Source organism: Neisseria sp. HMSC066H01 (assembly GCF_001837375.1).
Classification (GTDB): domain Bacteria; phylum Pseudomonadota; class Gammaproteobacteria; order Burkholderiales; family Neisseriaceae; genus Neisseria.
This window is the reverse complement of record NZ_KV832195.1, coordinates 218,361-274,363: the sequence shown is the minus strand read 5'-3', so window position 1 is coordinate 274,363 and position 56,003 is coordinate 218,361. Positions and strand designations below refer to the sequence as shown.

The 56,003-nt window shown below is 50.2% G+C and carries 53 protein-coding genes, 3 tRNA genes and 1 pseudogene (1 of these 57 only partly in view); 29 read left to right on the top strand and 28 right to left on the bottom strand.

What is annotated here, in order from left to right; all coding sequences use genetic code 11:
• Positions 1-2,738 carry the 5' portion of a TonB-dependent receptor TdfG gene (gene tdfG / locus HMPREF2551_RS08165; RefSeq protein ID WP_070838354.1) on the bottom strand. Its footprint begins 886 nt before the window's first position, so only the first 2,738 of its 3,624 coding nucleotides appear in the window; the start codon lies at positions 2,736-2,738; its stop codon lies beyond the left edge, outside the window.
• Between the two features lie 254 nt (positions 2,739-2,992).
• The gene (gene ribBA / locus HMPREF2551_RS08160) at positions 2,993-4,336 is read right to left on the bottom strand and encodes a bifunctional 3,4-dihydroxy-2-butanone-4-phosphate synthase/GTP cyclohydrolase II (protein WP_210400288.1); all 1,344 of its coding nucleotides are present in this window, start codon (positions 4,334-4,336) and stop codon (positions 2,993-2,995) included.
• A 186-nt stretch (positions 4,337-4,522) separates the two neighbouring features.
• Here ribBA and HMPREF2551_RS08155 point away from each other — a divergent pair, with 186 nt between their 5' ends.
• Both HMPREF2551_RS08155 and HMPREF2551_RS10380 read left to right on the top strand, forming a co-directional pair.
• Complete coding sequence (locus tag HMPREF2551_RS08155; protein ID WP_083323123.1) at positions 4,523-5,134, top strand: DUF4230 domain-containing protein; 612 nt, start codon at positions 4,523-4,525, stop codon at positions 5,132-5,134.
• A 1-nt stretch (position 5,135) separates the two neighbouring features.
• Positions 5,136-5,594 carry a hypothetical protein gene (locus HMPREF2551_RS10380; RefSeq protein ID WP_070607785.1) on the top strand — a complete coding sequence of 153 codons (459 nt, stop codon included), beginning with the start codon at positions 5,136-5,138 and terminating at the stop codon, positions 5,592-5,594.
• A 167-nt stretch (positions 5,595-5,761) separates the two neighbouring features.
• Here the strand turns inward: HMPREF2551_RS10380 and HMPREF2551_RS08145 are convergent, their stop codons facing one another.
• Positions 5,762-7,009, bottom strand: a complete 1,248-nt coding sequence (locus HMPREF2551_RS08145; protein ID WP_070838349.1) for an N-acetylmuramoyl-L-alanine amidase — start codon at positions 7,007-7,009, stop codon at positions 5,762-5,764.
• Positions 6,997-7,467, bottom strand: coding sequence for a tRNA (adenosine(37)-N6)-threonylcarbamoyltransferase complex ATPase subunit type 1 TsaE (gene tsaE / locus HMPREF2551_RS08140; RefSeq protein ID WP_070823947.1), 471 nt, complete (start codon positions 7,465-7,467; stop codon positions 6,997-6,999). The genes HMPREF2551_RS08145 and tsaE overlap by 13 nt, the downstream gene beginning before the upstream one ends.
• Before the next feature lie 171 nt (positions 7,468-7,638).
• Here tsaE and pheA point away from each other — a divergent pair, with 171 nt between their 5' ends.
• From pheA to prfH, 3 genes are all read left to right on the top strand, one after another.
• Positions 7,639-8,727, top strand: a complete 1,089-nt coding sequence (gene pheA, locus HMPREF2551_RS08135; protein WP_003746022.1) for a prephenate dehydratase — start codon at positions 7,639-7,641, stop codon at positions 8,725-8,727.
• Between the two features lie 397 nt (positions 8,728-9,124).
• A complete protein-coding gene (locus HMPREF2551_RS08130) occupies positions 9,125-10,258 on the top strand; it encodes an RNA ligase RtcB family protein (RefSeq protein ID WP_070838347.1) in 1,134 nt (377 codons plus the stop codon).
• 2 nt (positions 10,259-10,260) lie between these two features.
• Positions 10,261-10,899 (top strand): peptide chain release factor H, encoded by a 639-nt coding sequence (gene prfH / locus HMPREF2551_RS08125; protein ID WP_070838345.1) that lies wholly within the window; start codon positions 10,261-10,263, stop codon positions 10,897-10,899.
• An 84-nt stretch (positions 10,900-10,983) separates the two neighbouring features.
• Here the strand turns inward: prfH and HMPREF2551_RS08120 are convergent, their stop codons facing one another.
• The 6 genes from HMPREF2551_RS08120 to HMPREF2551_RS08095 form a co-directional block, all read right to left on the bottom strand.
• A complete protein-coding gene (locus tag HMPREF2551_RS08120; RefSeq protein WP_070838343.1) occupies positions 10,984-12,213 on the bottom strand; it encodes an HlyD family type I secretion periplasmic adaptor subunit in 1,230 nt (409 codons plus the stop codon).
• A gap of 89 nt (positions 12,214-12,302) precedes the next feature.
• Positions 12,303-14,510 (bottom strand): type I secretion system permease/ATPase, encoded by a 2,208-nt coding sequence (locus HMPREF2551_RS08115; RefSeq protein WP_070838341.1) that lies wholly within the window; start codon positions 14,508-14,510, stop codon positions 12,303-12,305.
• 43 nt (positions 14,511-14,553) lie between these two features.
• A complete protein-coding gene (locus HMPREF2551_RS08110) occupies positions 14,554-15,783 on the bottom strand; it encodes a TolC family protein (protein WP_070838669.1) in 1,230 nt (409 codons plus the stop codon).
• 303 nt (positions 15,784-16,086) lie between these two features.
• Positions 16,087-17,346, bottom strand: a complete 1,260-nt coding sequence (locus HMPREF2551_RS08105) for an RsmB/NOP family class I SAM-dependent RNA methyltransferase (protein WP_070838339.1) — start codon at positions 17,344-17,346, stop codon at positions 16,087-16,089.
• Between the two features lie 36 nt (positions 17,347-17,382).
• Positions 17,383-18,252, bottom strand: coding sequence for a DUF1853 family protein (locus HMPREF2551_RS08100; RefSeq protein WP_070838337.1), 870 nt, complete (start codon positions 18,250-18,252; stop codon positions 17,383-17,385).
• 39 nt (positions 18,253-18,291) lie between these two features.
• Positions 18,292-19,107, bottom strand: coding sequence for an RNA methyltransferase (locus HMPREF2551_RS08095; protein WP_049329264.1), 816 nt, complete (start codon positions 19,105-19,107; stop codon positions 18,292-18,294).
• A 175-nt stretch (positions 19,108-19,282) separates the two neighbouring features.
• On the opposite strand from HMPREF2551_RS08095, the gene HMPREF2551_RS08090 reads away from it, so the two are divergent.
• The 6 genes from HMPREF2551_RS08090 (at position 19,283) to HMPREF2551_RS08065 (ending at position 23,985) form a co-directional block, all read left to right on the top strand.
• Positions 19,283-20,068 carry an inositol monophosphatase family protein gene (locus HMPREF2551_RS08090; protein ID WP_070838335.1) on the top strand — a complete coding sequence of 262 codons (786 nt, stop codon included), beginning with the start codon at positions 19,283-19,285 and terminating at the stop codon, positions 20,066-20,068.
• A 264-nt stretch (positions 20,069-20,332) separates the two neighbouring features.
• On the top strand, positions 20,333-21,136 hold the full coding sequence (gene proB / locus HMPREF2551_RS08085) for a glutamate 5-kinase (RefSeq protein ID WP_070838333.1): 804 nt from the start codon (positions 20,333-20,335) through the stop codon (positions 21,134-21,136).
• 9 nt (positions 21,137-21,145) lie between these two features.
• Positions 21,146-22,396, top strand: a complete 1,251-nt coding sequence (locus HMPREF2551_RS08080; RefSeq protein WP_070838331.1) for a glutamate-5-semialdehyde dehydrogenase — start codon at positions 21,146-21,148, stop codon at positions 22,394-22,396.
• Positions 22,397-22,483: 87 nt separating this feature from the next.
• Complete coding sequence (gene grxD, locus HMPREF2551_RS08075) at positions 22,484-22,795, top strand: Grx4 family monothiol glutaredoxin (protein WP_003681608.1); 312 nt, start codon at positions 22,484-22,486, stop codon at positions 22,793-22,795.
• A 148-nt stretch (positions 22,796-22,943) separates the two neighbouring features.
• Entirely contained in the window at positions 22,944-23,570 is a 627-nt protein-coding gene (gene upp, locus HMPREF2551_RS08070) for a uracil phosphoribosyltransferase (RefSeq protein ID WP_039864255.1), read from the top strand.
• Positions 23,571-23,667: 97 nt separating this feature from the next.
• On the top strand, positions 23,668-23,985 hold the full coding sequence (locus HMPREF2551_RS08065) for a DUF2322 family protein (RefSeq protein WP_070838329.1): 318 nt from the start codon (positions 23,668-23,670) through the stop codon (positions 23,983-23,985).
• 61 nt (positions 23,986-24,046) lie between these two features.
• Here the strand turns inward: HMPREF2551_RS08065 and trxA are convergent, their stop codons facing one another.
• From trxA to HMPREF2551_RS08020, 9 genes are all read right to left on the bottom strand, one after another.
• Positions 24,047-24,379 (bottom strand): thioredoxin TrxA, encoded by a 333-nt coding sequence (gene trxA, locus HMPREF2551_RS08060; RefSeq protein WP_070814454.1) that lies wholly within the window; start codon positions 24,377-24,379, stop codon positions 24,047-24,049.
• A 126-nt stretch (positions 24,380-24,505) separates the two neighbouring features.
• A complete protein-coding gene (locus tag HMPREF2551_RS08055) occupies positions 24,506-26,071 on the bottom strand; it encodes an ABC transporter ATP-binding protein (protein WP_070838327.1) in 1,566 nt (521 codons plus the stop codon).
• Between the two features lie 81 nt (positions 26,072-26,152).
• Positions 26,153-27,706 (bottom strand): fatty acid--CoA ligase, encoded by a 1,554-nt coding sequence (locus HMPREF2551_RS08050; protein WP_070838325.1) that lies wholly within the window; start codon positions 27,704-27,706, stop codon positions 26,153-26,155.
• Positions 27,707-28,011: 305 nt separating this feature from the next.
• Positions 28,012-28,797, bottom strand: a complete 786-nt coding sequence (locus tag HMPREF2551_RS08045; RefSeq protein WP_070838323.1) for a TatD family hydrolase — start codon at positions 28,795-28,797, stop codon at positions 28,012-28,014.
• Between the two features lie 4 nt (positions 28,798-28,801).
• The gene (locus tag HMPREF2551_RS08040; RefSeq protein ID WP_003746058.1) at positions 28,802-29,155 is read right to left on the bottom strand and encodes a PilZ domain-containing protein; all 354 of its coding nucleotides are present in this window, start codon (positions 29,153-29,155) and stop codon (positions 28,802-28,804) included.
• A gap of 10 nt (positions 29,156-29,165) precedes the next feature.
• The gene (locus HMPREF2551_RS08035; protein WP_070838321.1) at positions 29,166-30,146 is read right to left on the bottom strand and encodes a DNA polymerase III subunit delta'; all 981 of its coding nucleotides are present in this window, start codon (positions 30,144-30,146) and stop codon (positions 29,166-29,168) included.
• A gap of 322 nt (positions 30,147-30,468) precedes the next feature.
• A complete protein-coding gene (locus HMPREF2551_RS08030) occupies positions 30,469-31,785 on the bottom strand; it encodes an MFS transporter (protein WP_070838319.1) in 1,317 nt (438 codons plus the stop codon).
• Complete coding sequence (gene ccoS, locus HMPREF2551_RS08025) at positions 31,782-31,970, bottom strand: cbb3-type cytochrome oxidase assembly protein CcoS (RefSeq protein WP_049323541.1); 189 nt, start codon at positions 31,968-31,970, stop codon at positions 31,782-31,784. Before ccoS ends, HMPREF2551_RS08030 begins: the two co-directional genes overlap by 4 nt.
• Positions 31,970-32,275, bottom strand: coding sequence for an HLGFF motif protein (locus tag HMPREF2551_RS08020; RefSeq protein ID WP_070625817.1), 306 nt, complete (start codon positions 32,273-32,275; stop codon positions 31,970-31,972). Before HMPREF2551_RS08020 ends, ccoS begins: the two co-directional genes overlap by 1 nt.
• Positions 32,276-32,509: 234 nt before the next feature.
• On the opposite strand from HMPREF2551_RS08020, the gene HMPREF2551_RS08015 reads away from it, so the two are divergent.
• Positions 32,510-33,706 (top strand): acetate kinase, encoded by a 1,197-nt coding sequence (locus HMPREF2551_RS08015; RefSeq protein WP_070838317.1) that lies wholly within the window; start codon positions 32,510-32,512, stop codon positions 33,704-33,706.
• A gap of 184 nt (positions 33,707-33,890) precedes the next feature.
• Here HMPREF2551_RS08015 and HMPREF2551_RS08010 read toward each other — a convergent pair whose 3' ends face one another.
• On the bottom strand, positions 33,891-35,156 hold the full coding sequence (locus tag HMPREF2551_RS08010; RefSeq protein WP_036490205.1) for a histidine-type phosphatase: 1,266 nt from the start codon (positions 35,154-35,156) through the stop codon (positions 33,891-33,893).
• A gap of 141 nt (positions 35,157-35,297) precedes the next feature.
• Entirely contained in the window at positions 35,298-38,060 is a 2,763-nt protein-coding gene (locus HMPREF2551_RS08005) for a TonB-dependent receptor domain-containing protein (RefSeq protein WP_070838315.1), read from the bottom strand.
• A gap of 292 nt (positions 38,061-38,352) precedes the next feature.
• Between HMPREF2551_RS08005 and HMPREF2551_RS10660 the strand changes: the two are divergent.
• Positions 38,353-38,475 (top strand): annotated as a pseudogene (locus HMPREF2551_RS10660) (IS5/IS1182 family transposase); the annotation flags it as partial.
• Between the two features lie 77 nt (positions 38,476-38,552).
• Here HMPREF2551_RS10660 and HMPREF2551_RS08000 read toward each other — a convergent pair.
• The gene (locus HMPREF2551_RS08000; protein ID WP_063068203.1) at positions 38,553-39,014 is read right to left on the bottom strand and encodes a c-type cytochrome; all 462 of its coding nucleotides are present in this window, start codon (positions 39,012-39,014) and stop codon (positions 38,553-38,555) included.
• A gap of 132 nt (positions 39,015-39,146) precedes the next feature.
• On the opposite strand from HMPREF2551_RS08000, the gene HMPREF2551_RS07995 reads away from it, so the two are divergent.
• From HMPREF2551_RS07995 to HMPREF2551_RS07970, 6 genes are all read left to right on the top strand, one after another.
• On the top strand, positions 39,147-39,971 hold the full coding sequence (locus HMPREF2551_RS07995) for an SDR family oxidoreductase (RefSeq protein WP_070838313.1): 825 nt from the start codon (positions 39,147-39,149) through the stop codon (positions 39,969-39,971).
• Between the two features lie 113 nt (positions 39,972-40,084).
• Positions 40,085-40,558: a Fur family transcriptional regulator gene (locus HMPREF2551_RS07990; RefSeq protein ID WP_070838311.1), complete on the top strand. Its 474-nt coding sequence runs from the start codon at positions 40,085-40,087 to the stop codon at positions 40,556-40,558.
• A complete protein-coding gene (locus tag HMPREF2551_RS07985; protein ID WP_070838309.1) occupies positions 40,546-41,475 on the top strand; it encodes a CobW family GTP-binding protein in 930 nt (309 codons plus the stop codon). Before HMPREF2551_RS07990 ends, HMPREF2551_RS07985 begins: the two co-directional genes overlap by 13 nt.
• Positions 41,476-41,574: 99 nt before the next feature.
• On the top strand, positions 41,575-42,630 hold the full coding sequence (locus tag HMPREF2551_RS07980; protein WP_003746080.1) for an ABC transporter permease subunit: 1,056 nt from the start codon (positions 41,575-41,577) through the stop codon (positions 42,628-42,630).
• 36 nt (positions 42,631-42,666) lie between these two features.
• Entirely contained in the window at positions 42,667-43,707 is a 1,041-nt protein-coding gene (locus HMPREF2551_RS07975; RefSeq protein WP_049323555.1) for an ABC transporter permease, read from the top strand.
• A gap of 110 nt (positions 43,708-43,817) precedes the next feature.
• The gene (locus tag HMPREF2551_RS07970; RefSeq protein ID WP_003680951.1) at positions 43,818-44,498 is read left to right on the top strand and encodes a sulfite exporter TauE/SafE family protein; all 681 of its coding nucleotides are present in this window, start codon (positions 43,818-43,820) and stop codon (positions 44,496-44,498) included.
• Positions 44,499-44,582: 84 nt separating this feature from the next.
• Here the strand turns inward: HMPREF2551_RS07970 and HMPREF2551_RS07965 are convergent, their stop codons facing one another.
• The 3 genes from HMPREF2551_RS07965 to xseA form a co-directional block, all read right to left on the bottom strand.
• On the bottom strand, positions 44,583-45,392 hold the full coding sequence (locus HMPREF2551_RS07965) for a sulfite exporter TauE/SafE family protein (protein ID WP_070838306.1): 810 nt from the start codon (positions 45,390-45,392) through the stop codon (positions 44,583-44,585).
• A gap of 1 nt (position 45,393) precedes the next feature.
• The gene (pssA, locus tag HMPREF2551_RS07960; protein ID WP_036490182.1) at positions 45,394-46,173 is read right to left on the bottom strand and encodes a CDP-diacylglycerol--serine O-phosphatidyltransferase; all 780 of its coding nucleotides are present in this window, start codon (positions 46,171-46,173) and stop codon (positions 45,394-45,396) included.
• 123 nt (positions 46,174-46,296) lie between these two features.
• On the bottom strand, positions 46,297-47,646 hold the full coding sequence (gene xseA, locus HMPREF2551_RS07955) for an exodeoxyribonuclease VII large subunit (protein WP_070838305.1): 1,350 nt from the start codon (positions 47,644-47,646) through the stop codon (positions 46,297-46,299).
• A 182-nt stretch (positions 47,647-47,828) separates the two neighbouring features.
• Between xseA and lpxK the strand changes: the two genes are divergently transcribed.
• The 10 genes from lpxK (at position 47,829) to rfaD (ending at position 55,355) form a co-directional block, all read left to right on the top strand.
• Positions 47,829-48,854: a tetraacyldisaccharide 4'-kinase gene (lpxK, locus tag HMPREF2551_RS07950; RefSeq protein WP_070838302.1), complete on the top strand. Its 1,026-nt coding sequence runs from the start codon at positions 47,829-47,831 to the stop codon at positions 48,852-48,854.
• 114 nt (positions 48,855-48,968) lie between these two features.
• Positions 48,969-49,553 (top strand): DUF2059 domain-containing protein, encoded by a 585-nt coding sequence (locus HMPREF2551_RS07945; RefSeq protein ID WP_070838300.1) that lies wholly within the window; start codon positions 48,969-48,971, stop codon positions 49,551-49,553.
• A 94-nt stretch (positions 49,554-49,647) separates the two neighbouring features.
• Entirely contained in the window at positions 49,648-49,830 is a 183-nt protein-coding gene (locus HMPREF2551_RS07940; protein WP_003679524.1) for a Trm112 family protein, read from the top strand.
• Positions 49,827-50,588, top strand: coding sequence for a 3-deoxy-manno-octulosonate cytidylyltransferase (gene kdsB, locus HMPREF2551_RS07935; protein WP_070838298.1), 762 nt, complete (start codon positions 49,827-49,829; stop codon positions 50,586-50,588). The genes HMPREF2551_RS07940 and kdsB overlap by 4 nt, the downstream gene beginning before the upstream one ends.
• Positions 50,589-50,598: 10 nt before the next feature.
• The gene (locus tag HMPREF2551_RS07930; RefSeq protein WP_070838296.1) at positions 50,599-51,117 is read left to right on the top strand and encodes a 3-deoxy-manno-octulosonate cytidylyltransferase; all 519 of its coding nucleotides are present in this window, start codon (positions 50,599-50,601) and stop codon (positions 51,115-51,117) included.
• 72 nt (positions 51,118-51,189) lie between these two features.
• A complete protein-coding gene (adk, locus tag HMPREF2551_RS07925; RefSeq protein ID WP_070764948.1) occupies positions 51,190-51,837 on the top strand; it encodes an adenylate kinase in 648 nt (215 codons plus the stop codon).
• A 110-nt stretch (positions 51,838-51,947) separates the two neighbouring features.
• Positions 51,948-52,688: an orotidine-5'-phosphate decarboxylase gene (gene pyrF, locus HMPREF2551_RS07920; protein ID WP_070838294.1), complete on the top strand. Its 741-nt coding sequence runs from the start codon at positions 51,948-51,950 to the stop codon at positions 52,686-52,688.
• Positions 52,689-52,743: 55 nt separating this feature from the next.
• Entirely contained in the window at positions 52,744-53,706 is a 963-nt protein-coding gene (gene rfaE1, locus HMPREF2551_RS07915; protein WP_070838292.1) for a D-glycero-beta-D-manno-heptose-7-phosphate kinase, read from the top strand.
• A gap of 80 nt (positions 53,707-53,786) precedes the next feature.
• Positions 53,787-54,290 carry a hypothetical protein gene (locus tag HMPREF2551_RS07910; protein WP_070838290.1) on the top strand — a complete coding sequence of 168 codons (504 nt, stop codon included), beginning with the start codon at positions 53,787-53,789 and terminating at the stop codon, positions 54,288-54,290.
• A 60-nt stretch (positions 54,291-54,350) separates the two neighbouring features.
• The gene (gene rfaD / locus HMPREF2551_RS07905; RefSeq protein ID WP_070838288.1) at positions 54,351-55,355 is read left to right on the top strand and encodes an ADP-glyceromanno-heptose 6-epimerase; all 1,005 of its coding nucleotides are present in this window, start codon (positions 54,351-54,353) and stop codon (positions 55,353-55,355) included.
• 318 nt (positions 55,356-55,673) lie between these two features.
• Here rfaD and HMPREF2551_RS07900 read toward each other — a convergent pair.
• The 3 genes from HMPREF2551_RS07900 to HMPREF2551_RS07895 form a co-directional block, all read right to left on the bottom strand.
• A tRNA-Leu gene (locus HMPREF2551_RS07900) sits at positions 55,674-55,763 on the bottom strand.
• 21 nt (positions 55,764-55,784) lie between these two features.
• A tRNA-Cys gene (locus HMPREF2551_RS10615) sits at positions 55,785-55,862 on the bottom strand.
• Positions 55,863-55,872: 10 nt separating this feature from the next.
• Positions 55,873-55,946: transfer RNA gene (locus HMPREF2551_RS07895), tRNA-Cys, on the bottom strand.
• Positions 55,947-56,003 lie beyond the last annotated feature (57 nt).

The window sequence follows — 56,003 nt, the reverse complement described above, 5'->3', positions numbered from 1 at the left end:
CGCCAGCGGTCGGCTTCGCCGAATTGATGCCGGATCCAAGCGGTACGATTGTAACGGTCACCATATTTCAGCACAGAGTCATTGTTGGTCGCTGACGGAATTTGGTTTTCATTGGCCATTCGGACTGCTGTTTCTTCTACTGAATTAAAACCAAATCCCATGTGGGAACCAGGATAATAACGGCGATAGCTGCCGCTTTTTCCCTGCGGATTGTTTACCCTTTCGCGGTACATTTCCGGCGTAATCTGCACTTTGCCGTGATCAAATTTGCCTGCAACCATTGGAATAATCTGCTTACGGCGCAGGACATAGAGTACATCGTTGTTTTTATCCGCTTGATGGCTTTCAATCAGGCTGCCGTCTACTTTTTGGTAGAAGCGTGTGTTATCGACGAATGTATCGCCCGGATGGTAGTCGTAGCCGTTTTTTTCCTTAAAGCGGCGGTTGAGCCTTTGATATTCTTCAACCTGCCCCCCGATTCTATCAGGGTCATAAAGCTGCTCCATCCGCCGCTGGTTGGCAATATCTTCTTCATCCGCCAATTCGTAATAAGGCATCATCAGGCCGGTAACATAACTGTCCGAACCCAGGCCGTACTGATACCAGGGGTTGCGCGCGGCACGCTGCCGCACCAGTTCGATATTGCGCCCTTTAAAGTTCTGATAGCGCACGCCTGCCTGTATGTTCAGGCGGGAAGTCGGTTTCCAGTCGAAGACCAGGTTCGCGCCCCATTCGCGCTTTTTCGCCGACTGCGGGCCGCCCAAGGCCGCCATGCGGGTCAGTACGCCGAACGTGTTCATCAGGTCGGCGCTGTTAGCGATGTCGGTGCGTTCTTCCAGCGTTTCGCGCTGGTAGTCGGCGGCAAGGGTGAGGCTGAGTTTGTCGGAAAGGCGGAAGCGGTTGCTGAGGTTGAAGCCGTTGCGGACGACGTCGGTACGCTGCCGTGCGCCGGGAATGATGATGCGGTCAGGATGTTCGATGTAGTAGCGTTCCTGATTCAGCTTTTGCTTCAGCTCCGCTAGATTCATCATCTTACCGATTTGGTTGGTTTGGTCGGTCATCACATTTTTATCGGCGGGCGTAATGGCGTAGTAGCCGCCCGTATGCCCCATCCAGCGGTCGGTAATCGCACGGTTGTTTTCATCGTACTGGGCCAGCCTGCGGGCGATTTTGTCGGGCGTGTCTTCTATCATGCGCAGCACTTCTTCATGGGTTCGTGCCGAACCGTAGGCGTTCCACGTCATCGCGTCTTCGCAGCTTTCCGTTCTAAGACCGGGAGACTGCCGTTTGCGTATGTTGCACCAGTACCAGATGTCGTAGTCCATGTCGGGCGTGGTTACGCCGACGACGGGGCCGCCGCTCTGATGGCGGTTGCTGTCGGTCTTCACCCGCCACATATCGGCCTGAAAATCTATCCACTTGTTGTCCTGCGGCTTCCATTCGTAGCCGATTTTGTAGGTTTTACTGTCGATTTTCGTCCCTATCCCTGGTGCCTGCTGCGCGGGGTCATTTAGGGATTGTTCGCTGAAACCGAGTATCCATGCCGTTATCAGGGGGTTGATTTCACCGAAGCCGATTTTGTTGTCCATATATTGCAGGCTGATTTTCTGATTGCCCGGCAGATACCAGTTGTTTTTCAGCAGCAGGGTTTTGGTGTCGGTGTGGCTGTTCATGATTTCTTCGCCCGGCCTGAACAGGACGGCCATATTCGGCACCAGGCTGGCGGAAGATTTGCAGAGTATGTCTTTTTCCCGTTGCGATTTGTCGGGATACTGGTCGTAACAGGCATCCGCACCGTAAATGGGGTTGTTGAGGTAGCTCTGATAACCGCGTTTGCCCGCGTAGTAGTTGCCCTTTTGACGGTGGCTGTATGCGGCAAGGCCGTCTGTAATGTCGGTTTTAAAGGCGGCGGACAGCATCAGCTGCCTGTCGTCTTTGAAGTTGGTGTGGCTTTTGCCGCCCGAGAATTTCGTGTCGGCTATGCCTTCGTCCAACAACAGGGCGGTGGGGGAGGGTTTGCCGATATAGCCGGTCAGCACGTCCGCCATACCCGGTGTGCCGTCCGCCGTCGCGCCTATGGGAGAGAGGGTGCGGTAGTCGCGGCCTAAGAATGGGCGCAAGTCGTTTTTCTGCGCCACGGTGTTGCCGGAAAACTCGGTTTTGACTTCGATTCCCCAGTTTCTCCCTTCGGGGATGATGTCGGAAGGTTCGATGGTGCGGATAGACATCGCGCCGCCGACGCCCGATTTCACGCCGCGCGTGAGGGCGGGGCTTTTTTCCACGGCTATGCTGCGGAACAGGGCGGGGTCGAGGTAGTTGCGGTCGCCCACGCCGTAGTTGTTGAGCCAGACATCGACCGTTTGTTCCGTGCCGTCCAGCGTTACGGGGATGCGGCCTTTGCCGGTGATGCCGCGTATGTTGGGCGTAATCGCGCCGCCGGCGGTGCGGGTGTTCATGTTGTACACGCCGTTTAGGCCTTTGAGCACGTCGCCGGCGGATTGGACGCGGTAGCGTTCGAGGTATTCTTTGCCGACATAGGCGTTGGAGACGTTTTTGTAATATACGTCGTCTGCGCCTTTTTGGTCGTTGGTACGTTTGCCACTGACAACAACGGTATCCAATTCTTGGTATTGTTCGGGTTGAGCTGAGGTTTCGATGACATTAGCAACGGTTAAGGTGCTGAATGCGCTGGCAAGGCTGAGAATGATTATTTTGGGTTTGGGAGTAAAAGCAGACATAGTTTCTCTTTGTTAAGAATTTAATATAAGAGGTTAAGATACTATTTTATATAAAAAATATAAAATTTTTAAATATTATTAATATCTATATCATAATTGATTATTCTTATCATTATTGAAATAATCTAATAAATAGTCGTTTTTATCATAATTTTGTTTGGATCATATTCAGATAAATAGAGATATGAAAAGGCCGTCTGAAAACTTTCAGACGGCCTTTTGTTTCATTTGCTTTGAAAATCAATCAAGCAAGATTATTTTTCAGCTTCTTCAAAGCCGACGACTTCGAGGCCGAAGCCGGTGAGGCCGGTGAAGGATGACGGTTGGCCGAGGATGCGCAGTTTTTTGACGTTGAGGCCGGCGAGGATTTGTGCGCCTATGCCGTAGCTTTTGCTGTCCCATTTGTAGGCTTGGTTGGCGCCTTTGGGCAGGGTGCGGTCGAGCAGGGTGGCGCCGTCTTCGGTACGGTGCAGGAGGATGACTACGCCGCTTTCGGCTTGTTGGATGCGCTCAAGGGCTTTGGGCAGCGACCATGAGTGGCGCGGGTTGGCTTGGATGAAGTCCATGACGCTGAAGGGTTCGTGGACGCGGACAAGGGTTTCTTCGTCGGCGGAAGGTGTGCCTTTGACGAGGGCGAGGTGGGTTTCGCCGGAGAGTTTGTCGACGTAAACGTGTTGTTGGAACTCGCCCCACGGGGTTTGTACGGGTGCGTTGCCCATGTCTTCGAGCAGGCTTTCGGTACGGCTGCGGTATTCGATGAGGTCGGTAATGGTGCCGATTTTGAGATTGTGTTCTTCGGAGAATTTCATCAGTTCGGGCATGCGCGCCATGGTGCCGTCGTCGTTGATGATTTCGCAGATGACGGCGGCGGGAATCAGGCCGTTCATTTGTGCCAGGTCAACGCCGGCTTCTGTGTGTCCTGCGCGGACGAGTACGCCGCCTTTTTGGGCGCGCAATGGGAAGATGTGGCCGGGCTGGACGATGTCTTCGGGTTTGGCGGATGGAGAAACGGCGGTTTGAATGGTCAGGGCGCGGTCGGCGGCAGAAATGCCGGTGGTAATGCCGTGGGCGGCTTCGATGGAGACGGTAAAGTTGGTGCCGTATTGCGCGCCGTTTTTCTGGGTCATCATGGGCAGGCCGAGTTTTTCGACCATTTCGCCGTCCATCGGCAGGCAGACCAGGCCGCGTGCGTTTTTGATCATGAAGTTGATGGCTTCGGGGGTGACGAATTGGGCGGCCATCAGCAAGTCGCCTTCGTTTTCGCGGTCTTCGGCATCGGTGATGATGACCATTTTGCCGGCTTTGATGTCTGCTAGGATTTCGGGGATGGTGGAGATGTGGGACATGGTATTTCTTTCTTGGCTGATGGTGGGGGCGTGGCGGTCTTGGTGGTCTTGATCCAGCCACATGTCAGGCATATTGGCTGCCTGCTCGATTTTTCGGGCTTTTTTCTCGCCGAAAGATTTGTTTTTCAGCAGGGCGGACAGCTCGCCTTGGTTGATGGCGATGGCTTGTGCAAACTTGGTCTGCTGGCCGTTGTGGTGTTGTGTTATCCATTGCCGCAGGTTGTGGCGGCGCAGGTCGGTGGTATTCATGATGAGATGAAATTGAATTGTGTGTAATGGATTGTAGTCTTGTCTTTACCAAAAGGCAAACTTTGTTTATTGAGATTTTTTATTACTTTTTGGTAATAAGTTTTAATGTTTCAGACGGCCTGGGCATGGCTTGAAATTGACGGTTTTGGGAGAATATGGGGAATGTTTTGATGATTATTTTAACGGGGGATGTTTGAAATGAAAATGTTTGGGCGCGGATTGACCGTGCTGGTGTTGTGTGTGCTGACGGCTGCAGGCGGCTGGTTTTATGCCCTGCATGGTCAGAACGAAGAACATCAGGTTTTGTCCCGTGAGGGGGTTTTGATGCAGATTAAGCAGATGAACCGCTTGGAAAGTACGGCATTTTATATCGATACGATTATCCGTACGGAGAAAAAAGGGGATTGGCGCAGGCTATGGCAGGATTCGCAAAGCGGTATTTTTATTGTGCGCGGTAAGGTGTTGGCTGGTTTGGATTTGGACAAGTTGAGCGCGGACAATGTCAATATTGTGGACGACAAGGTATTGATCAGCCTGCCAGCGGTGGAAATCTTGAGCGTGGATTTGGAAAATATCGAAGTGTACGATATTCAGACCGGCTCGTTTAATTTGCTGCCTATGGATAAGTCTGTATTCAAGACGGTGCAGGAGGAGGCGAGACGGCAGGTATTGCAAAGCGCGTGTAAGGCTGAGATTTTGGAACATGCCAATCGTCAGGCGCAAACGCAATTGGAAAACCTGTTTGCATTGACGCAGACGAAGGTATCTGTCTATCCGGCTGCAGTAGGGAAGTGCGGTTAATATGCGTTATCTTGACCGATTGATTGAACATTGTATACAAGCAAAAAAGCTTGTACCTGACCGTACCTTTGAATTTACAACGTTGGAACAATTGCCCAGTCATGGATGCTTTATTTATGTTATCCAACAGATTGAAGGCGACATTAATACAACTTTTCAGCAATTTCAAAATTTTCGCTTACTTAAAACACATGCCTGCGCAAAATTAAATCGCCCAAGTCAGGTTCTATACGTAGGGTCTTCACGCCACAGTATTCGGAATAGATTGGCACAGCATTTGGGCTTCGGGCATAAAAGTACCTATGCATTGCATTTAAATCAATGGTATCAAGGCCAATATAAAATAACGATTCATCAATATGCTGATACACTTCCCGCTGATGTGCTGCAATTAATTGAAGACGATCTTGCTGATCAATTACAGCCGGCATTTGGTAAATCAGGTACCAACAATAAATAGCACGCATATGAGTGTAGAACATGTAATAGCAAAGATTGACAGGGTTTGGCTCAATTGTTATTTTGCCGCCATTCTCCCATTTTGCTGTATTGTTCATGCCAATAGATTGCTTGAAAAGATAAGGCCGTCTGAAAAATTTTCAGACGGCCTTTGTTTCATCAAGCCATTTAACCGCGTCGTAAAACGGCGGTATTGATGTATTTTTGAATACCGGTGGCAATGGCTTGGGCGCATTGCTGGCGGAAGGATTCGCTGCCAAGCAGCCGCTCTTCGGTAGGGTTGGAGAGGAAGGCGGTTTCCACCAAAATGGACGGAATATCCGGCGCGCGGAGGACGGCAAAGTTGGCTTCGTCAACGCGGCCTTTGTGCAGTTGGTTGAGTTTGCCCAATTCTGTCAAGACGGAATGGCCGAGCTTGCGGCTGTCGCGCAGGGTTGCGGTTTGGGTCATGTCCAAAATCGTGTTGTCGACGTTGCGGTTGCCGCTGGATTGTACGCCGCCGATGGCGTCGGCGTTGTTTTGGGTTTGGGCAAGGAATTTTGCCGCCGAGCTGGTTGCGCCTTTGGTATTGAGCATATATACGCCGGTACCGCGAGCGGACGGGCTGGTAAAGGCATCGGCGTGGATGGATACGAATACGTCGGCATTGCGCGCACGGCCTTTGGCAACGCGTACGCCCAATGGGATAAAGATGTCTTCGTTGCGCGTCATGAATACGTTGTAACCCAAGGCTTCGAGGCGTTTTTTGGTTTCGCGTGCAATGGAGAGTACGACGTTTTTCTCTTTGAGGCCGCTCGGGCCGATTGCGCCGGGGTCTTCGCCGCCATGCCCGGGGTCGATCATAATCACAGGGCGGCGGTTGCCGCCGCTGCCGCGATTGCTTTTAGGGGCAGGGGTGTCGTATGCGATATTGGTATTCGGACGTTGTTTTGGGATATTGCCGTTGAGCAAGGCCATCATCGGGTCGTTGGCATCTGCGCCGTGCGGATAGAGGTCGATAACCAAGCGGTTTCTGAAGTTGCCGACGGGGGCGAGCGCAAAGACTTGCGGATGGGTGCTTTGTTTGAGGTCGATGACGATACGCACGGTATTAGGCGTATTTTGACCGGCGCGAATGCTGCGGATAAAAGGGTCGTTAGACAGCACTTTGCTGGAAATGCCTTGCAGGACGCTGTTGATTTCCGCGCCTTGAATATCCACGACCAACCGGCTGGGGTTGTCCAACATAAAATGTTGGTATTTCATTGAGTGGTTGCTCTCAAGGGTAATGCGTGTGTAGGCATTCGCCGGCCAAATGCGGACGGCAAGGAATTGCGCAGGAGAGGCCGGTTTGGCCAATGCGGCACCAACGGGCGTGAGGGTGAGAAACAGTCCTGTGCCTTGACGGAGAATGTGTCTTCTAGTTAATTTGACCATGATTCTAAACTTTTTCGGCCTTGGTTTGTGTGGGCGGAAAAGGTGCAGGTTCTGCCCTTATCGGTGTACGTCAATGTAATGGTAATGTCTGCCGGAGGCGTGAATTCCCCACCTTGCTGCGGCCATTCGATGAGGCAGATGCTGTCGGGCGCAAACAATTCGTCCAAACCGGCATCTTCCCATTCCTCGGGCATGGTAAAGCGGTAGAGGTCGAAATGGTGGAGGGTGAATGTATCCAGCGGATAAGATTCGACAATGGTGTAAGTCGGGCTTTTGACTGCTCCCGTATGCCCCAGTCCGCGCAAAATCCCGCGTGTCAGCGTGGTTTTGCCTGCACCCAGCCCGCCTTCAAGATAGATGGTCAGCGGAGCGGAAAGCTGTTTGCCCCATTCTTCACCCAGTTTCAGGGTTGCTTCTTCATCGGGCAGAAAACGGGTGTACAGTCCGTTTGAGTGCATGGAATAGGCCTTGTCGTTCAAAAGGCTTAATTATGATGGAATTGGCGGCGTTTGCAAACCTGATAGACGATAAAGTTAGATAAAGATAGTGTTGAGGCCGTCTGAAAACGGAATTCAGACGGCCTTTAATGTTAAAATCAAAATATCCCCCATAAAATTGCGAGACAGCTTATGCCTTTATCCATAGACGAACAATTATTGCCACACCGCAATGCCATCGACAGCATCGATGCGGAAATCCTCCGTTTGCTCAACGAGCGCGCCGGTCATGCGCATGCTATCGGCGAATTGAAAGGGACAGGCGCGGTGTACCGTCCTGAACGGGAAGTGGCCGTTTTGCGCCGGATTCAGGATTTGAACCGCGGCCCTTTGCCGGATGAATCGGTCACCCGGCTGTTTCGCGAGATTATGAGCGAATGTTTGGCGGTAGAGCGTCCGTTGACGATTGCCTATTTGGGCCCGAAGGGGACATTTACCCAGCAAGCTGCCATCAAACATTTCGGACACGCCGCACACACCATGGCGTGTACCACCATCGACAACTGCTTCAAACAAGTTGAAACGCGCCAAGCCGATTATTTGGTGGCGCCTGTGGAAAACTCGACAGAAGGTTCGGTGGGTCGTACTTTGGACTTGCTGGCTGTAACTGCTTTAAAAGCCTGCGGCGAAGTGGTTGTCCGCATTCATCACAACCTGCTGCGTAAAGACAGCCACGAAATCGGCGGCATTACCAAAGTTTTCGCCCATGCCCAAGCCTTGGCGCAATGCAACGACTGGCTCGGCCGCAACCTGCCCAATGCCGAGCGTATCGCCGTAGCCAGCAATGCCGAAGCGGCGCGTTTGGTTGCCGAATCTGACAGCCCGAATGTGGCCGCCATTGCCGGACGTATCGCGGCGGAAATTTATCAGTTGAGCTTTGCCGCCGAGTGTATCGAAGACGAACCGAACAACACCACGCGCTTCTTGGTGATGGGCCATCAAGACACAGGCCGCAGCGGCAACGACAAAACTTCTTTGGTTGTCTCCGCACCCAACCGTGCCGGTGCCGTTACTGCTTTGCTGCAACCTTTTACCGAATTAGGCATTTCCATGACCAAATTTGAAAGCCGCCCAAGCAAATCGGTTTTGTGGGAATACCTGTTCTTCATCGACATCGAAGGCCACCAAAGCGATGAAAATGTCCAAAAAGCCTTGCAGCTTTTGGGCGAACGCGCTTCCTTCGTGAAAGTTGTCGGCTCTTATCCGACCGTTGTTTTGTAAGGATTATTGGGTATCAAAGGCCGTCTGAAAAGTTTTCAGACGGCCTAAATCATGTTCTCAATAACTGCCATTTATACAACATTATTGGCAGATTGATGTCAGTAAGTTTGCATGATTGGAAATGAACCCTCTATAATCCGAACGTTTTTAATATTTTCATGCAAAGAAAGGAGCAAGTCATGACAAGCAATACTTCAATCCGCTCAATCACATTCTTTGCAGCCCAAGCGTCGGTCTGATTTTCGGATAACGCTTTTCGCATTCCATGTCGCCCGCTTCGGGCTGCTTTCCCTACGATTATCGGCTAGAAACCAGGCCGTCTGAACATTTCGCAGACGGTGGATATTTATTGTCATCTGCTGACGGTTTCTATCCGTTTTAAAGAAAGCATAAACACATGGGCAATTATCCCCATCATATTCAAATTATTGCCGATTCAAATACATGGATTGAAGGCAACGCTGTCGTACAGCTGGAAACCACCGCCCGATTACCGCATATGTTGCGCGTTGCCGGAATGCCGGATTTACACGCAGGGCGCGGTTATCCGGTTGGCGCGGCATTTTTCAGCGACCGTCATTTTTATCCTGCCCTGATTGGGAACGATATCGGTTGCGGCATGGCGTTTTGGCAGACCGATTTACGCGCAGCCAAACTCAAACCAGCCAAACTCGCCAAACAGCTCGGTAACATCGATACGCCATTGGATAAAGACGAACAGGTCGATTTATTAGGCTACGCTGTCGATATGCGCCAATTTTCAGACGGCCTTGCCGTCGGTACGATTGGCGGCGGCAACCATTTTGCCGAGTTGCAAACCGTTGACACCGTTTATCGCACCGATTTGCTTCCGCCCGATTTTGATGAAAACCATTTGCAACTGTTGGTGCATAGCGGTTCGCGCGGCTTGGGCCAGCAGATTTTGCAACGCCATATTGCCGCCTTCGGGCATCAAGGTTTGGCGGAAGAGGGCGAAGCGGCGGCGGCCTATCTTGTCGAACACCAAACAGCCCTTGAATTTGCCAGCCTTAACCGTCGTTTGATTGCGGTCAGAATGTTCGACCGTTGGCGCGCAGAAGGAACATGCCTGCTTGATGTTCACCATAATTTTTTGGAACAAACCGAGATTGAAGGCACAACCGGTTGGCTGCACCGAAAAGGCGCAGCGCCCACCGATAAAGGCTTGGTCATGATACCCGGTTCGCGCGGCGATTACAGCTATCTGGTCCGACCTGCCGAAGATTGCCAAATTTCGTTGAATACCTTGGCTCACGGCGCAGGTCGGAAGTGGCAGCGCGGCGAATGCAAAGGCAGGCTGTCGCACAAATACACTGCCGACAGCCTGCGCCAGACCGAATTTGGCAGCGTAGTCGTTTGTCAGGATAAGGCCTTGATTTTTGAAGAAGCGCCGCAGGCTTATAAAAGTATCGACAGCGTTATTGCCGCCATGAAAAACGCAGGTTTGATTGAATTGGTCGCGCGGTTTAAACCTGTTTTGACTTATAAAACAGGCGGCGAGTGTGGAGCGTAAAGATGAAACAGAATACACCAACGGTTTATCTGCAAATTTCCACCGCGCAAGGGCCGGCGGAGTGCCGTATATTTGCCCGTTTCGTCTTGGGCAAGCTGCTTGCCGAAGCCCAAGCAAAAGGCATTGATGCTGAGCTCGTTAACGAAACTGCCGATAAGCACGGCATTTTGTCGGCGACGCTCAAGTTGGCAGGGCAAAAAGCCGAAAGCCTAGCGCAAACTTGGCAGGGGACGCTCCAATGGGTATGCCACAGCCCCATCCGCCCGAAACATCCGCGCAAAAATTGGTATATAGGCGTTTTCCGCTTGCCCGATATGCCGCAGACGTATGAAATGCCGTCTGAAAACGGAATCGAGTTTCAAACCTGCCGTTCGGGCGGTAAAGGCGGTCAGCATGTCAATAAAACCGAGAGTGCCGTCCGCGCTACCCATAAAGAAAGCGGCATTTCCGTGCGGGTCGAGAGCGAACGCAGCCAGCATGCCAATAAAAAATTGGCGGTAATGTTATTGGCGCAAAAGCTGGCGGAGCATCATGCCGGACAGGCTGGAAGTTTTGTGCAGGAGCAACACGCGCAACTCTATCAAGTTGAGCGCGGCAATCCGAAAAGAACGTTTGTCGGTACTGCTTTTAAGGAAAAGTAATTTGCCTGCCGGATAAGGAGGTATTTAAAACATAAATCCAAGGCCGTCTGAAAATTTTCAGACGGCCTTTTATTGGTTTATCGATTAGCGTTCGCTTAACGCTTGTTTCATGCGCGTAATCGGTTTGATCAGGTATTGGAAGATGGTTTTTTCACCAGTTTTGATGTCCACCGTTGCCACCATGCCCGGAATAATCGGCATAGGTTTGCCGTTTTTGTCTTTCAGGGAATTGTTTTCGGTTTGGACGAGAACGCGGTAATAGACTTGGTTCGGGTCAAGTTTCAAGTCGTTGGCACGGTTTTGCATGGAATTGCTGACGGTATCGGCACCGACGAGGGTAACTTTGCCTTCCAAACCGCCGTAGATGGAGTAGTCGTATGCGCTGACTTTAACCAATGCAGGTTGGCCTGCGCGGATAAAGGCAATGTCTTGCGGACGGATATAGGCTTCGACCAGCAGTTTGTCGTCAACCGGGACGATTTGCATAATGTCTTCGCCTGCGTTCACAACGCCGCCGATGGTGGTGACTTTTATGCCTTTGACGATGCCGCGCATAGGGGCGCGGATTTGCGAGCGTTCAACCGGGTCTGCGCGCATGGCAACGTTTTCTTTGGATTGCGCCAGCTCGGATTCGGCTTGCAAAAGTTCGTTGTTGGCATCAGCTTTGTAGCGGTTGCGGCGCTCGGAAATTTGGGTGGCCAAGTCGGCAGACTCACGGCGCATTCTTAAGAGTTCGACTTCGGAAACCACGCCTTCAGCAACCATGGGGGCGGTAATGGCGATTTCGCGGTCAAGCGCAGCCTTGCTTTGGGAAAGGCCGCTGACGGCGTCGGTCATGGCTTGACGGCGTGCTTTGTAGGCGGCGATTTCGCGACGGCGAAGCTCGGGACCCACGCTGTCAGGGAAGGAGAGCTTGGTGCCGTAGGCTTCGGCTTTCAAGCGGGCAACAGTGGCTTCGAGGTTTTCGACTTTGGCTTCGCTTTCACGCAAAACAGCAGAGCTGCGCGTGTCGTCGAGTTTCATCAGAATCTGATCTTTCTCGACCATATCGCCTTCTTTAACCATGATTTCGGTTACGATGCCGGGGTCGAGGCTTTGAATCACTTGCTCACGGCTGCTGGGAATGATATTGCCGTTGCCGCGGGTCACTTCTTCGACCGGGCTGTTGTATGCCCAGACGACGAAGACAACCAGGAAAATGAAGAAAAGGATGATGACCCAAAATTGACCGCTGTGTTTTTCTTTTTGAAGGGCGGCATTGAGGTCGTTAATGAGGTGTAGGTCTTTGGATTTGACGTTGTTTTCGCGGCTCATAATCGTGTGTCTTTATTGTGTTTGGTGGATTTTAACCATTAGGGCAGGCCGTCTGAAAGGGTAAGTAGGTTTTCAGACGGCCTTTTGCTTTATTGTGCTGCCGATTGAGGGGCGGCGGCTTGTTGTTGCTGTTTGGCGTTGACAGCTTGTTGCTGTTGTTTCACGTTGGCTGCTTTGGCCTGTTCGTTTTGCATGAGTTTTTGCAATACCAGGTCACGCGGGCCGTCCATTACGACTTTACCATTGTCCATGACAATGATGCGGTTGACGATTTGCAGCACTTGCGGACGGTGGGTCACCAAAAGCATGGTGCGGTTGCGACCCCATTGGGCGATGGCATTGAGCGCCATGCGTTCAGTAGCTTGGTCCAGGCTGGTGGTTGGCTCGTCCAGCAGGACGACTTTCGGATTGCGCAAGGTCATGCGCGCCAGGGCGATGATTTGTTTTTGGCCGCCGGACAAGCCCAAGCCGTCTTCACCCAAAGGCATATCCAAACCGCGCGGATGGTTGCGGATGATTTTGTCGAGGCCGAAGCGGTTGAGCGCAATCAGCAGGTCTTGGTCGGTAGAGTAGCTGCCGGTACGCGCTAAGTCCATGTTTTCGCGCAATGTACCGAGGAACAGGCGTGGCGATTGGCTCAGCAGTAGGACTTGGTCGCGCAGGAAGTTGGGGTCAAGCTGGCGCATATCGACGCCGTCAAGGGTAACGTTGCCTTTTTCGGTATCGTACAGACCGCTGGCCAGTTTGAGCATGGTACTTTTACCGCTGCCGATACGGCCCAAAATACCGACTTTTTCACCCGGTTTGATGGTCAGGCGCAAATCTTCGACGGCGCTGTTGTTGTCGGCTTGATATTTGAACGATACGTTTTCAAAGGTAATATTGCCTTGAACGTTGTCCAAAGTAATGTATTTGCGTTCCGGATTGCGCTCGATAGGGCGGGTAACGATGTCGTTTACGCCTTTGAGGGCAAGTTTGGCCTGCTGGAAGCGGGTGGCCAAACCGGCGATTTGTGCCAACGGCGCCAAAGCGCGGCCGGACAGAATCACGGAGGCAATCAATGCACCCATGGTGATGCGTTCCGCATGGTTGTCGGCATGAATCAGATAGGTGCCGACGACGACCAAGAAGACGGTATTGAGCTGCTGCATGGCGACGGCGAAGTTGACCATGAAGTTGCTGGTGTCTTTGACTTTGATGGAGGAAGCGGAAGTTTTGGCGGTGTATTCGTCCCAGCGTTGTTGCGCCCAAGATGTGGCGTTGTTGGTTTTCAGGGTTTCGATGCCTTCGATGGCTTCAACGGCAAGGCCGGAGCGTTGCGAACCTTCTTTCATCGATTCGTTGATGTGGCGCGAGAGCGGGCGTTGTACGACAAAACCGACAATCACGACAATTGGAATGATGGTCAGGGGAACAAGCGCCAGTTTGCCGCCGACCATGGAAATCACGAAGATAAACAGCAACAGGAAAGGCAAGTCGACGATGGTTAACAAGCTGGCACTGGTCATGAACTCGCGCACAGCTTCAAATTCGCGCAGGTTGCTGGCGTATGAACCGGAAGAAGCGGGACGGTCTGCCAGACGCAATGCCATCACGCGGCGGAATAAAGCGGAGCTGATGATTAAGTCGGCTTTTTTACCGGCAATATCGGTTAAGTGGCCGCGAATCATCTTGGCGGCAAACTCAAACAAAATCGCCAAGACCACGCCGATACTCAATACCCACAAAGTTTCATAGGCTTGGTTGGGAATCACGCGGTCGTACACGTTCATCACATACAGGGAGCTGACAAGCGCAAGGAAGTTGATGATGATGGTAGCCAAAATGACTTGGTAGTAGTAGCTGCGGAAACGCCAAATAACTTTCCAAAACCATGCTTTGGGCAAATGGTATTCAGGCAACTCCGAGCGCATATCGGTAGCCATTTTGGGTTTGATAAACCAGCAGTAGCCCAAATACAGACCGGAAAGCTGCTCGTGGCTGAGTTCCTGTTCCAAACCGTCAACCTGGCGGATATGGTATTTGCGCTCTTGGCCGGAGCCTTCGATTTTGGTGACGACCGCGGCCTCTTCGTTGTGCAGGATAATCATGACCGGCACGGCGAGCGAGGGAATGTCTTCCAGATTGCGTTTGGACAAGGTGTTTTCAAAGCCGTGGCTGCGCAGGACTTCGACCAGCGAGTGATAGTTGACCTTGAGCTTTTTGTCGCGCACGACTTCGGCGGACAAAGCGGCTTCGGATACGGGCGCACCCAAAAGACGGGTCACTAAAACGATGTGTTCAATGATGGCTTTCATATTTTTTCGCGTAATGTTTTTGGTTTAACCGGCGGATATGGCTTTATTTTTGCGCCAAACCGACCCAGGCGGAGATTTTGGCCTGGGTATTTAAATAGTCGAGCGCCGCATCGCGGAAATCGTTGCGGGCGGCAACGTAATCCTGTTCGATGGAGGATAACTCGCTGTATGCGCTCAAAACGTCGGTCAGCGTACGTCGGGCGATTTTAAACTGCAATTCGTACACTTTGATGACTTCTTTTTGGGCGGCGATGTGTTGCGCGGTCAGTGCGGCACGCTGCTCACTTTCCTGCATATCGATGGCCGACGTTTGGACGCGTTCGTTCATGTCGCGCAGGATTTGTTCGGACTTGGCTTCTGCGGCAATCAATGATTTGGCATTGCGCTCTACATTGTGTCGTGCGGCAATATCTAGCACATTCCATGCAACATTTAAATAAAGCTGTTTGGTGTTGCGCGTTGCACTGCCTTCCAAATTGAGGGCAGGCAGCCGTTCGGCTTTGGAGGCGTCCAAGTCGGCACGGACGCTGTCGCGCTCGGCCAACTGCGCCTGATAGGACGGATTATTGTTGCGATTGGGGCTGCTGAAGCGTTCGCTGATGGATTTTGCCGTGTCGTTTTTAAACGGATCTTCCAAATCAGCAGCAGTCAGTTGGCGCGAGGTGTAGCGGGACAGGCGGCTCAGCGCCAAATCCATGGTGCGGCGTTGTTGGGCAATGATGTTGGCCACTTGTAATTGGCGCGCGCGCGCTTCAATCAACTCGGAACGGCGGCCGGCATCATATTTGACGATGGTATTTAAGTCTTTTAAGAGGTTGTTGTGGCGCGCCAAAGTCTGCTCGTTAAGAATCAGGGTTTCTTTTGCACGCAATGCGCTCAGATAGAGGCGGCCGATATCGCTTCCCAGCTGCTCTTGGCTTTCGGTGTATTTGTGTTGATAGTATTCTTCGCGGCTGCGGTCGCGGCGGACGGCGGCTTCAATCGCGCCCCATGAATAGATGTTCAGGCTGCCGCGTACGCCGACGCCGTCTTCCATATCGTTGCTGGTGTATTTATTGTGTTGCGCCAGCACTTTCGTGCCGGTCAGGGTAACAACGGGGTAATGGCGCGCACGCGTGGCTTTGGTCGTGCTTTGCGCCGCTTCTTGGGTGGCCTTGGCTTCACGCACAATCGGGTCGCTGATTAAAGCATCCCTGAGTATGTCTTGCAGGCTGTATGCAGAGGCCGTCTGAAACGGGAGAAGACAGCAGGCGACGGCAACGGCCGATGACAATAAACGGGGCTTTGTGGGGGAAGAATAAATATGCGACATGATTTTTAACCAAATGATTTATATATTATCGTTGTCCGTATCGGGTATCACTTGAGGCATGGCCGGGCGAATTTTGAACGAGAACACATACATTTACAAAGCATAAAGCATTTTTTCTGGCTTTTCACAATATTCTGATAAAAGGTCGAGATACAGGCCTCAAAGTATATTATTGCAAAGCGCGACTATCGTAATTTATGGTTTTAATGTAAGAAATCTATCGATAAGGCCGTCTGAAAGGAATTCAGACGGCCTTTTTCAACCTTAATCCTTACGTTGCAATACAGCGGCAAAGAAGCCGTCGGTTTGGTGTTCTCCGGAGTTGAGGCGCAGGTATTTGCCGGTATCCAAATCGACCTTCAGACTTTGCAGCAGTTCGGCGCAGTTGACGAGTTCAAACTCGGGATGTTCGGACAGGAAACGTTCGACCTGCTGCTCGTTTTCTTCCGGCAACACGCTGCAGGTGGCGTACACCAAGCGGCCTTGCGGTTTCACCAGTTTGGAGGCGGCATCGAGGATGCTGTGTTGCTGTTCCAAAAGGTTGGCCACGGTCTCGGCGGATTGGCGGTATTTGAGGTCGGGATTGCGGCGTAAAGTACCCAAACCGGAGCAGGGCGCGTCCACCAACACACGGTCGGCTTTGCCTGCCAGTCGGGCGATACGGGTATCGTGTTCGCTGCTGATGCGTTCGGGGTGGATGTTGGTCAGTCCGGCGCGGGTCATGCGCGGTTTGAGGTTGGCAAGGCGTTTTTCGGCGATGTCGAAGGCGTAGATTCTGCCTTTATTGGCCATTTGCGCGCCGACAGCCAAGGTTTTACCGCCGGCGCCGGCACAGAAATCGACAATGATTTCGCCGCGTTTTGCGCCCACCAATAAGGCAAGCAGCTGGCTGCCTTCGTCTTGGACTTCCAGTGTGCCGTCCAAAAACAACTCATGTTTGTTAAGCGCGATTTTGTTTTTCAGGCGGATGCCCCAAGGCGAATAAGGGGTTGCCTCTGCATCGGCACTTTCAGCCTGCAACAATGGCAATATTTTATCTCGTTTGCCTTTCAAGGTATTGACGCGGATGTCGAGCGGGGCAGGTTGGTTGATACTGCGGCCGAAAGCGAGGATTTCTTCTTCGCTCCAATGCTGTTGCAGTTGTTCCACCAGCCATTGCGGCAATTCTGCGGCGGTATTCAGGCCGTCTGAAAACTCGGTTTTGCGGGCTTTCAAATTGCCGAGGAACTCTGTTTCTTCTTCATCAAGCAGGTCTTTGATTTGGCTGATGTTGGTGCTTCTGCCGAGAACCAGTGCGGCGAGAGCGGCTTTACGCGGCTGCGCGTGAGGGCGGCGCAGGGCGGTGCTGATTTTTTGATAGTGGCGCAGCGCGGCAAAGGCGGTTTCGGCGATTTCGTGGCGGTCTTGGCGGCCGAGCTTTTTGTGTTCGCGGAAGTAGGCGGAGAGGACGGCATCGGAAGGCTGTTTGAAAGTCAGCATTTCAGCCAAAACTTTGGCGGTGTGGTCGAGTTGTGCGGCGTTCATGATGTAATGGGTTTCTCTTAAAGTTAGTAAAGGGTTTCAGATGGCCTTCATAATGCGTTCAATTTCGTGCCAAAAGCCGTCCGGCCGTAATTCTAAAACGGCAATCAAGCCTTGGTCGATACGGCGGATTTCGGTTGCGTTCAATGCTTCGGTTTCGGCAACACGCGCAGGGGCGAGATAGGCCATGCGGTCGAGCAGGTGGTAGCGCGCTTCTTGGTGTTCAAACCCGTATTCCGCCCAGTCTTGAATATAGACGCCGCGCCAGCCGTATGGATTAAGTGGCGGCTCAAAAGCATGGAAACCTTGTGGAAAAAATCCAATGCCGCGCACGATGGAAGCAGGGAGCGGATTTTCAGGAAGGTCTTGTGCGGTTAAGGTCGCTTTGCCTTGCGGCGTATGCAGCAGCTGGGATTGCTGCACCAATTTGGCGGCTTTGTCCGTCAGCATATCTTTAGGATTGAGGCCGCGCAGGTTTTGCACTTGGTCTCCGCCGTAGTATTTACACGCCAGCTCGATATGGTAGGGCTGTTGGTTGAGGGAAACGACGAAATCTGCGGCGCCTAAAGTTTGGCCGTCTGAAAAAACGGGCAGATTGTATGCGTGCAGTTTGGCGTGCGGCGCGTTGGCAAACCAAAAAGCCAACAGTTCTTCGGCGTAAATGCCGAGACGGTGTTCGAATGGGGCGCGTTGGGCGAGGTAATCCTTCAACGGCGCGGGATCGGCGTCCAATGCCAAAAGGTAACGGAAACCGTGTTCCCCCAATAGTTCGCGCACGCTCAATTCGCAACCGCTTTGCCACAAAGGCGGCGCAGTCAGCAGCGAGGCGAGGTCGCGGACGGGTTGGCTGGTGAGTTTCCACCATAATGCGTCTAGGGCGTAATTCATGCTTATCCGAATATCAGTCATGCCGTCTGAAAAGCTTATAATGTTTTCAGACGGCCTTAATCAGTCTTTTTTATGGATACGGTGGCTGACGGTATTGAAAAAACCGCGCAGGATGTCGATGTCTTCGGTTTGCGTGTTGGCGCGTCCGAACAGGCTCTGCATACGGCGCATCAGGCGTTCGCCGTTGCGGCGGTTAAAAAAGCCGATGTCGTTCATCACGCTTTCCATGTGGGCGACCATGCCTTTGATTTGCTCATGGGTCGCGGCGTGGTCTTCCTGTTGAAGATGGGTCATGGGCGAATCGGTTTGGCTGAAGATTTCGTAGCACACAACCTGCACGGCTTGGGCGAGGTTGAGCGAGAAATAGTCGGGATTGCCGTTGATGGTCATCAGTCGGTTGCAGGCTTGGACTTCTTCGATGCTCAAACCGAAAGTTTCGTTGCCGAAGACTAGCGCCACTTTCTCGCCGCGGTTGGCAGCCTGCAGTAATTCGGGTACTAACTCGCGCGGGGTTTGCAGCGGTGCGGTAATTTCGCGGCGGCGGCTGGTCAGGGCGCAGGCGATGGTGGTGTCGGCAAGGGCTTCGTCCAAAGAGGCGGCAATGGTGGCATTTTCCAAAACGTCTGCCGCGCCGGAAGCGAGGATGAAACTTTCTTCCGGTAATTTAAACGATTGCGGACGCTCCGGGTCGAACACGGGCGGATTTTCCGTCATCGGCGTTGCCATCAGATTCGGGGCGACGATGGTCAGTTTGTGCAGGCCCATCGTTTTCATGGCGCGCGCGGCGGAGCCGATATTGGAAGGATGGCTGGTGCGCGTGAGGATGATGCGGATGTTGTCCAGATAAGCGGGCAGGGCGGGTTTTTCGGAAGTCATGTTTTGTTTTCTGTTTGTACGGGAATCAGGTATAATGCGCCATCTTTTTGTTTTCAGACGGCCTTTTTCCATGCCGTCTGAAATGTTCTTTAACAGCATCGGAAACGATTAACAGCCTCTTGTGTGCCATGTTCGGCGCATTAGGGCGTATTTTACCTGAATTAGGAAGAAAACCATGAATCCGTTTTTAAATACCGCTTTTAAAGCCGCCCGTAAAGCAGGGCAAATGATGATTCGCGCCGCCGGCAATCTGGATGCCGTCAAAGTAGACAGCAAAGCATTCAACGACTTCGTTTCCGATGTTGACCGCAGCTCCGAAATAATTTTAGTGGAAGCGCTCAAAGAAGCCTATCCGCATCACAAAATCACTTGCGAAGAAGGCGGCTCCCACGGTAAAGCCACCGCCGAGTACGAATGGATTATCGACCCGCTCGACGGCACAACCAACTTCCTCCACGGCCATCCCCAATATGCCATCTCTATGGCACTCCTGCACAAAGGCGTGTTGCAAGAAGCTTTGGTGTACGCACCTGAGCGCAACGACGTATATATGGCTTCTCGCGGCAAAGGCGCGTTGCTCAACGACCGCCGCATCCGCGTTTCCAACCGCATCGAATTGAACCGCTGCCTGATCGGTACCGGCTTCCCCGTTGTCGATCAAAGCATGATGGACAAGTATCTGGCAATTTTGAAAGATTTCTTGGCCAAAACCGCCGGCGGCCGTCGTGAAGGCGCGGCTTCTTTGGATTTGTGTGCCGTTGCGGCTGGCCGTTTGGACGGTTTCTTCGAGTTCAACCTCAAACCTTGGGATATTGCCGCCGGTGCATTGATTGTCCAAGAAGCAGGCGGTATCGTTACCGATATGTCCGGCAATGAAGGCTGGTTGGAAAGCGGCGACATCGTTGCAGCCAATCCTAAAGTATTGGCGCAAATGTTGAAAATTATTTCCGACCATCAATAAACGTTTGTAGGGAACAGTCTGTATTTATCTTTGCAGGCTAAAGTTTCAATAATCGGTAAAAGGCCGTCTGAAACCTGAAATAGGGTTTCAGACGGCCTTTTGTTTTATTGTTAACAGATTCGTGTAAAAGCTGGAAATATGGCTTTTGAAGGAGGCACTTTTTAATTTTGTCTGTATTTTCTATTGCTTCGCAGTTATGATGTAGATACGTTTGGCTGAAATAATGCCGCGTACAATCATAAAAATAGAAAGCAGAGGAGAATAATGAAACGAGATTTTGAAGCAGTAAAACGCATTGTCATTAAGATTGGAACCAGCTCTTTGGTGTTGCCAAACGGCAAAATCAATTTGGCAAAAATCGACCAACTGGCCTTTGTCATTTCCAGCTTGGCCGGTAAGGGCAAAGAAATTGTGCTGGTGTCTTCCGGCGCGATGGGCTTCGGGCTGAATGTCCTTAACATGGAAAAACGTCCGGCGGAAATGGCGCAGCAGCAGGCTGTTTCCAGCGTCGGCCAAGTGGCCATGATGAGCCTTTACTCGCAGATTTTTTCCCATTATCGGATGACGGTATCGCAAATCCTGCTGACGCGCGATGTGGTCGAATATCCGGAAAGTTTGGCAAATGTTACCAATGCTTTTGAATCCCTGCTTTCCATCGGTGTTATTCCTATTGTCAATGAAAACGATGCGGTCAGCGTGGACGAGATGGACCATGCGACCAAGTTCGGCGATAACGACCGTTTGTCGGCAGTCGTGGCGAAAATCGTTAAAGCCGATTTGCTGATTATGTTGTCCGATATTGACGGTTTGTTTGATAAAAATCCGGCCGTTCACGCCGATGCCAAGCTGCGCAGCCATGTGGCCGATATTACCGAAGAAATTATTGCTTCTGCCGGCGGCTCGGGCAGTAAGTTTGGTACGGGCGGCATGTTCAGTAAGATTAAGAGCGCGCAGATGATGTTTGAACATCACGGCCAGATGGTGTTGATGAACAGCGCCAATCCGCGCGATATTCTTCAGGTTTTAGATGGCGCGCCTATCGGAACGTGGTTTGCACAAGAGAAATAGGGAGGTTGGATGAGCTATATTGAACAGTTGGGCAAGAATGCCCAAAAAGCCAGTAAAACGTTAATCAGCTTGGGAAGCTTGGAAAAAAACAATCTGCTGCGTCAGGTCGCAACGGCGTTGGTTGAACAGGCTGAGATGATTTTGGCAGAAAATGCCCGCGATTTGGCCGCTGCAAAAGAAAACGGCATTTCGGACATTATGCTCGACAGGCTGCGCTTGAATCACGAACGCATCAAAGGCATTGCGGAAGGCGTTGGGCAGGTTGCCGATTTGCAGGACCCGATTGGGCAGGTTGTCCGCGGCTATACCAATCTGGACGGTTTGAAGATTGTTCAAAAACGCGTGCCTTTGGGTGTGGTTGCCATGATTTTTGAAAGCCGCCCCAATGTTTCGGTCGATGCGTTCTCTCTGGCCTTTAAAACCGGCAATGCCATTATTTTGCGCGGCGGTCGCGATGCCATCCATTCCAATACCGCATTGATTGCCGTCATCAGGCAGACTTTGGTACAAGCGGGAATAGATGCCGATGTGGTGCAACTGGTCGAAGATACCAGTCATGCTGCTGCCGAGGAATTGATGCAGGCAGTTGATTATATTGATGTACTGATTCCGCGCGGCGGCGCGCGCTTGATTCAGACGGTGAAAGAGAAATCGAAAGTCCCCGTCATTGAAACCGGAGTCGGCAATTGCCATATTTATGTGGATGACAGTGCCGATTTGGAGATGGCGGTTGATATCGTCGTGAACGCCAAAACGCAGCGTCCGAGCGTGTGTAATGCTGCGGAGTCTTTGGTTGTCCACGAAAAGATAGCGGAAGCGTTTTTGCCCAAACTGGAAGAAGCAGTTGCCAAAGTGCATCCGGTCGAATTTAGAGCCGATCAGGAAGCATTGCGTATGTTTAAAAATGCTGTTTTGGCAACCGAGGAAGATTACAGTACCGAGTTTCTTGACTATATTATGTCGGTCAAAACGGTAAAATCGGTGGAAGAAGCCGTCGATTGGATTAACGGCCATACAACGCATCACTCGGAAGCGATTGTGACCCAAAGTATTGCCCATGCCGAGTTTTTCCAAGAAAGCATTGATGCGGCGGCGGTTTATGTCAATGCGTCCACTCGGTTTACCGACGGCTTTGTGTTCGGATTGGGTGCGGAAATCGGTATTTCCACCCAAAAAATGCACGCCCGCGGCCCGATGGGTTTGGAAGCGCTGACTTCGACCAAATTCTATATCAACGGCAACGGTCAGATCCGACGTTGAGAAACGCCCCCTAAATTCCATCAATTTGCGTATAATGGCGGGAAATTTGATTTTCCCCGAACAACCGATTTAGTAAAAGGAACACACATGTCCTCTATCCACGATCAAATCAAAGAAGTCGTAACCACCCACCGCGTCGTATTGTTCATGAAAGGTACGAAGCAGTTCCCACAATGCGGTTTCTCTTCCCGTGCCGTACAAATCCTGAATGCGGCAGGTTGCACCGACTATGTGACTGTCAACGTATTGGAAAACGATGCCGTACGCCAAGGCATTAAAGAATACAGCGACTGGCCGACTATTCCTCAACTGTACGTCAACGGCGAATTTGTCGGCGGTTCTGACATTTTGATGGAAATGTACGAAGCCGGCGAACTGCAAGAATTGCTGAAAGCTTAATTATCCACAATATTCCGTAATGTAAAATTGTTGACAAAGGCCGTCTGAAACCCTGATTTAGACGGCCTTTCGCACGAAACATACCCTTTCCGCTATTCGTGAAAAAAAGTATAATTCACTCCGTCAACGAAACTCGGAAATACAGAAAATGAACGTTACCGTCATCAATCATCCCCTCGTCCGCCATAAACTGACTTTGATGCGCGAGGCAGAATGCAGCACCTACAAATTCCGCACGCTTACTACCGAGCTGGCACGCCTGATGGCATACGAAGCCAGCCGCGACTTCGAAACCGAAAAATACATCATCGACGGTTGGTGTGGCTCTATCGAAGGCGACCGTATCAAAGGCAAAACCTTGACCGTTGTCCCTATTTTGCGAGCCGGTTTGGGCATGCTCGACGGTGTACTCGACCTGATTCCTACCGCTAAAATCAGCGTTGTCGGCTTGCAGCGCGATGAAGAAACGCTGAAACCGGTTTCTTACTTTGAGAAATTCGTTGACAGCATGGCCGAGCGTCCTGCCCTGATTATCGACCCGATGTTGGCGACCGGCGGCTCTATGGTTGCGACCATCGACTTGCTGAAAGCCAAAGGTTGCAGCAATATCAAAGCATTGGTATTGGTTGCCGCTCCGGAAGGCGTGAAAGCCGTCAATGACGCGCATCCTGATGTAACCATCTACACTGCCGCGCTCGACAGCCACTTGAACGAACACGGCTACATCATCCCAGGCTTGGGCGATGCCGGCGATAAGATTTTCGGTACACGTTAATTGAAATGTTTAAGGCCGTCTGAAAAGTGTCAAACATCAACTTTCAGACGGCCTTGTTATATGGTTTGCTTTAAAACCCACATCAGAAAGGACAATCATGAGCTTTCAAGATAATCTGGCCACCATGCCTGCCATCGACCATTTGAGCGGCTTGGATATTCTCGATAACGAGGGCAATGTGGTTCATCACATTCCCAATGCGCCCGGTAAACAAGGCTCGCTTAAGCTTTACCATGCTTTGGCGCAAGAGTTTGACAGCAAGCTGGACGTAGCGGCGGCAGAACGCGGCCTGGCATGGTTTGCCGAACATGTTGCCGATGCCGAAGCCAATCCGGGTAAGCATCCGAATATTGATTTGCTGTTTAAAGTGAAGACTGACAATATCAGCCTGACTTTGAAACCCTTGGCTGCTTAATGAATACAAAAAAGGCCGTCTGAAAACAAGTTTCAGACGGCCTTTTTATATACTTAAAGCCTTAAGCGATAGAAGCTTCAACGAATGCAGTCAGTTGACCTTTAGCCAATGCGCCGACTTTAGTGGCAACGTTTTCGCCGTTTTTGAACACCATCAGGGTAGGGATGCCGCGAACGCCGAATTTGGCAGGAGTGGCTTCATTGTCGTCGATGTTGATTTTAACGACTTTCAGACGGCCTTGGAATTCGGAGGCAATGTCGTCCAAGATTGGGGCAATCATTTTGCAAGGGCCGCACCATGGTGCCCAGTAGTCCAGCAGTACAGGTACGTCAGATTTCAAAACGTCTTGTTCGAAGTTGGCATCGCTGGTATGGATAATCAATTCGCTGCTCATGTTTGTTTCCTTTTAAATCAGGATTAATAAATGTGTTGTTTAGAATAGTGGCAGACAGGGAAAATTTCAAGTGCCGCAACTAGGTAATAGTTTTTTTGAAATGCGCCTATCGTAATCCTTAAAGATTCAGACGGCCTCTTGAACCATGTGGCCGGAGTAGGCAATCAAATGGCGCGTATAGTCGCTGCTTGGATTAGCAAACACGTTTTCGCATTCGCCTTCTTCAACGATTTTGCCGTCTTTCAACACCATCACACGGTGGGAAATGGCGCGGATCACGGCGAGGTCGTGGCTGATGATGATGAAGGCGAGGCCGTATTCTTTTTGCAGGCTGCTGAGCAATTCAAGGATTTGTTGTTGCCATTGGACATCAAGCGCGCTGGTTGGTTCGTCCAATACGAGGATTTTCGGACGGACAATGATGGCGCGGGCGATGGCGAGGCGTTGGCGCTGGCCGCCGGAGAATGCGTGCGGATAGCGTTCGAGTGCATCTTCGGGCAGGCCGACTTGTTTAAGGACTTCTTCGACGCGACGGCGCATTTCTTCGCGCGGCATTTCAGGTTCGTGAACGCGCAAGGCTTCGGAAACGGTATCGAAGACGTTCATGCGCGGATTGAATGCGCCGAACGGGTCTTGGAATACCATTTGGATTTCGTGGCGCAATTCATGTCTCCATTGCTCGCCGTTGATGTGTAGGCTGCCTTCGGAATCGATAAGGTGCATAACGGCTTTTGCCAGCGTGGTTTTGCCGCAACCACTTTCGCCGATGATACCCAATGTTTCCCCCGATTTGAGATCGAAAGAAACGGGGTTGAGAATGGTTTTGTCTCGTTTTTTAAACCAGCCGTCTGATTCTTTGACGGAGAAGGCGATTTGTTCGGCCTTAAGGACGGTAGCAGGGTTTTCAGGCAAAGGAGCCACTCGGCGTGTTGTGCCTGCGTTGAGCAACATTTTGGTGTATTCGTGCTGCGGATTGGCGAAGACTTCGGTTGCTTTGCCGGTTTCGAGGATACGGCCGTTGCGCATAACGGCGACATCGTCGGCAAAACGGCGCACAAGGTTCAAGTCGTGCGTAATGTAGAGCATGGTCATGCCGTGTTCCTCCTGCAGACGTGAGAGCAGGTCGAGGATTTGGGCTTGGACGGCAACGTCCAAAGCGGTGGTCGGTTCATCGGCAATCAGGAGCTTGGGCTGGGCTGATACGGCCATGGCAATCATGGCGCGTTGGCGTTGGCCGCCGGAAAGTTGGAAAGGGTAGGCCTGGGCTTTTTGCTCGGGCTGGTGGATGCCGGTTTCGTCCAGGAGTTCGATAGCGCGTGCCCATGCCTGTTTTTTATCCAAACCCAAATGCAGGGACAGGACTTCGGCGATTTGTTCGCCGACACGCATGACGGGGTTGAGGGCGGTCATGGGTTCTTGAAACACCATGCCGATTTCGCGGCCGCGCAGTTTTTGCAAGGCGCGTTCGGGCTGGGTCAGCAGATCGGTTCCGCAATATTTCAGACTGCCTTCAAAGGTAACCATCGGATTCAGGCGCATAATGCCTTGCGACAATACGGTTTTGCCGCTGCCACTCTCGCCGACCAATGCCAGTTTGTGGCCGGGTTGCAAGGTCAGGTTGATATCGTGCAGGACTTGCTTGCTCGGAAAGGAGCCGTTTAGGTTTTCGATTTCGAGTATAGGTGTCGTCATGGTCGTGGCCGTCTGAAAAGTTTGTTGATGACAGGTTTTCAGACGGCCTGCATGAATCAAGAGGCCGTCTGAAACAGCGGTTTAGTCTTGAAACTGTTCTTTGAGTTTGCGTTTTAACACTTTGCCGGTGGCATTGCGCGGCAGCTCGTCTTGGAAGATGATTTGTTTGGGGATTTTAAAGTTTGCCAACAGGCCGCGCAGGTGGCTGCGGACTTCGGCTTCTTCCAGCTTCATGCCTTCTTTGAGTTGGATAAAGGCAATGATTTCTTCATCGGCGTATTGGTCTTTCACACCGATGACGGCGGCGGCTTCCACGGCATCGAGTTTGTAAATGGCTTCTTCGATTTCGCGCGGATAGACGTTTTGGCCTTTGGAAATAATCAGGTCTTTTTTGCGGTCGACGATGAAGATGAAGCCGTCTTCGTCTATGGTGACGAAGTCGCCGGTTTTCAGCCAACCGTTGACGATGGTTTCATCTGTGGCGTCAGGCATATTGAGGTAGCCTTGCATGACCGAGCCGCCTTTGATGATGAGTTCGCCCACTTCGCCGCGCGGCACTTCGATCAATTCGTCATCGACGGCTTTCACGGTCAAGCCGGGTAGGGCGACGCCGACGCTGGCAGTTTTTTGGCGTTCGGGCGTATTGACGGCCACAACGGGCGAGCATTCGCTCAAGCCGTAGCCTTCCAGCAATTTGGCGCGCGGGAATTTGGCTTTAAAGTCGTCAATGGTTTGTCCGGCCAGAGGTGCGCCGCCACTGATAAACAGACGGACGCGGTTGAACCATCTGAAATACCAAGGGATTTTGGCTTTGCTCATGGCAGTGTAAATAGCCGGTACGCCGAGGAAAATGGTGGCGCGTTTGAGCAAAACCTGTTTCAACACGTTGGAGAACGGGAAGACGGATTTGACCAAAATAATCGAGCAGGCTTGATATATCGGCAGTAAAACCATGGCGGTCAGCGTAAAGCTGTGGAACATGGGCAAGAAGACGACAAAGCGGTCTTTGCTTGAAATTTGGAAAATTTGTTCAATGCCCGAGAGGTTGGAAAATAGGTTGCTGTAACTGATTAATGCGCCTTTTGGGTGGCCGGTTGTACCGGAGGTGTAGATAATGTGCGCCAAATCGTTGACAGACGGCTGACGGCTCAGATTCGGCTTGCCGGGGAATGTGCGTGCGGCATCGAAATAGCTGTCTTCACCACTGGAGGCTTTGGTTTCGCCAATCCAGATGATTTTACGGACTTTGGTTTTGGCTTTGATGTTTTTGAGTTCTTTGGCCAACGGTGCGGAGGCGAACATAAAGCGTGCGTCGCAGTCATTGAGGATGTAGGAAAATTCTTCGCTTTTCAAAAAGACGTTGAGTGGGACGGCTACCGCGCCGATGGAAGTAATGGCGAAATAGGCGGCAATAAATTCGGGAGAGTTGGAAACGACAAGGGCGACCTTGTCGCCATATTGTACGCCTTCGTGTTGCAGATAGGCGGCGACGGTTTCTACTTCGTGTTTGAGGGAGGAATAGCTGATTTTTTCTTTGTCGTTGAAAATGACCGTGCCTTTACCGTTTTTTTGGCAGGCGGCTGTCAGCATGGCGTAAAAATTAGAGTGGGTGTGCATTTCGGAGTTTGTGTCCATATTGTGTCGATTGATGTACGGTTTCGATGAACCGTTTATTTCGAAGGATAGGTTTTACATCCTATCGGTAAAATAAGCAAGAGGCCGTCTGAAAATACTTTCAGACGGCCTTGAGCTTTGCTGGGCTTAGGAAAGCAATATTTTGAATTTAAACCTATTTATTGTGTTGATGGGAATATTCCCATTCTTCGAAGGCACGGCCGTCCGGAAGATGGCACAAGCCGATTTCGTTATCGTTTCTGTCTTGAGCCATTTCGAGTTTGCCGCTATGTTTGAGGCAGAACCGGTGGTAGAAAGTCTTAGAACTAGCCGTTGTTCAGACGGCTGTCGGGTACTTTCTTAAACAGGCGATAGAAATTGTCGCTGGTGTTTTGTGCCAATGTTTCCAAGCTCTCGCTGCGCAGATTGGCTACGAATTCGGCTGTATAGCGGACGTAGGACGGCTCGTTTTGTTTGCCGCGTTTGGGAACCGGCGCGAGGAAGGGGGCATCGGTTTCTACCAAGATTCTATCGGCAGGGACGTATTTGGCGGCTTCCTGAATCAGCGGCGCGTTTTTAAACGTCACAATGCCGGAGAAGGAAATGTATAAGCCCAAATCTAAAGCGGCTTTGGCGAAGGCAACGTCTTCGGAGAAGCAGTGAATCACGCCGGAGTTGGTGTGGCACTCTTTCAAAATCCGCAATGTGTCTTCGGCCGCATCGCGCGTGTGAACGATAACGGGCAGGCCGCTTTCGTTGGCGGCTTGGATATGGTCGGCAAAGCGTTGATGCTGCCATGACAAATCGCCTTTGCACCAGTAATAGTCCAAACCGGTTTCGCCGATGCCGACGATTTTGGGATGTTTGGCCGCTTCTACCATTTCGGCGATGGTAAATTCCTCCGCTTCTTGGCTGTCGGGATGTACGCCAATGGTGCAGTAGATGTGGTCGTGCGCCTGGGCAATGTCGAAGACTTCGGCAAAACTTTGTTTGCTGACGCTGATGGCAAGCGCTTGTTTGACGCTTTGCGCTTCCATATTGGCAAAGACTTCGGGCAGGCGGTCTTTTAGGCCGTCAAAGTTGAGATGGCAATGTGAATCGATTAAATGCATGGTATTACAGGGTAAAAGTAGTACGGTCGCTGCGCAGGCGCGGACCGAGCTCGGCTTCGATCAGGTTTTTTGCCTGCTGGCAGCTTTCGTGTTCGGAAAAGGCAAGGCCTACGCCTTTGGGGCGGTGGGCTGAAGTGCGCGCCGGATTGATCCAAACGACTTTGGTTGGCAGGAAGCGTTTGGGATAGTCGGCGATTTCGACGGCCAAGAGGATGTCTTCGCCTAGGGAGAATACGTCATCGGTCGGTACGAACAGGCCGCCGTGTTCTAAAAACGGCATATAGCAGTTGTACAACAGATTGGGGTCTTTGAGTTGCAAAGCCAACATCTTCGCCGGAATGTCTTTTTTATTCATCATTTATTACCTGTTAGGGTTTGTTTTGCCAAAAATCTAAATATTCGATAAGCAGATACTCAAGCTGCATTTTAACACTCAAGGTATGGTATCCGTAAGGGTTGAGCGCGTTCAGACAGCCCAATAGGGCAAACAGCCTGCGTGAATCGGTTTTGGAGGCCGTCTGAAGCAGGGCTTGGGCATGGTGCGGATAATAAAGCGGCGCCATGCTTTGTTGTGCCAAGCCGACATCCGTCAGCCACTTTTGCAGCCAGTCGATGAAAACGGCCAGCGGTTGTTTTTGTTTGTCGAACGCGGCGGCGTAGTCGAGTATGGCCAACAGGCGCGGGGCAGCCAGCAACGTCAGCAATTCTTCGCGCAATGCGTCCAATTCGGGAGCCTGTGTGAATAAAGGCGCGCCGCTGTGGAATGCCAACAAGGCTTCGGCATTTTCCACGCCCTGTTGACGCAGATATGCCGCAGCTTGTTCATGGGTCGGCGAGGGCAGCACCATCTGGCGGCAACGGCTTTTGATGGTGGGCAGGAGTTTGTCGCGCGCGTGGGTAACGAGCAGGAAAACGACGTGTTGCGGCGGCTCTTCCAGAGCTTTCAACAAACCGTTTGCCGCCTGTGTATTCATGCTTTCCGCCGGATGTACTAATACCACGCGCAGGCCGCCGCGGACTGCGGTCAGGTAAATGTTTTCCACAATATCGCGCACGGCATCGATTTTGATTTGCAGGAGTTTGCGTCCTATTGCCTCGCCTTCGGGAATTTCCGGCGTGATTTCGTAAAAGTCGGGATGCGTGTTTTGGCTGAACAAATGGCACGAAGCGCACTCACCGCAGGGTTCATGACCGGACTTGGGCGATTCGCACAGCAATGCCTGCGCGACAAAGCGAGCAAACTCGGTTTTGCCGGTATTTTCTTTGCCGGTAAACAGCCAAGCGTTGGGACGGTTTTGCCAATGGGCGGCGAGCTGTTGCCATTGGGTTTCATGCCATGGATAAATCATATCGTTTGGGAACTATAAGGTAGGTGGTTATTATACGCTCAGGCCGTCTGAAAAAGTTTTCAGACGGCCTTTTATTAACTGCCTAAAAATTAATCAAATATCGTTTTGTTTTGAAATATCAAACATTAAGCAGACTTATTCACAGCCTTTGCACACGCTTGTTTGGGGAAAATGTGCATTTTGTTTGACGGTAAATTAATGCTTAAAATTTAGGCAGTCTTGTTTTTTAATGTTAAATCAGACAGTAATCTGATTTATGCACAAGCTGTCCACGAGATTGAACAGTGAAAATGTGCATGGTGGGGATATATTTCAGACGGCCTTATTTGCTGATTTTCAACAAAGCAGTCAAATCCCCGATAAATTTCGGTTCCCGTTTGATGAGGTAAACAATCAACGGAAGATTACCCACGGCCACAATCAAATACAGCAGCGTAATGCTGTTGAACAACATCAGCAAAACCGCGCTCAAAATAGCGGCCGACACCATAAACACGCCGTTGATGATGTTGTTGGCGGCGACGGCGTGGGCGCGGAAGGTTTCGCTGCTGGCGGTTTGCAGCCAAGTGTAGAGCGGTACGGAGAAGAAGCCGCCGAAAAAGCCGATGGCCGACATGACGAGCATAATCGGATACGCTTGGGCTTGCGATAAAAACCAGAGAATGCCGTTTAATTCGGTAAAGCGTTGGCCTTGGGTCAGCCATACCAACAATAATCCACAGACCGTCAGCCCCAGGGTGCCGATGGTGACCAAGCCCAAAATCAGGCGCTCGTGGCTGAGTTTGGCGCATAATACCGAGCCGATGGCGATGCCGATGGAGAACAGCGCCAACATCAGGTTGAACACATTATCGTTGCCGCCCAAATGGATTTGCGTGAACGTCGGCAGTTGGGTGGTATAAACCGAGCCGACAAACCAAAACCATGAAATACCGATGATGGAAGTGAATACAGGACGGTTGGCCGCCGCTTCACGAATCAGCGAATTCGTGCCTTTGATGATGTTCCATTCGATTTTTGTGTCCGGCATTTTAGCGGCTACAGACGGCATAAACAGGCTGGTCATCGTGCCGCCGATGGCGACCAATAACACCAAACCGCCAACAATATACGGCGGAACGCCTGCGACTGCGGTGCCCAAAATCTGGCCGAGCAAAATGGCGATAAACGTACCCGATTCAATCAGGCTGTTGCCCATAATCAGCTCTTTGTCGTTGAGGTAATCGGGCAAAATGGCGTATTTCAGCGGGCCGAACAGGGTCGATTGCGTACCCATGCAAAACAGGCAGATTAAAAGCAAAGGCGCGGATTGGATGTAGAAGCCATACGCCGCCACTGCCATGATGATGATTTCCAACAGCTTGATCCAGCGCGCCAAAACGGCTTTGTCGAATTTGTTGCTCAGTTGCCCTGAAAGCGCGGAAAACAGGAAATAGGGTAGGATAAACAGCATCGCGCCCAAGTTCAGCATTTGGCTGGATGGCAGAAAGTCGTTTTTGCCCAAACCGTAAAAACTGATCATCACGAATAATGCGGTTTTGAACACATTATCGTTCAACGCGCCCAAAAACTGCGTCCCAAAGAGCGGCGCAAAACGGCGGGTCGTGTGGAAATTCAGATTGTCTTTTTTAAGGCTCATTGTTCGGATTCTTTGTCTTCGTCTTTTTCGATCAGTTTTTCAGTGGAGTCATCGTCCATCAAAATGCGGTGCGCAGGTCCTTCAAGGTCGTCAAACTGTCCGTTTTTACCCGACCACCAGAAAAACCAGCCGATAATAAAGGCCAAAATAATGCTGATGGGGACAAGGATAAACATACTTTCCATTACATCGCTCCGGTCAAATCGGTCAGGATAAAGGTTTTGCCGCTGACGGTCAGGTATTCGTTGCGCAGCGCGCCGATGTTTTTATCGTCAAAAAACAATTCGATACGGTCTTTAACCACGCGCCAGTATTGCGGAATATCGGTTTGCTCGAAAGGCGACAATACCGCCGCTGCGGCTGCGTCTTCACTTTGCAGCTTGATTGCGAAGCGTCCGCTTTGCGGCGGATTTTGCGACTCATCGTCTGCCAACATAATAAAAAATCCGGCATGCTCGCCGTCTTGAGTGTGGATACTGAAATAATGCATATTGAAAATTCTTCAAAACCGCCGTCATTTTTCAGACGGCCTAAAATAAAATTCCGTCCATTTTACATCAAATATTAAGTCAAGCAGCCGATTACATTTTTTGTTAGAATACGGCGTTTACTTTGTTAATCTGTTCAGACCGCTACCCACTACGTCCCACAAGGGGTGCAACATAGCCGGAGCAGCAGTCAGGCCCCGACAAAAAATGCCGTCTGAAACCTCAAGGAGCATAAAATGACACAAAAATTAATCTTGGTTTTGAACTGCGGCAGCTCTTCTCTCAAAGGTGCCGTATTGGATAACGACAGCGGCGAAGTATTGCTGAGCTGCCTGGCAGAAAAACTCAATCTGCCTGATGCCTACATCACCTTCAAATTCAACGGCGAAAAACATAAAGTTGAATTGGCTGCCAAGCCAGACCATACCGGCGCGGTAGAAGCCCTGATGGACGAGCTCAAAGCCCATGGCCTCGACACCCGTATCGGTGCGATCGGTCACCGCGTGGTAAGCGGCGGCGAATTGTACAGCGAATCCATTTTGGTTACCGACGATGTTATCGCTGGTATCGAAAAATGTATTCCACTTGCTCCTTTACACAACCCGGCTCACCTTTTGGGCCTGCGCGCTGCACAAAGCATCTTCAAAGGCCTGCCGAACGTTGTCGTATTCGACACCGCATTCCATCAAACCATGCCTGAACACGCTTACAAATATGCTGTTCCACATGAATTGTATGAAAAATACGGCTTGCGCCGCTACGGCGCACACGGTACCAGCTACCGCTTCGTTTCTGACGAAACTGCACGCTTCCTCGGCAAAGACAAAAAAGACCTGCGCATGGTGATTGCCCACTTGGGTAACGGTGCATCTATTACCGCCGTCGCCAATGGCGAATCACGCGATACCAGCATGGGCCTGACTCCGCTGGAAGGTTTGGTAATGGGTACCCGCAGCGGCGATATCGACCCTGCCGTTTTCAGTTTCTTGGCTGAAAACGCCAACATGACCATTTCCCAAATTACCGAAATGCTGAACAAAAAATCCGGCCTGCTCGGTATTTCCGGTTTGTCCAACGACTGCCGTACCATCGAAGAAGAAGCTGCCAAAGGTCATCCGGGCGCCAAACTGGCTTTGGAAATGTTCATCTACCGCTTGGCTAAATACATTGGCAGCATGACAGTAGCGGCAGGCGGTTTGGATGCATTGGTCTTCACCGGCGGTATCGGTGAAAACTCCGACATCATCCGCGAACGTGTATTGGGCTACTTGGGCTTCCTCGGTCTGCACATTGACCAAGAAGCCAACCTGAAAGCCCGCTTCGGTAATGCCGGTGTGATTACCACCGCCGACAGCAAAGCTGTTGCCGTTGTGATTCCTACCAACGAAGAATTGATGATTGCACACGATACAGCCCGTCTGAGCGGCCTGTAATCCTCGTCATTATTGAAAACAACCTGCCCGTAAGGGCAGGTTTTTTGTTGTGTATAGATGAAGAAAATTTTGAGAATATATTGAGAAAAGCCGGTAAACATTACGTTTGCCGGCTTTTCCGTTTGATCCACTCGCAGTTTCTGCGAATTCTCTTTTAAGTATTTTTCATAGGGTTGCATGAATGCTATTTTTTACCGTTCTTAATACCCTCACTCAACACCTGTTGAAAACGCTCGTAATCACAAAAGCCCTTTTCATCTTTTTCACAGCCTTTGAGCGTTAAAGCTGTTTGGTTTGGTGGTGTCGCTAAACTTAATGGCGTGGTGTTAATCAGCTGTTCGGTAGATTGATACACATAATCCAACTTAAATTTGAGCTTACCACTTGGTTTGTGCTTCCACACTTCAAATAGCAGCTTGCCACCGATTGGGATATTTTCCAATGAACCATCTAATTCATAAGGCTCAACACCTAATGCAGCCAGCAGAGCGACGATATTAGAATCGTGTCCAACCAATAAGTTAATTTTATTTTCGCTATTTAGCTGCTGCTGAATAAATGCCAATAACGGATATGATGCATTTTGTGCTAACGCTTCATTGTTTTTAAATAAAGTGCGGTAATATTCGTTTTTAATTTCGTTAATTGCGCGCCATTTTTCTTGGCTATCCACACGACCGTTTGCAATTTCAGAATCAGGCTTACCCACATAATGTGCGAGCAATAATGCACTGACAATTTTCTTCCCGGTGCTGATAGAACCCGTAATCTTGACCGACTTGCCGTCTTTGATACTGTATTCACCGACTTTTCCACCTAAATCACATTCGCCTTTTTGCAAACAGTTTGGTGAATTTTTATAATCGATGATTTCACTCAATAGCGCATAATTTGGCGCTAATTTTTGCTGTAAAGCGGTTAAATCAACGTTATTTTTTGCAGATTCAATCAAAGCTTGGCTTGGATTGTGCGCCTGCGTGTTAAAAATTGGATCTTTTTCTGAACCAATTTCACCGTGATGTTGCAGTTGAACATTACAGCCTGCAAAAGCTCCCGCCACAATGGCCTGACCTGTTGCAATGGTGCGTTGCACTCCATTCGCATAAGCGAAAATACCTTCACCCGATGCACAACGATCTGTCGTTAATAATCCTTTATCCGCAAGCCATTGTCCTAAATATTGGCCGAAATAGGTTTCTAGCACTGTCCCTTTTGCCGTGAGATAACCAGATGGCACATCCCATTTTGCCCACGCATACGGGGAATATTTCGCCATTTCTTGCGGATCTTTTTCCACTGGTGAACGCAATCCGTGTCGGCTGAAAATCAATACTTTCTCTAATTCATAATCAGAACTTGAGGAAGTTTGACCATTTTCTGTTGCAAACGCACTACTTGCTAAAGCTGAGCCAAGCAAAAGTGCGGTGAATTTTAGGGTTATTTTTTTCATATTCGATACCTAATCATTTAATGTTGAAATTGAGCTATAAAAATTCAAGGCATATTTGGTGCCGTAAACTAACACCATAAATACTGCAACAATATTGACTACCGCTTAATCAGTGCAATATTAAGATACTGATAGATAGGTTTAGAACTTATAACTGATGGTAAACAGCAAAGTCCTGCCTCGTGCGTAGTTGTTCAAGACGGAGCGTGTTGTACCGCCATATTTGCCATTGCATAAACCGTTGGCATCGCATTCGACTTCCTCATCATCTAAACCGCCTTTTCTTTCAAATACGCTGAAATAGCGCTGGGTTGCGGCATCATTTGCGGCGTCCAAAGGATCGACATAGCGTTTATTGAAGGCATTTTGAATGTCGAAACGAAGGATAAGGTTTTTCTTCGGTTCATAATTGGCATAGAAATCAAAAATCATCGGCTGTCTGTTGATGCTTTCTGTTTTTTTGATCACCCTTCTGCCCATTTGATGTGAAGAGTAGGTATTAGCACCGGTTGTCCCGTCAACAAATTCTTCCTCAGTCGTCGCCCGTGTACTTTTGCCGTAATAGCGCATAATGCCGCCGATGGTCAATTTGTTGCCCAACCAGCGTGAGCCCAATTCAAACCGACCGTAATCTCGGGGCAGGCGGGAAATTTTGCTTAAGCCGTAGCCTTGTTTGATTTGGTCTTCTTTAGAAGAGTTGCGGGGCGATTCGCTGGCATCGCTATAGTTGGTCGGCTGGTTGGTTTTTTGATAGGCGTAAGACAGGGTGGTAAAAAAGCGGCCGAAATCATAGTTCATTTCCACCTCCAAACCATTTTTATGGACAGGTTTGGCATAGTTTCGATGCTGGATAGAGTATTGCAGGCGGGTGCTGGTTACCCAGCTGGGTGCTTTATCCAAATCCCACCATTTGCCATAAACATTGTGGATATAGTTGTTGATCCTGCTGCGATAGGCGACCAGTTTGAAACCCAATACATCATCCGGCTTGAAAATCCCTTTTTTGAAGGTATTGAAGCCTATTTGGTAAGTATTGGCCTGTTCCGGCTTGAGGGCTGTATTGACGCCCGAGTCGCCGATTTGTGAAAAATACATTTCTTGAATATTCGGCATTCTATGCGTACGCGAATAGCTGATAAACGGCATAAAGTAATCGTTGACATTGATGTTTAATGCCACCGAATGGTTTACCGCATGCTTTTTACCGGATTTGGTATAAACCGGTTCGTAAAGGTCGCAGCTTGGCGTACAATGCTGTTTATAAATTTCAGAATCTTCCCCAAATGCTTTTTTAAAGTCTTCTTGGGTATTGAAGTAGTCGGTATATTCGCCTTTGTAGCGGTAGTTGACCATATTGGCGCTGTAATTCAATTGATAAATGCCTTTTTTCAAGGAAGTATCAAAATAGAACGTATTGAATTTTTGCTGGCCTGATGGTTGCAATATGGTTGATTTCTGAGGAAATATTCCTTTGTCGCCTTTGAAGCGGCCTAAAAAGCTGTACAGGCCAGCATCTTGATCCGGGCCGTCGTAAAACAAGCTCAGCTCTTCCGGAAAGCGGTTTTTACTGTATTGGTTTTTAAAGAAATTGAAACCGACAGTAGCTTTTAAATCTGTTTTTTGGGGAAGTTTGAAAGAAAAGCTGTTGTTGATATCCAAAAGATTGGCTGTGTTTTTGGTTTCCAAATAATCCAGCAGCCCCCATCCTGAAAAACGTGAGTTTTTCGGATATTTTTGTTTTCCCAAATTATGGGCGGCCAATACGTTTAAATCGACATAATCGCCAATGTTTAAATTGTAATTGGCTTGGTAGTTGCGGTTTTCTACTTTGCGGCTGCCGATACGGTTGTTCATGGTACGAAGCTGAAGATCCAGCTTGTTGTTGTCGTTTTCATATTCCACTTTAACCAAATGGCTGTTTGAGCGTTGCTGCAGGCTGGTCGGGTCGATTGGGGTCAGGTCCCATTGCGGTGCCAGATTCTCTTTCCAGCTTCTTTCCAAGTCATCGACATAATCTCTTTGCAAAACCTCAGGATCATTATATTTTTTGGAGAAAGGGTAGTCCCAATAGCTTTTGCCGTCTGCGTTACGTTTGGAAAAATCGCGAACCCAGAGATTTTGCCCTTGGTCGAATTTTAATAAGTTGCTTTCAAAATATTCTTGTTTTTTACGGTCCAAATATTCTTCGCCAAAATTGCCGATACGCTGACCGCCACCGCCTACTTTATAGTTTTGCTCGACATTACGGTGGCTGTAACCATATAACGCGCCCACGCGCGCACCGCTGTCAAACCATTTTTGTACCGCTCCGGTTGCCATAAAATTGCTTTTGGTGCTGTTTGTACCGGTCAATCCTTTGGTCAAGAGTCCAAAAGTATTGTTTCCGTGTACCACATCGTCTATCCGTAAAGTACGGAAATTGGCTGTACCGGATAAGGTATTGATGCCGTTGGCACCCGAGAAACTGCCTTTGGTTACATCCACGCCGGCAATAAAATTGGGATCCAGTGCCGTACCGAATTGCGAGGAGCTACCGCTGCGTCCGGCATCGGCAGAAGTGGAATAGAAGGTTTGGGTTACGCCGTCAACCATCGTATTGACGCGTCCCAAACCGCTATCGCCACGGATATTGACCGCCAATACCCCCGATCCCTTGTCTTGTTGGGTGAAAACGCCGGGCATGCTCCGAACGATGGTATCGATGTTTTCGCTGGATTGATAAACGCGTTCACGCGAACTTTTGGCTTGGCCTTCGGTAAAAACTTTTTTCTCTTTGGCAATGTGTTTACCTTTGACTTGAATTTCATCAAGCTCTTGAGTTGAAACCTCTTCTTCTGCGTGTGCGATACTTGTTATAGCCAGTAAAGATAATGTTAGTAGATTTAATTTGAAATTCGGATTCATGATAGTTACCTCAGAAACGAAGTCGTTACTTTATAACATATTATTAAACTTTACAAATATTTTGAAAATGGTTTTTATTTGTTAAAAAATAAAGTAGATTCTTGTTTCAGGAGATAATCCACCCGCATATGATTCATCTGGCTGAAAAGATAAAGCAGGTCTGAATTTGAATTGGGTTGGTCGAGAAAGGGGGAGATTTAATTGAATTTAAACAGCCGGAAGAAGAAAATTTGATTGCGCTATGTGAACTGGACCGTTGGTTTCAAATGAAACCGGTAAAACATGAAATGCAAAATATAGTGGATTAAATTTAAATCAGGACAAGGCGACGAAGCCGCAGACAGTACAGATAGTACGGCAAGGCGAGGCAACGCCGTACTGGTTTAAATTTAATCCACTATATAAAGTCGATAGGGAAAGGTTTGAAGCCAGTTGAAGAAAAGGCCGTCTGAAAATGATGTTTCAGACGGCCTTTATTGTTTGTTTTAAGCCTTATTCCGGACCGCGGAATGTGTCGTGGCAAGATTTGCAGCTTGCACCGGTTTCGCCGTAAGCGGCTTTGATTTCTTCCAATTTGCCGGTTTGGGCAGCGGCGTTGAGTTTTTCAACCGCAGCGACGAATTTTTCTTCTTCGGCTTTGAATGTTGCTGTGTCTGTCCAGATGGCAGGCAGGGCGCGGCCGTTGCCTTGAGGATCGGATTCAAACAGGGTGAACGGTTTTTTGCTGTTTTCAGCAAAAGTGGCTGCAGCTTGTTTGAATTTCTCAACGTCGTAAGGCTCTTCGTCTTTAACCATTTTGCCCATGCGGGTAAACTCAGGCATCATGGATTTGAACGCGGCCGTACGGTCTTCGGAAATCGGGCCTTTAGGCTGGGAAGGCGCGCCGCTGCCGCCGCAGGCGGAAAGCGTAAGCACCACTGTTGCCAAAGCAACAGGGAGAAAACGGGTTTTCATATGGAGTGTGTCCTATTGTAATGATATGATTATCGTTAAATTTAAAATCAGCCAGCCAAACTCTCAGGCCGTCTGATAAGGCGTTATCATACCTTAAACCCAAGTCTGAAACGAGTACAGAAAGGAAACGATATGGCAATTTTGATTACCGGGGCATCGGCAGGATTCGGCGCGGCAATGTGCCGTACTTTTGTTGCGGCAGGCTATCATGTCATTGGCGCGGCACGGCGCGAAGACAAATTGCAGCAGTTGGCAGAGGAATTGGGCGAGCAGTTTTACCCTTTGGAAATGGATGTTTCGCGCACTGAGTCGATTCAAAACGCTTTGAACAGCCTGCCCGAGCATTTGTCCGAAATCGATTGCCTGATCAACAACGCCGGTTTGGCTTTAGGTCTGGATTCCGCCGATAAAGCCGATTTTGGCGATTGGGAAACCATGATTCAAACCAATATCATCGGCCTGACTTTTCTGACCCGCCAGATTTTGCCGCAAATGGTCGCGCGCAAACAGGGCTACATTATCAATTTGGGTTCGATTGCCGGCAGTTATGCTTATTCCGGCAGTAATGTCTATGGCGCGACCAAGGCTTTTGTGCGCCAATTCAGTATGAACCTGCGCGCCGAGCTAGCAGATAAAAACATCCGCATTACCAATATCGAACCGGGCTTATGCGGCGATACCGAGTTTTCCAATGTCCGTTTCAAAGGCGACGACCAGCGTGCGGCCGAGGTTTATGAGAATGTCGAGTTTATCCAGCCGCAAGATATTGCCGATACCGCTTTGTGGCTCTACCAGCGTCCGGCGCGGATGAACGTCAATTCCATCGAAATCATGCCGGTTGCCCAGACCTTTGCAGGCATGAAAGTTTACCGTGACACGCCTGTTCCGGCGAAGGAAGAAACGTTTGAAAAACAAAGCATGTCTTTGTTTGGAAAAATTAAATCTTGGTTTAAGTAATCGGCATCAGGCCGTCTGAACGTTTCAGACGGCCTCTTTGTTATCTGAAATTGAGTAAACACGCTATAATGTAATTTTTTATTAACAAGGCCGTCTGAAAGGCTGTTTCAGTTATGAACGCAATCAAACAAAAAATCTTAGAACAAGCGCAGCACGATGGCGTGCAGGTAACCGCATTGCGCGAGCAAGTGCTTGATATTGTTTTGAAACAAAGCGGCGTGATTAAAGCCTACAACGTTCTGTCGCAGATGCAGCAGCAAAGCGAGGGCGTGGTTGCGCCGCCGACGGCCTACCGCGCCCTTGATTTTTGGGCGGAACAGGGCGTTTTGCACAAAGTGGCGGCGGTCAACGGCTATATTTTGTGCAGCCACGCGCAGCACGAGTGCAACGACCATTGCCACGACCACGAAGAAACAGAGGCGCACCACAGCGCGTTTATTTTGGTTTGCACCGAATGCGGTACGGCGGATGAGCAGACTTTGAGCCAAGAATGGGCGGCCTTGCGTGCAGGCGTGGCTGAAACCGGTTTCTCATTAAAAGAAGAACATGTTGTTTTAACAGGAATTTGTAAAAAATGTCAGAAGTAAAAAAGACTAAAGTCCACCTGATTTCAGGCTTCCTCGGAACAGGCAAAACCACCGCACTCAAAAGTCTGATGGCGCAAAAAGACCCGAATGAAAAATGGGTCATCATCGTCAACGAATTTGGCGAAATCGGCATTGACGGCGCCGTCTTGAGCGACAACGGCATTCCCGTGGCCGAAATCGCCGGCGGCTGTTTGTGCTGTACTGCCGGCGCACAAATGGGTACGACCGTACAAAAAATGCTGCGCGATGCCCAACCCGACCGCTTGATGATTGAAGCCAGCGGACTGGCGCACGCTGCCAGCGTTATCGACGAACTGAAAGCCAAACCGCTCGACAGTATGCTGGAAATCGGCGCCGTCTTTACCGTTGTCGATCCGCGCCAGTTTATTAATCCCGATTACGCGCAACAAGCCTTGTATAAAGACCAAATCGGCATTTGCGACGTATTGGTCGCCAGCAAAACCGACTTGTGCACGCCGGAGCAACTGGCCGAATTTCATGATAAAGCGGCCAAACTGTTCCCGCCCAAAGCCAAAGTGGTTGAAGTCCAAAATGCGCAACTCGACATCCAGTGGCTTGATATTCCCGTGGTCGAAAAATCGCGCTACCGCCTCAAAGCTCTGCCGGACAACACCATGGGCTTCCAGTCTCAAGGTTTCACATTCCCCGCCGGACGCGATTTTGACGGCGAAAAATTGACCGATTTCTTCAACGACCTGCCCAAATTCACAGACGGCCTCGTCCGCGCCAAAGGCGTGTTCCAAGTGCTCGGTACATGGGTGTGGCTCAACTGGGTGGACGGACAATGGGGCGCAAATCAGGTTTCATGGCGTCGCGACTCGCGCTTCGAGCTGATTGCCAAATCCTTTGATGCGGATTTGATTGAGAAAAAATTGCTGGAGGCTTTGGAGAAGTAAATCATCGTCCAAACGCTTATTAATCCGTTACGATAACGCCGTCTGAAGCAAGCGGTTTCAGACGGCCTTCAAATCAAAAAAATAGAGGAACACTTAACCATGTGGCGTTATATCTTTCATCGTTTGCTCCTTTTGATTCCCACGCTGTTGGGGATTTTGGCGATTACTTTCGCCGTGATTCAGTTTGTTCCCGGCGGCCCGGTGGAGCAGATGGTTCAGCAGCTGACGCAGGGCGCGGTTGGCGGCGAGACGGCGGGACACAGTATGCCCGGAACTTTGGCCAAAAACGGCAACCGCATCAGTGCGGAAGATTTGGCCGCGCTGAATGCTTTATACGGTTTCGACAAGCCGCCTTTGACGCGTTTTGCCGATATGGTATGGAAATTCGCCCGTTTTGATTTGGGCGAGAGCTTTTTCCATCACCAAACCGTATTTGAGTTGGTAAAAGAGAAAATGCCGGTATCGATGAGTTTGGGTTTGTGGACGTTTTTCCTAACTTATTTGATATGTATTCCGTTGGGTATTGCCAAGGCGGTCAGGGATGGCAGCCGTTTCGATACGATTACGGGCATGATTATTTTGGTCGGCTATACCGTACCGCCGTTTGTCTTGGGCTTGGTGTTGCTGGTGTTGTTTGGCGGCGGCAGCTTTTTTGCCTGGTTCCCGCAGGGCGGTTTGGTCGGCGATGATTTCGATACGCTCTCTTGGGCCGGTAAAGTCAAAGATTATCTGTGGCATATGGCCTTGCCGATTACCGCTTCAGTGGCAGGCAACTTGGCGGTGATGACCGTATTGACGAAAAACGTGTTCCTTGAAGAAATCCGCCGACAATATGTTTATACCGCCCGAGCCAAGGGCTTGCCTGAGAAACAGATTTTGTGGAAACATATTTTCCGTAACGCCATGATTCCTCTGATTACCGGTTTCCCGGCCGCATTTATCGGCGCATTCTTTACCGGAAGCCTGTTGATTGAAACGCTGTTCTCGCTGGACGGGTTGGGTTTGCTGTCTTACGAGGCAGTGATGAAACGCGATTATCCTGTCGTAATGGGCACGCTGTATGTGTTCACGCTGATGGGGTTGTTAGCTAAATTAGTGTCGGATATTTCTTATTCGTGGGTCGATCCGCGCATTCACTTTGGCGGACAGAAATAAGGCCGTCTGAAAATATCTTCAATCCATTATTAAAGAATGTTTCGAACCATGAAAAAGAAAAAATCTACTTCAAACCCTACTTGGCAAGCCTTTAAGCAACATAAGCGCGGTTGGCTGGCTTTGCGGATTTTGGCCGTTTTGTTTGTCGTTACCTTGCTTGCGCCTTTGTGGAGCAACGACAAACCTTTGTGGATACGCTATCAGGGCGAGTATTTCTTTCCTTTGGTAACTGAATACAACGAAACCGCATTTGGCGGCGATTTCGATACGCCTGCGGATTATTTGGATCCGCTTATCCGCCACAACATCACTTCAGACGGCAATTTTGCCCTGTATCTGCCCAATCCTTACGATGCCGATACCTTGAACGATTTCGATACGGCCCCCGATCCTGCCAAACCGTCCGAACGGCATATCTTGGGAACGGACGACCGCGGACGCGACCTGTTGGCGCGCTTGGTTTACGGTTTCCGCGATTCGCTGCTGTTTGCCTTGGTGTTGACCGTGGTAACTACCGTAATCGGCGTGGTTGCAGGCGCGGTGCAGGGTTATTTCGGCGGTAAAACCGACCTTCTGATGCAGCGTTTTATTGAGGTTTGGGGCGGTATGCCGGAGCTGTACCTCTTGATTATCCTGTCTTCGTTCTTTAATCCGGGGCTGTTGATTTTGCTGGTGTTGCTGTCGCTTTTCGGCTGGATGGGCTTGTCCGACTATGTCCGCGCCGAGTTTTTGAAAAACCGTCAGACCGATTACGTTTTGGCGGCGCGTGCGATGGGCGTGAGCAACCGTGAAATCATGTGGCGCCATATCCTGCCCAACAGCTTGACGCCGGTATTGGCTTTCCTGCCTTTCCGTATTTCCGGTGCGGTACTCGCCCTGACCAGTTTGGACTTCTTGGGCTTGGGCGTACCTGCCTCACAGGCGAGTTTGGGCGAGTTGCTGGCGCAAGGCAAAGACAACTTGGACGCGTGGTGGATCGGCCTGTCTGCTGTTGCTACGCTGACGGTAATGCTGCTTTTGCTGGTTATGATTGGCGAAGGTTTGCGTCAGGCATTTGACGTACGCGCACGCAGTTAATTGCTTTTCTAAAGCGTGAAGAGGGTGGGCGGAAAAGCCTGTCCTGCATTCTTAGGGCCGTCTGAAAAGTTTCAGACGGTCTCATCCATTCGTTTGAATCATTAAAAACCATGAATCAAGAAATCACATTTCTTACGCTTTTCTTGCTCGGCTTTTTTGGCGGAACGCATTGCGTCGGTATGTGTGGCGGCTTGAGCAGCGCTTTTGCTTTGCAGCTGCCGCCCCATTTAAACCGAATCGGGCTGATTGTATTGTTGAACTTGGGACGCATCAGCAGCTATGTCGTCATTGGCCTGTTGGTCGGCTTGGTCGGGCAGGTCGGCATTTCCTTGGATGATACGCGCGCGGTTCAAAACGGTTTGTATATTGCCGCCAATGTCTTGCTGCTTTTGCTCGGTCTGTATCTTGCCGGTATTTCAACTGCTGCAACCAAAATCGAAGGCATCGGCAAACCGATATGGAAACGCCTGAATCCTTTGCTGAACAAATTGCTGCCGATTAAATCGGTGCCTGCCTGTTTCGGCGTGGGCGTGCTTTGGGGCTGGCTGCCTTGCGGTTTGGTGTACAGCGCGTCTTTGTATGCCTTGGGCAGCGGCAATGCTTTGCATGGCGGGCTGTATATGCTGGCGTTTGCATTGGGGACCTTGCCGAACCTGCTCGCGATGGGCATATTTGCAGCGCAGTTGAAAACCTTTCTGCAGAAACGCATGGTTCGTTTGTGCGCCGGACTGTTGGTGGCAGGATGGGCGATATGGCGCTTGGCCGTCTTTGCAATGGGGCAAATCGGGTAAGGTAAAAAGGTTTTATTTAGTTTGTTGCTTTGCAATCAAAAAGGCCGTCTGAAAGAGTTTCAGACGGCCTTTTCACAAGAAAGATTAGTGTATCAAATTCCAAGTCATTTTGGCGGCAATCAGTAGCAACATAATACCGAAAGCGATTTTGAGTTTTCGGGCGGGCAGCTTGTGCGCCGTTTTTACGCCGAGCGGAGCAAAGAGGATGGTGGCAATGCTCAAAATGGCTACGGCCGGAAGATAGATAAAGCCTGCCGTACCTTTAGGCAGGTTGGCAATAGGCAAACCGTTGGCAAAATAGCCGATGGTGCCGGCAACTGCAATCGGCCACGCCAGGCCTGAAGATGTGCCGATGGCGCGGTGCGCCGGAAAGTTGCAATACAGTAGGAATGGAACGGATAGTGAACCGCCGCCGATACCGACCCAGCTTGAAGCCGCACCAAAAATCGTGCCCGCGGCTGTCAGGCCGGGGAGGGCGGGCAGGGTGCGTGAAGGTGTGGGTTTGGAATCACGTAGGGTTTTGAGTGCGATAAGGGTAAGAAATGCAATAAAGAAAACCTGCAAAGCCAGCGTCGGCATATATTTTGCCGTTACTGCGCCGAGGAGGACGCCGAGTATCATGCCCGGCGTCATCCGGCGGACGGTTGCCCAATCGATGGCGTGTTTTTTATGCTGGGCATACATACTGGAGAAGGTGGTAAACACCATGACGGCAAAGGAAGTGCCGATGGCGAGATGCTGGGCATAGGGGTGGTTGCCTATGCCTTGCAGTTGCAATGCCCATAAGACAACGGGGACAACCAGCGTGCCGCCGCCTACGCCGAACAGTCCGGCAATAAAGCCCGCCGCGCTGCCGACGGCGAGCAGGGCAAGGATGATGTCCCAAGACCACATTTCAGACGGCCTTGTCGTGTTTGTGTGATTTATGGCGTTTTTTAAACCAACGGATGATTGCCATCACATAACCGGACAAGCTGTAACCGAGGAAAAACAGGAAGAGGACGAGCGAAGGCTCCCAATTGATCAAAAGCAGAATCAATACGGCCAACACCATGCCCATAAACGGCACTTGGCGGCGGATGTTGATTTCTTTGAAGCTCCAAAACGGAATCTGCACAATCATGGAAATGCCGGCAAACAGGGTGATACCCAATGCCCACCAATGCACGTTGGGGAAGCGTTCGACGCTGTGGTTGACCCAAATCAGGCCGACAATCAACGCAGCGGCGGTCGGGCTGGGCACGCCGATAAACCAGCGTTTGTCGACTTTGCCGATAAGCGTGTTGAACAGTGCCAAACGAAGGGCGGCGCAGGCGCAGTAGATAAAGGCGACGGAATAACCGATTTTGCCAAACTGCCAAAGTTGCCATTTGTAGGCAATCAGGGCAGGCGCGACGCCGAAGCTGACCATATCGGCAAGGCTGTCGAGCTGTTCGCCGAACGCGCTTTGGCTGTTGGTCAGCCGCGCCACGCGTCCGTCCATACCGTCGAGCAGCATGGAAAGGAAAACTGCAATCGCCGCCGTTTCATAACGTCCGTGCATGGACTGGGTGATGGCGAAAAACGCGCAAAACAGTGCGGCGATGGTAAAGGAATTGGGCAGCAGGTAAATGCTGTTTTTGCGGATAGAGTTACGCGGTGGAATCGGATTTTCTGTATTTTGTGAGTTGTCCATAATGTTTCCGTATATGCTGCGGGTGCAGATAAGGCATTATACCGCATTGGCAGGTTAAGGATTTTTAAAAGGCGGTCGTAGTTTCACTTCATCGGCATAAAATTTCAGACGGCCTTTATTGCGTCAGTCAAACAATTCGCCCTGCGCCTGCTCTTTGGTCACGCGTACGTCGGTTTCGCCGTCGGCAAAAGTGATGTGCAGTTTCTGCCCTTGCTTCAACGTATCGGCATTGCGGATGACTTGTCCGCGTGTGTTTTTGACAACCGAGAAGCCGCGCTCCAGAATATGCTGCGGCGAGACGGCTTCGAGCAGGGCGGTTTGGGCGGTCAGGCTTTGGCGGCGGTGGGTGAGCAGCTGGCGGAAGGCGTGCGACAAGGCCGTCTGAAAGCGGTCGATGTTGTGTTTGTAAACGGAAACATCAGGACGGCAATGTTTCAGGGTTTGGGTTTGGCGTTCGAAACGGGCGGTGTGGGCGCGGACGTTTTGCGTCATCGAGTAAGACAGCGTTTGCGCCAGTTTGCTGATTGAAGCGCGTTGCTCGTCAAGTTTTTGGCGCGGATGACGGATTTGCCGCGCGAGCCAGTCGAGTTTTTGGCTGGCATCGAAATAGCGTTGTTCCAAAACGGTTTTCAGACGGCCTTGCGCTTGGGCGAGGCGGTGGAGCGATTCTTGGCGGTTGGGGCTGACCAATTCTGCCGCGCCGGTCGGCGTGGGCGCGCGTACGTCGGCAACAAAATCGGCGAGCGTGAAATCGGTTTCGTGTCCTACGCCACTGACGACGGGAATTGCGCAGGCTTCGATGGCGCGCACGACCGGCTCTTCGTTAAACGCCCACAAGTCTTCAATGCTGCCGCCGCCGCGACAGACAATCAACACATCGCATTCGGCGCGTTGCGATGCGGTTTTAATCGCTTGGGCAATTTGCAATTCGCTGCCTGTGCCTTGAACGGGCGTCGGATAAACGATAACGGGGATTTCGGGCGCTCGGCGGTTTAAGGTGGTTACAACATCTCGTAATGCCGCCGCCGCCAGGCTGGTGACGATGCCGATACATTGCGGACGGGCGGGCAAGGGTTTCTTGCGTTCCGCTGAAAACGCGCCTTCCGCCTGCAACTGCGCTTTCAATCGCTCATAGGCTTCGTAAAGCTGCCCCAAACCTTTGAGCCGCACCTCGTTCACGGTAATCTGAAATTCGCCCCGCGCTTCATAAATACTGATTTTTCCTGATACTTCGATATGGTCGCCTTCTTTCAAAGGCTTCGCCAAACGCGCCGCCGCGCCCTTGAACATCGCGCAACGCACCTGCGCGTGGCTGTCTTTGAGCGAGAAATAATAATGTCCGCTGGCGGCACGGGTTAGATTAGATACTTCGCCGGCAATCCACAAGCCAGCGAGATGGTCTTCCAGTAAGGCTTTGGCGAGGGCGTTGAGTTCGGATACGGAAATAGAGGAGGGCGCGAAGAGTTCGGACATTGCGAAACAGAAAAAAATTGGGGAAAGCTGAATTATAAGGGTTTTAGGGCGATTCGTTGTATTCGTTTTTATGAAACTTGCGCCCTTTGTTTTAATATTATCAAAACCGCATGTTCAGACGGCCTTGTCCGGGCAGGCTTGTGTTATATTATCGTTTGATTTTCGCTTCAAAAGCCGTGCGTATGCCCAAACTCCACCAAATTATCGAGCGCCATTGGCAATCTCCCAATCCGTTTTTGTCTTTACTGTTAAAACCATTGTCCAAGCTGTTTGCCAAAATTGCGGCGAAACGGCGCGATGATTTTGTTTCAGGCCGTCTGAAAAGCGAAAAATTGCCTGTGCCAGTGGTGGTGGTCGGCAATATCCATGCAGGCGGAACAGGGAAAACGCCAATAGTCGCCGCGCTGGTGTCGGGTTTGCAGGAAAAGGGCATTAAGGTCGGCATCATCAGCCGGGGTTACGGGCGTAAGAGCAAGGCGGTTCATGTATTGAATACAGCCAGCAGCGCGGCAGATGCAGGCGACGAGCCTTTATTATTATTTCGTCAAACCGGTGCGCCGACGGCGGTAGGCAGCAGCCGTGCAGAAGCAGGCAGAGCATTACTTGCGGCACACCCGGAGCTTGAATTGATTGTGGCTGACGACGGTTTGCAACATTATGCCTTGCAACGCGATATGGAAATTGCCGTATTTCCTGCGGCAGATACAGGGCGCACTAATTTGGATTTACTGCCCAACGGCAGCTTGCGCGAACCTTTGTCTCGATTGTCTTCCGTTGATGCGGTTGTCGTCAGCGGCGGAAAAGCAGATGCGGCGTTTAGGCCGTCTGAAAATATGTTTGCCAGCCATATTGAAACAGGGCGGATTTACCGTTTGAACAGGCCGTCTGAAAAATTGGATTTGGCGGGTTTGGGAAATCAAACCGTCGCCGCCGTCGCCGGTATCGCCAAGCCGGAGCGCTTTTTCGATTCGTTGCGGAATATGGGCATTACCTTAAACCAAACCGTCGCACTGCCCGACCATGCTGACATCGCAGTAGCAGACTTGCCCAATGCGGACACGGTCATTATTACGGAGAAAGATGCAGTCAAGTTTTCAGACGGCCACGGCCTGAATCATGTGTGGGTGTTGCCTGTTTGTGCGATAATTGAGCCGGACTTGGCGGCGTTCGTGTTGGAACGGCTGGAAGATTCCCGGCAGGTCGTCTGAAATCAATTGATTCCTTGTTGTGGTTTGCCTTTAATAATAAGGAAATTTATGAACCTGAAAAAATTGCTGCTTACTATTGTTGCCATTCCCCCTAAGTCTTAAAAAGGAGAAAAAATGAAATTGAAAACTTTATTGTTGCCTTTTACTGCTTTGGTCTTGTGTGCCAATGCATTTGCCGCTACACCTAGCGATGCGTCGCTGGAGCGTTTGTATCAAGTACAGAAGATGGATGCTCTGTTGGATCAGACCTTCCAAAGTGTCGAGGGTATTGTGCTCTCTGATCCAAAGATACAGGATTTTTTGAAAAATGCGCCGGAAGACAAACGTCCTCAGTTGGAAGCAGTCTTAAAGAAATATACAACTCAATTGATTGCTGAAATTAATACACCGCAAGTGCGTGCCCAGTTACATAAAGCGACGTTGGATGGCATAAAGACGGTTTATACTCAGGAAGAAGTCAACGCATTGATTGACTTTTACGGTACGACAGTGGGGCAATCGATACTCAATAAAATGCCGCGCTATCTTGAGACAACGATGGGCCCGATGATAAACATCATTAATGAAAAATATGAAAAATCAGGTTATAACAAAGACTTAATTCAAGAAGTTCATCAGATTATGTGTGGCGGCAAAAATCCTGACCAAGTCTGTACACGGCAAACCAAGCAAACAAAGAAAACGGCACGGAAAAAATGATGCCTCTTAAGGCCGTCTGAAAACGAGCGCAGCGAGTTTCGCTAAAACGAGTGCAGCAATTTTCGCTAAAACCATCAAACCCGAAAGTAACCCCATGGAAAAAAAATTCTTAGACATCCTTGTTTGTCCTGTGACCAAAGGCAAACTCGAATACCATCAAGACAAACAGGAATTGTGGAGCCGTCAGGCAAAGTTGGCTTATCCGATTCGTGACGGCATCCCTTATATGCTGGAAAACGAAGCACGAGCGTTGAGCGAAGAGGAACTGAAAGCATGACCGAATTTGTCGTATTGATTCCGGCGCGGTTGGATTCTTCACGTCTGCCGGGCAAGGCTTTGGCCGATATTCACGGTAAACCGATGGTTGTACGCGTTGCCGAACAAGCAGCGAAAAGTGAGGCTGCGCGTGTTGTCGTTGCCACCGACCATCCCGATATTCAGACGGCCTGTCAGGCGCACGGTGTCGAAGTGGTCATGACTTCCAATCAACACGAAAGCGGTACAACGCGCCTTGCCGAAGCGGCCAATACGCTGAAATTACCGCAGCATCTGATTGTCGTGAACGTACAAGGCGACGAGCCTTTAATTAATCCCGAACTCATCAACCGTACGGCTGAAGTTTTGGTTGAAAACAATGTGCAAATGGCGACGGCCGCCCATGAATTGCACGATTTTGACGAGTTTATGAATCCTAACGTTGTCAAAGCCGTCCTCGATAAAAACCGCAACGCCATCTATTTCAGCCGCGCCCCGATTCCTTATCCGCGCGACACCATGCGTACCGAAAAACGAGAATTGCCTTCCGAAACAGCCGTTTTACGCCATATCGGCATTTATGCCTATCGTGCAGGCTTCCTGCAGCGCTATTCCGAAATGGATGTTTCTCCTTTGGAAACCATTGAATCGCTGGAACAATTGCGCGTCTTGTGGCACGGCTATCCGATTGCCGTTGAAATTGCCCGAGAAGCGCCGGCCGCCGGCGTGGATACGCAGGAAGATTTGGACAGGGTAAGGGCTGTGTTCGAGGCCGTCTGAAAGGAAAAACATGAATGATTTACGCCATTTGAGCCGTGACGAACAAAAACTGCTTGCCGATGTCGCTTTGCTGGTTAAAGACGACGATCAAGAGTTCAACTACGAAATGTTGAAAGTAGCCGCGCCAGACGAGGCCAGCGGCGAATTTTGGTTTCGCATGGCAGAAATGCTCAGCACCCTGCCGCCCAACCAGTCCTTAGATTTGCGCATGACCGGCGGACGGTTGGCGGTCGCCGTATCGATTTTATCGGTGTTGTTGCAGGAAAGCCCCGATATTCCCCAGCTTTGGGCGCAAAAAGTGATTGCGCTCAACTATCTGGCACACGGCCATCGGACACGCGCCCTCGGTTTGGCGCAACAACCGGACAAAGCGGCAGAAGCCAACGAGGAAGAATATTTGGCAAAAACCTTGTCCCAAAACCTACTTTCCACGTTGAAAGACGCGTTGGAACGCTTCCCCGAAGACAGCTGGTTTATCGAAATGCGCGATGATGCGTGGCAGCACTTTGGCGCAGAGCAGGCCGTCTGAAGTTTTGAACGATAAACGCAAGGCGTGTAGAATTAAACAAACATCAAATCCATAAACCAAGAAGGACTCATCATGAAAGTATTATTGTTGGGCGCACCCGGCGCAGGCAAAGGCACACAGGCCCAATTCATCACCGCCGCATTCGGCATTCCTCAAATTTCTACCGGCGACATGCTCCGCGCAGCCATCAAAGCAGGCACCCCGCTGGGTTTGGAAGCAAAAAAAATTATTGATGAAGGCGGTTTGGTGCGCGACGACATCATCATCGGCATGGTGAAAGAACGCATCGCCCAAGACGACTGCAAAAATGGTTTCCTGTTTGACGGTTTCCCACGCACATTGGCACAAGCCGAAGCGATGGTTAAAGCAGGCGTGGATTTGGACGCCGTGGTTGAAATCGATGTACCCGACAGCGTGATTGTCGACCGCATGAGCGGCCGCCGCGTGCATTTGGCTTCCGGCCGTACTTACCACGTTACCTACAATCCGCCTAAAGTCGAAGGCAAAGACGACGTAACCGGCGAAGATTTGATTCAACGCGACGACGACAAAGAAGAAACCGTGAAAAAACGCCTTGCCGTTTACCACGAGCAAACCGAAGTTTTGGTTGATTTCTACAGCAAACTGGAAGGCGAACACGCGCCGAAATACATCAAAGTTGACGGCACTCAGCCGGTAGAAGCCGTGAAAGCCGAAGTATTGAAAGGTTTGGGCAAATAAGTTTTGCCAAAGTAAAATCATAAGGCCGTCTGAAAAAATACTTTCAGACGGCCTTTTGTGTGCAAAAGCTGTTAAAATCGAAGCTATAACCGTTTATCCGCAGGCATCTTATGAATCCCTTAATATCCGACTTCCAAACCCAGCAACACCGCACTCCCGTCATCGTCGCCCTTGATTTTGCCAACGAAAAAGACACGCTCGGATTTGTCCGCAATCTTGACCCGACATTGTGTCAAATCAAAATCGGCAAAGAGCTGTTTACCGCAACCGGCCGTAATTTAGCAGAAAGTCTAATTAATCAAGGTTTCAAACTTTTCCTCGATTTGAAATACCACGATATTCCCCACACCGTCGCGCAGGCATGCAAAGTGGCCGCTGATATGGGCGTTTGGATGGTCGATATGCACGCATCGGGCGGCCGCCGCATGATGGAAGCCGCCGTAGAAGCCGTTGCCGGATATCACACCAAGCCGCTTTTGATTGGTGTAACCGTATTGACCAGCATGGAACAAAGCGACTTGGCAGAAATCGGTTTAAACATCGCCCCTGAAGAACAAGTCATCCGCTTGGCGAAACTGGCGCAAAGTTCAGGCTTGGACGGCGTGGTATGTTCCGCCCAAGAAGCCGCACCGTTGCGCCGCGAATTGGGACAAGATTTTGTCTTGGTAACGCCCGGCATTCGTTTGGACGTTGCCGGCAATAACGACGACCAACGCCGCATCATGACACCGGCCGAAGCATTGGCGGCAGGCTCGACTTATCTGGTAATGGGCCGTCCTGTTACCCAAGCCGCCGACCCGGTAGCCGTATTGCGCGAAGTGAACCGCGTGGTAAACCTTGAAGCAAACTGATTTTTAGGTGACCTTACAGGTTGAGGCCGTCTGAAAAAAACACAACGGAGGCAATATGCCCACCAAGTTCCAACAAGAAACCCTCAAATCTCGTTTTGCACAAGCCAAAGTCCTGGTTGTCGGCGACGTGATGCTCGACCGCTATTGGTTTGGCGATGTGTCCCGTATTTCTCCTGAAGCCCCCGTGCCGGTGGCGAAAATTGGACGTATCGACCAACGCGCGGGTGGCGCGGCAAACGTTGCGCGTAATATCGCCTCATTGGGCGGCAAAGCAGGGCTGTTGTCCGTAACCGGCGATGATGAAGCTGCGGATGCACTGGATGCGTTGATGGCGCAAGACGGTGTGTCTTCCTACCTGATGCGCGACAAGCAAATTGCGACTACTGTCAAACTGCGCGTTGTTGCTCGCAACCAGCAGCTTATCCGACTTGATTTTGAAGAACCGCCGCATCGTGAGGTATTGGAACAAATCAAGCAGCAATACCGCGAAGTGTTGCCCGAATATGATGCCATTATTTTTTCAGATTACGGCAAGGGCGGCCTGTCGCATATTTCCGATATGATCGATTGGGTGAAACAGGCCGGTAAACCGGTTTTAATCGACCCCAAAGGCGACGATTACGAAAAATATGCCGGCGCTACGCTGATTACGCCGAATCGTGCAGAATTGAAAGAAGTGGTGGGCAGCTGGAAAAACGAAAACGATTTGACCGAAAAAGCCCAAAACCTGCGCCGTCATCTTGATTTGAATGCGATTTTGCTGACCCGAAGCGAAGAGGGCATGACCCTGTTCAATGAGGGCGAGCCGATTTATCAGCCTACACGGGCTCAAGAAGTCTATGATGTATCCGGTGCGGGCGATACCGTTATTGCCGGAGTGGGCTTGGGTTTGGCGGCAGGCTATACCATGCCCGAAGCGATGCACCTTGCCAATACGGCGGCAGGTGTTGTCGTGGCAAAACTTGGTACGGCGGTGTGCTCGTTTGCCGAATTGGCCAAGGCATTGGAAGAGCAGTAATTTCTTTTTCAGACGACCTTATGTCAATATTAAAAAAATATAGAGTATTTAAAAAATCAAATTAATTTAGGATGGTTTTAATGAAGATTAATAGGGAACTTCAAGAAAAAATACTTAAACATATAACTGAAAAATTTCCAGAACGCCCAGAGGAGGAGTTTTATTCTAGTTTATTACAACAGTATGGTGAGAAAGAAGTTATTGGAACAATATTATATTTAAAAATGCATGAAATGCTTTTATACAATGAATCTGCTTATTTGGATTATTTAGAGAGTGAAATACCAAATATAGTCTGGTCGCTGATAACACCAACGGAAAAAGCTTTTGATTTTCTAGAGGATGATGGTGGATTGTCAGCTATTTTGGGTGTTGTTACTGTTAAGTTACATCAGGATACAATTTATAAGATATTTGAACAAAAAATAGGAGAATCAGATATTAAGAAGGAGGATAAGAACTTTTTCCTTAGAGAATTAAGCAAGATGAAAGATGTAGCTTTAAGTAAATTGATTGAGAAGGGGATAGATTCCATTCCAGCTTCCACTCTGATCGCCCTATTGAAGACAGTTGTGGGAAATTAAATTATTCTTCAAAAGATTTGAATTTTTTAATTACTCTACAAAAAACAAAGGAAATCCAATATGACCATCATCGTAACAGGCGCGGCCGGCTTTATCGGCAGCAACATCGTTAAAGCACTTAACCAGCGCGGTATTACCGACATTGTTGCCGTCGACAATCTGAGCAAAGGCGAAAAATTTAAAAACCTTGCCGAGTGTGAAATTGCCCATTATCTCGATAAACACGAATTCATCCGCCAAGTGCGCGGCCATCTTCTGCCTTACGATAATATCGAAGCGGTTTTCCATCAAGGCGCATGTTCCGACACCATGAACCACGACGGCCTTTATATGATGGACAACAACTATCAGTACACGCTCGACCTTTTGGACTGGTGTCAGGACGAACGTATTCCGTTCCTCTACGCCTCCAGCGCCGCCGTGTACGGCAAAGGCGAAATCTTCCGCGAAGAGCGCGAACTGGAAAAACCACTCAATGTGTACGGCTACTCTAAATTCTTGTTTGACCAAGTATTGCGCCGCCGCATGAAAGAAGGCCTGACCGCCCAAGTCGTCGGCTTCCGCTACTTCAACGTATATGGACAGCAGGAGCAACACAAAGGCCGTATGGCATCCGTCGCCTTCCATCATTTCCACCAATACCGCGAACACGGCTATGTTAACCTGTTTGGCGCCAATGACGGCTACGGCAACGGCGAACAAACCCGCGATTTTGTCAGCGTAGAAGACGTCGCCAAAGTTAACCTTTACTTCTTTGATCATCCCGAGCTTTCAGGCATTTTTAACCTCGGTACAGGCCGCAGCCAACAGTTTAACGAACTTGCCGCCGCCACCGTCAACGCCTACCGTGCAGCCGAAGGCAAGCCTGAAATGAGTTTGAAAGAGTTGGTTGAAGAAGAACTTATTCGCTATATTCCATTCCCAGATGCACTTAAAGGCAAATATCAAAGCTTTACTCAAGCCGATATTACCAAGCTGCGCGAAGCCGGGTATAAAGAAGAATTCTTGGATGTAAAACAAGGCGTCAGCCGTTACGTGAAATGGATGCTGGAGAACTTGGTTTAAGTCTTTCTGGTTTGAATGATGAGGCCGTCTGAAAAAGATTTTCAGACGGCCTCATCACTTTGGGAAATTTTAAAATAAGAAATTTACTTTTCTTCGATGGAAATTGGAATAGTATTTTCAAAACTCATGTTTTATAAAAGATTTAGCTTATCAGGGGATATCTGATGGGGTGTTGGTTGATTACTTTTCTAAAAGCGGTTGGGATAATTAGATGTAAATAGGTATAAATAGGCTAAGGTTATGGCCTGTAAAAATAACTGAAAGTTCTTGTTTTGTAGATTGTAATAGACAAAAAAATAACCGCCTAAAAGCGGTAAATGGTGCCCGGAGCCGGAATCGAACCGGCACGGCCGGTTTAGGGCCGACGGATTTTAAGTCCGTTGTGTCTACCTATTTCACCACCCGGGCGTAGACAGTAAATTGAGAAATTGGAGGCGGGGGCGCGGATTTGAACCGGCCTGTATAAGGGTTGCACCCCTTATAGCATAAACACTCTGCCACCCCGCCATGAAAGGGATGGAGGCGAGAGTCGGAATCGAACCGGCGTAGACGGATTTGCAATCCGCTGCATAACCACTTTGCTATCTCGCCAAAACTACGTTTGAGTGTTGTAGTATGAAACTGGAGCGGGAAACGAGTCTCGAACTC

Excerpts from the sequence above, each read along its gene's own strand:
- HMPREF2551_RS08115 (WP_070838341.1), bottom strand. The coding sequence starts at position 14,510 with ATGAAAGCCATCATTGAACACATCGTTTTAGTGACCCGTCTTTTGGGT.
- HMPREF2551_RS08130 (WP_070838347.1), top strand. The coding sequence starts at position 9,125 with ATGGGCAATTATCCCCATCATATTCAAATTATTGCCGATTCAAATACA.
- HMPREF2551_RS07975 (WP_049323555.1), top strand. The coding sequence starts at position 42,667 with ATGTTTCGAACCATGAAAAAGAAAAAATCTACTTCAAACCCTACTTGG.
- HMPREF2551_RS07980 (WP_003746080.1), top strand. The coding sequence starts at position 41,575 with ATGTGGCGTTATATCTTTCATCGTTTGCTCCTTTTGATTCCCACGCTG.
- HMPREF2551_RS08000 (WP_063068203.1), bottom strand. The coding sequence starts at position 39,014 with ATGAAAACCCGTTTTCTCCCTGTTGCTTTGGCAACAGTGGTGCTTACG.
- HMPREF2551_RS08020 (WP_070625817.1), bottom strand. The coding sequence starts at position 32,275 with ATGCATTATTTCAGTATCCACACTCAAGACGGCGAGCATGCCGGATTT.
- HMPREF2551_RS07970 (WP_003680951.1), top strand. The coding sequence starts at position 43,818 with ATGAATCAAGAAATCACATTTCTTACGCTTTTCTTGCTCGGCTTTTTT.
- HMPREF2551_RS07965 (WP_070838306.1), bottom strand. The coding sequence starts at position 45,392 with ATGTGGTCTTGGGACATCATCCTTGCCCTGCTCGCCGTCGGCAGCGCG.
- HMPREF2551_RS07995 (WP_070838313.1), top strand. The coding sequence starts at position 39,147 with ATGGCAATTTTGATTACCGGGGCATCGGCAGGATTCGGCGCGGCAATG.
- adk (WP_070764948.1), top strand. The coding sequence starts at position 51,190 with ATGAAAGTATTATTGTTGGGCGCACCCGGCGCAGGCAAAGGCACACAG.
- proB (WP_070838333.1), top strand. The coding sequence starts at position 20,333 with ATGAAACGAGATTTTGAAGCAGTAAAACGCATTGTCATTAAGATTGGA.
- HMPREF2551_RS07910 (WP_070838290.1), top strand. The coding sequence starts at position 53,787 with ATGAAGATTAATAGGGAACTTCAAGAAAAAATACTTAAACATATAACT.
- rfaE1 (WP_070838292.1), top strand. The coding sequence starts at position 52,744 with ATGCCCACCAAGTTCCAACAAGAAACCCTCAAATCTCGTTTTGCACAA.
- HMPREF2551_RS08105 (WP_070838339.1), bottom strand. The coding sequence starts at position 17,346 with ATGAACGCCGCACAACTCGACCACACCGCCAAAGTTTTGGCTGAAATG.
- HMPREF2551_RS08095 (WP_049329264.1), bottom strand. The coding sequence starts at position 19,107 with ATGACTTCCGAAAAACCCGCCCTGCCCGCTTATCTGGACAACATCCGC.
- HMPREF2551_RS08040 (WP_003746058.1), bottom strand. The coding sequence starts at position 29,155 with ATGATGAATAAAAAAGACATTCCGGCGAAGATGTTGGCTTTGCAACTC.
- HMPREF2551_RS07990 (WP_070838311.1), top strand. The coding sequence starts at position 40,085 with ATGAACGCAATCAAACAAAAAATCTTAGAACAAGCGCAGCACGATGGC.
- HMPREF2551_RS08145 (WP_070838349.1), bottom strand. The coding sequence starts at position 7,009 with ATGGTCAAATTAACTAGAAGACACATTCTCCGTCAAGGCACAGGACTG.
- xseA (WP_070838305.1), bottom strand. The coding sequence starts at position 47,646 with ATGTCCGAACTCTTCGCGCCCTCCTCTATTTCCGTATCCGAACTCAAC.
- HMPREF2551_RS08100 (WP_070838337.1), bottom strand. The coding sequence starts at position 18,252 with ATGACTGATATTCGGATAAGCATGAATTACGCCCTAGACGCATTATGG.
- pyrF (WP_070838294.1), top strand. The coding sequence starts at position 51,948 with ATGAATCCCTTAATATCCGACTTCCAAACCCAGCAACACCGCACTCCC.
- HMPREF2551_RS08120 (WP_070838343.1), bottom strand. The coding sequence starts at position 12,213 with ATGAGCCGCGAAAACAACGTCAAATCCAAAGACCTACACCTCATTAAC.
- upp (WP_039864255.1), top strand. The coding sequence starts at position 22,944 with ATGAACGTTACCGTCATCAATCATCCCCTCGTCCGCCATAAACTGACT.
- HMPREF2551_RS08005 (WP_070838315.1), bottom strand. The coding sequence starts at position 38,060 with ATGAATCCGAATTTCAAATTAAATCTACTAACATTATCTTTACTGGCT.
- HMPREF2551_RS08080 (WP_070838331.1), top strand. The coding sequence starts at position 21,146 with ATGAGCTATATTGAACAGTTGGGCAAGAATGCCCAAAAAGCCAGTAAA.
- tsaE (WP_070823947.1), bottom strand. The coding sequence starts at position 7,467 with ATGCACTCAAACGGACTGTACACCCGTTTTCTGCCCGATGAAGAAGCA.
- HMPREF2551_RS08055 (WP_070838327.1), bottom strand. The coding sequence starts at position 26,071 with ATGACGACACCTATACTCGAAATCGAAAACCTAAACGGCTCCTTTCCG.
- HMPREF2551_RS08155 (WP_083323123.1), top strand. The coding sequence starts at position 4,523 with ATGTTTGAAATGAAAATGTTTGGGCGCGGATTGACCGTGCTGGTGTTG.
- HMPREF2551_RS08045 (WP_070838323.1), bottom strand. The coding sequence starts at position 28,797 with ATGCATTTAATCGATTCACATTGCCATCTCAACTTTGACGGCCTAAAA.
- HMPREF2551_RS07985 (WP_070838309.1), top strand. The coding sequence starts at position 40,546 with ATGTCAGAAGTAAAAAAGACTAAAGTCCACCTGATTTCAGGCTTCCTC.
- HMPREF2551_RS08030 (WP_070838319.1), bottom strand. The coding sequence starts at position 31,785 with ATGAGCCTTAAAAAAGACAATCTGAATTTCCACACGACCCGCCGTTTT.
- prfH (WP_070838345.1), top strand. The coding sequence starts at position 10,261 with ATGAAACAGAATACACCAACGGTTTATCTGCAAATTTCCACCGCGCAA.
- HMPREF2551_RS08050 (WP_070838325.1), bottom strand. The coding sequence starts at position 27,706 with ATGGACACAAACTCCGAAATGCACACCCACTCTAATTTTTACGCCATG.
- HMPREF2551_RS07930 (WP_070838296.1), top strand. The coding sequence starts at position 50,599 with ATGAATGATTTACGCCATTTGAGCCGTGACGAACAAAAACTGCTTGCC.
- trxA (WP_070814454.1), bottom strand. The coding sequence starts at position 24,379 with ATGAGCAGCGAATTGATTATCCATACCAGCGATGCCAACTTCGAACAA.
- lpxK (WP_070838302.1), top strand. The coding sequence starts at position 47,829 with ATGCCCAAACTCCACCAAATTATCGAGCGCCATTGGCAATCTCCCAAT.
- pheA (WP_003746022.1), top strand. The coding sequence starts at position 7,639 with ATGCCTTTATCCATAGACGAACAATTATTGCCACACCGCAATGCCATC.
- rfaD (WP_070838288.1), top strand. The coding sequence starts at position 54,351 with ATGACCATCATCGTAACAGGCGCGGCCGGCTTTATCGGCAGCAACATC.
- pssA (WP_036490182.1), bottom strand. The coding sequence starts at position 46,173 with ATGGACAACTCACAAAATACAGAAAATCCGATTCCACCGCGTAACTCT.
- HMPREF2551_RS08010 (WP_036490205.1), bottom strand. The coding sequence starts at position 35,156 with ATGAAAAAAATAACCCTAAAATTCACCGCACTTTTGCTTGGCTCAGCT.
- HMPREF2551_RS10380 (WP_070607785.1), top strand. The coding sequence starts at position 5,136 with ATGCGTTATCTTGACCGATTGATTGAACATTGTATACAAGCAAAAAAG.
- HMPREF2551_RS08015 (WP_070838317.1), top strand. The coding sequence starts at position 32,510 with ATGACACAAAAATTAATCTTGGTTTTGAACTGCGGCAGCTCTTCTCTC.
- HMPREF2551_RS08035 (WP_070838321.1), bottom strand. The coding sequence starts at position 30,146 with ATGATTTATCCATGGCATGAAACCCAATGGCAACAGCTCGCCGCCCAT.
- HMPREF2551_RS07945 (WP_070838300.1), top strand. The coding sequence starts at position 48,969 with ATGAAATTGAAAACTTTATTGTTGCCTTTTACTGCTTTGGTCTTGTGT.
- HMPREF2551_RS08090 (WP_070838335.1), top strand. The coding sequence starts at position 19,283 with ATGAATCCGTTTTTAAATACCGCTTTTAAAGCCGCCCGTAAAGCAGGG.
- grxD (WP_003681608.1), top strand. The coding sequence starts at position 22,484 with ATGTCCTCTATCCACGATCAAATCAAAGAAGTCGTAACCACCCACCGC.
- ccoS (WP_049323541.1), bottom strand. The coding sequence starts at position 31,970 with ATGGAAAGTATGTTTATCCTTGTCCCCATCAGCATTATTTTGGCCTTT.
- HMPREF2551_RS07940 (WP_003679524.1), top strand. The coding sequence starts at position 49,648 with ATGGAAAAAAAATTCTTAGACATCCTTGTTTGTCCTGTGACCAAAGGC.
- HMPREF2551_RS08065 (WP_070838329.1), top strand. The coding sequence starts at position 23,668 with ATGAGCTTTCAAGATAATCTGGCCACCATGCCTGCCATCGACCATTTG.
- kdsB (WP_070838298.1), top strand. The coding sequence starts at position 49,827 with ATGACCGAATTTGTCGTATTGATTCCGGCGCGGTTGGATTCTTCACGT.